Consider the following 57,474-nt stretch of genomic DNA (forward strand, 5'->3'; position numbering starts at 1 on the left):
GGACCACCAGCACGAGGTTCTGCATCAGCATGCCTGTGCCGAGCCCAACGATCAGGGTGAAGATACTCACCGACCAGAGGTTGGTCGCGTGGTCGATCGTCCCCAGCAGAGCGAAGCCGACGATGAGCAGAACCGAGCCGGTCACCATGAACACCTTCCACTTGCCGAACCGGCTGATCAGTTGACCCGATCCCACCGAGGCGATCAGCATCCCGATGACAAGCGGAATCGAGAGCATGCCGGCGATGGTCGGCGAGAAACCGCGCGCGGTCTGGAAGTACTGGCCCAGGAACGTCGTCGAACCGAACATCCCCAGTCCCACTGCGATGGACGCGATGATGGCGAGTCCGGTGGTGCGCTCGGTCACGATCTTGAGCGGGATGATCGGCGCTTTGACACGCGATTCCACCAGCACGGTGGCCACCAGCAGAAGCAGTCCGCCACCGACATACATCGCGGACTCTCGGGAGATCCAGTCGTAGTACCCGGCTTTGCCCGCGAACGAGACCCAGATCAACAGCACGGAAACGCCTGCGGTCAGCAAGGTGGCTCCCAGCCAGTCGATGGAGATGTTCTCGGCGCGCTCGGTCTTGATCCGGAGGGTCTTCTGCAGCAGGAACAGGGCGATCACTGCCAGTGGCACGCAGACGAAGAAGCACCAGCGCCAGCCGAGTGGGCTGTCGACGATGACGCCGCCCAGGATGGGCCCGCCGGACATCGAGACGGCCATGGTGGCGCCCATGTATCCGGAGTACCGGCCGCGCTCACGGGGAGACACGATGCTGCCGATGATTGCGACGACCAGCGCGGTGAGACCACCCATTCCGATTCCCTGGACAACGCGGGCCGCGAGGAGAATCGGCACGTTGTGCGCCAAGCCGGCGATGATCGAGCCGACCACGAAGATGATGATCGCGCTCTGGACGAGCATCTTCTTGCTGAAGATGTCGGCCAGCTTGCCCCAGATCGGCGTCGACGCCGCGTTGGCGAGCAGGGCGGTGGTGATCACCCAGGCGTAGGCCGTCTGCGACCCCTTCAGATCGCCGATGATCGTCGGCAGGGCGGTGGCGACGATCGTTGTGCTCAGCAAAGCGGTGAACAACGCTGCGAGCAGCCCGATCATCGCCTCGAGGATTTCGCGGTGGGACATCGCGTATGGATCGTGCTTCGCCACCGCCTCGGTTGAACTTGACATCTACTTCCCGTCTTTCCCTGTGATCGTTTTCTGCGCCGGCCGATCGGCCCGGTGCGCGTGTCTGGTCAATGAACCTCTGAGTTTGCGAAAGGCGCTGCCGGCCGCTTGCGCGTCTGCTTCGTCCCAGTCGTCGAGTGCGGTCTGTAACGACTCGGCACGCGCAGCCCTCGTTCGACCGAGGAGCTCGCGACCCGCACTCGTCGTCAGCAACTGCGTGGCCCGCCCGTCACCGGGGTCCGGACGGCGAGCGACGTATCCCTCGGCGACCAACTCGGCCACGTGCCGACTCAACGCGGATTGACTGATGCACAGATCCGACGCCAACTCGTTCTGGCGGCACTGCCCTCGTGCCTCCAGGGCCATGAGCACACCGAGACCACCTGGCAATGTCGGCCCTTCGTCCGTGGACACGACAGCTCCGCGAAAAGCGCGACCCATCAGGTACAGCTCCTCGATCAGTTCGCTCGCTGTTCCTGACGACACCGGCACGACGACTTCTCCCTCATATAATTGATTGCACTACACAACTTATATAAGTTACATGCGGCAATCAACTATTCCCTGGGTGCGGAATACCTCCGCGGACCGAACGGAAGCCTTGGCGGAGTCCGCCGTACGACTAGCGCGTATCTGGCGAGGCCAGCGGGTATCCGCGGCGTACGGTTCGGTCGAGGATGCCGAGGGTACTGCGTAGCGCAGTGGCAGAGATCACCGGAAAGATCCCTTTGGCTCGCCACTCCGGATGGATGTTCGACCAGTCGTAAAACGACACCACACGCGTACCGGTCTCACCCTCGGGATGAAGCTCATAGCCGTAGACGTGGCCGATCTGCGGTCGTAAACGGCCCTTGACGGTCCATGAGATCTCGCGACCGGAGACAAACGTCTCGATGACAACCGAGACGTCGTACTCCCCGATCGGTACGTCCCCCAGGGCCTCGCGGTCCATGTGCACGACAAACGTGTCCCCTACTGCAGCGACACGGTCGCCTGTGGCACTCATCAACATCCCGGATGCGTCGATCGCCACGTGACCTTGCGGATCGGTCAACACCGCGAACACATCTTCGACGTTCGCGGGGATGACTCGTTCGGCCTGTAGTCGCTCGATCATGGGCAGGACGGTATCGCGTTCACCGATGACAGCGCGGTCTGCGGCGCGTCAGGGCCCAACCGTGTTGAGCTCGGCAACAAGATCGAAAGCGGGATCGTCCGGGCCGATGTCGAACGTGCATTGCTGCTCGCGCGGATCTGGCACAAAGGCCCAGAACAGCGCTCCCGCAGTACCGGCGGCGCGCTGGCCGTCGATTTTGGTCTCGAAGTCGTCCACCCGATCCTCACGGGTGCCGCACGACCCGGCGTTCTGCCCGATCTCGGCGACCACCAGTGGCTTGCCGACCGCCTGGGCCTGCACGATGTGGGTGGCGAGGCCATTCCACACGTCGCCGGGCAGCGGCACGCCGTCAGCGCCGTAGTCGTGGTACTCGAGCACGTCGACGTGGGGTGAAGCCCCCAGCAGCTGATAGTCACCGCCGGCCGACCCACATTGCCCGCCACCGAGCAGGCCTGCCCAGATCGGGGTGGACGGATCCGCTGCCCGAACCTTGGCGCCGGCTTGGTCGAAGAAGTTCCGCAGGATCTGACCCGAGTCGGACGGGCACGTCCGGTTCTGCCAACTGCACGCAGAATCGCCGCACAGACTCGTCTCGGGTTCGCCGACCAATTCCCAACCGGCCAGCGCAGGCGACGACTTCCACCGGTTGACCGCTGTGGTCACCCATTGATCGAACCGTAGGGGCGCCCCTGCCGGGACCAGGGTCTTCCAGCCGGACGTGTACCAGCTCCGACCCTTGAACAACTCGTCTTCGCAGGCACCGTCGCCACCGGTGAAGACCGGCACGAGCATCTGGTCATGGGCTTCGGCCGCGGCGAACACTGCGTCCATCGGACCGAAATCGAGCTCGCCCGTGAACTTGTTGACCGCCAGGCGCTGGAAAGCGTTGAAGCGGGTGAGGGAGTTGGGCTCGAGCGACGAGAAGTAGGAGTCGAGGTCGACCATCGCGCCGCAACCCTGGTTCACCGACCAATCGGTCGCGAGCTGGTAGGCGTTGAAACCGCTCGGCCACCATGGCGATCCATCGAGCTCGAGACCGTCCGCCGTCGCCTCCACCCTGTTCGGCCCGGCCGCTTCTGCGGACCCGGCCTGCGCCCACTGGGTCGACCCGACACCGACCAGCAGGATCATGGCCAATGCGAAGAAGTAGTACGTACGATGCGTGGTGCGTTGCATGTGATGGAGAGCCTGTCCTCGTTTTGACCGTGACGCTCATAGTTGCACAGCTTCGTGAACGAGGAAACTGCTTCGCAAAGGAAACAGCGAGAACGCGACCGTCCCTCAAAAGACACGGTGACCTGCGCGATCGCCGCCGGCACGACCGAAGAGGACCGATGACCCTGTCAGATCACGTAGATGTCTTGATCATCGGAGCAGGACTCTCAGGAGTCGGCGCCGCCTGCCACGTGCGGGAGAAGTTCCCCGACCGGAGCATCGCGATCCTGGAGAGCCGGCCCCGCATCGGCGGTACATGGGACCTGTTCAAGTACCCCGGGATCCGGTCCGATTCGGACATGTTCACCCTCGGATACAAGTTCCGGCCCTGGGTGGGTGACAACGCGATCGCAGACGGCCCCTCCATCCTGGAATACGTCCGGGCAACAGCCGCCGAATACGGGATCGATGAGACGATCCGGTTCAACCGCCGGGCCGTGCGTGCGGAATGGTCGAGCAGCGAACAGCTCTGGAGGGTTCACATCGAGCGCACCGACGTGGGCGCCGAAACCCAGACCGAGACCATCTCCGCCAACTTCCTGGTGTCCTGTAGCGGCTACTACCGCTACGACGAGGGCTACACACCCGACTTCCCTGCGATCGAGCAGTTCTCAGGGACCATCGTGCATCCGCAGCACTGGCCGAACGATCTCGACTACACCGACAAGCGGGTGGTGATCATCGGCAGCGGGGCCACCGCCGTCACCTTGGCACCGTCGATGGCCCCCGAAGCCGCGCACGTCACCATGCTCCAGCGTTCGCCGTCCTACGTCATCTCCATTCCCAAGCAGGATGCCATTGCGAACAGACTGCGCAAACTGCTTCCCGCGAAATGGGCCTACGCTGCCGCGCGCGGCAAGGGAATCGCCGTCTCCACCGCCATCTATCAACTGTGTCAACGTTATCCACAGTTCATGAAGAAGCAGATCCGGTCATGGCAAGAGCGACAACTGCCAGATTTCGACATCGACACCCACTTCGCCCCGCGCTACAACCCCTGGGATCAGCGCTTGTGCCTCGTGCCCGACAGCGACTTGTTCCGCGCCATCAGAAAAGGGTCGGTGTCCATGGCCACCGACCGGATCGCCACGTTCACCGAAAGCGGCATCGAGCTGGAATCCGGCGACCATCTCGACGCCGACATCATCGTCACGGCCACCGGCCTCAATCTGCTCGCCCTGGGCGGGCTCACGTTCGTGGTCGACGGGGAGGAAGTCGACCTCACCGACACGATGACCTACAAGGGCATGATGCTCAGCGGCATCCCCAATTTCTTCTACGTTGTCGGGTACACGAACGCATCGTGGACCTTGAAGGCAGACCTGGTGTGCGAGTACATGTGTCGCCTGCTCGACCACATGGACGCCAACGGATACGGCGAAAGCGTCCCGGTGAAGGACCCGTCCGTACAGGAGGAACCGTTCCTCGATTTCGCTGCCGGATACGTTCTGCGTTCGGTCGACTCTTTTCCGCACCAGGGTTCACGTGCTCCCTGGAGGCTGCGGATGAACTACTACCGCGATGTCCTCACCTTGCGCCACGGCACGGTTGCGGACGCCCCGATGAGGTTCCGGGAGCGCAGCGCTTCCCTGACGTCGGCCGGCTGATCAGCCGACCGGTGTCGACTTCTCCCGCAGCCGCGTCGCCAGCCACTCGTAGACGGCTTCGTTGTTGAGCAGGGTGAAGTGGTGGGCCGATCCGAGATGCATCCCGTCATCGTCACGAAAACCGATGTCGCGCAGCTTGTCCCGGCCACGGGCACTGACATGCAACACCAAACCGTCACCGAGGTAGCGACCGAGCAGGTGTTCGGGGTCTCGGGTGATCGAGGCCGAGACGAAACTGTGCTCGGCATCGGCGAGCAACGGAACCTCCGCGATTGCGGCCTGGCGCAAGGCATCGAGGTCTCGGCCCGTCCAGTCCTCGTCCACCAGCGAACCGGCGTACAGGTCCCGGATCCCGGCGCTGCGCCTGTGTAGCAGCCGGCCGATCGGACGGGACTCGGGCAGCAGCTGCAACAGCGCGGTGGCGGTGTGTACGGTCCTCGCCAACGGGGCCCCCAGATGCGGAGATCCGAGACAAACGATGTGGCGGACCTTTCCGGCCCACTCAGACCCGACGAGAGAGGCCCCGTGACAGGCGCTACGTGCCACAAGACCACCCATCGAGTGGCCGACCAGCACGATCTCCTCCACGGGTACAGGCCAGTTCCTCACCACGTCCTCGATGAGCGCGGCGAATTCACGGCCGTTCTCGGAGATGTGCCTACCCGTGTTGTAACGCACCTGCAGTTCGCTGAAGCCGAGCTCCGCGGACAATCTGGCCCCATACGTCGGCCTGCCGCCGATACCCCAGGCGACTTCGGTCTCCATCAGTCCGTGCGTGAAGAAGACCAGCTTGGGCGTCGCACGAGGATACGCTTTCGACAGGGATTCCTTGTCCGCGTGTGGAATTCGCCCGTCGACCCGAAGCGACATCGGCGTGGCCAGTGGCGAATCCTGTTCGGCGAGCGCGTCACCGATCAAACCGGTCAACGCACCGAGCGCAATCGCACCGCGTCTCGTCTCCGAGGGCACCCGCCCACGTCCGTCGACCGTCCGTAATGCCACCTGCGCTGCCACCTCACAGGCTACGGCGATGGATCGATATGTTCCATCGGCGATCGCATTGTGGATGATTCGCGACGGTGCAGCCCAGGGGCCGACACCGAGCTGCACCCCCGAGAACACGCGGTCAGAGATCGCCCGGTGCACGGTGCCCACGCCGGTCACCGCCTTCCCGACCTCCTCGAAGGCCAATTCCGCCAGCGCGCGAACCTCGTCTTGCCGCGGGCCATCCACATCGATCATGCATTCAGTGTACAACCGTGCACTGAGGCGCGCGTCTGCGGCGACTGCTTCCTGACAGCGCAGTCCACACCGGCTACCGTCCGACCATGGGATTGCACCGCTTCGCACCGACTCGAGGGTGGCGATGGAGGTGAGCGCCGCCACGCCCACCTCCGCGCCCACGCCCGGTCCCGTCCTGGTTGTCGCGATCCTCGCGTCTTTTGTCGCGTTTCTCGACGGATCGGTGGTGAACCTCGCCCTTCCCGCCATCTCGGACGACCTCGGAGGTGGGCTGAGTACACAGCAGTGGGTGGTCGATGCATACCTCCTCACCCTGGGCGCACTGATACTGGTGGCCGGCGCGATCTCTGATGCGTTCGGGCGCTTGCCGATGCTCCGGATCGGGCTCGTGATCTTCGGCCTGGCATCCGTCGCGTGCGCGGCTGCGCCGACCGACCTAGTCCTGATCATCGCCCGCGGGCTGCAAGGTGTGGGCGCGGCCCTGCTGGTGCCCAGTTCGCTCGCATTGATCAACTCGGCGTTCACCCCGGACGACCAGCCCAAGGCGATCGGTACCTGGACCGCATGGACCGGCACGGCCTTTGTGATAGGTCCACTACTCGGTGGTGTACTCGTCGACACGTTGAACTGGCGGTGGATCTTTGCCGTCAACGTCGTGCCGGTGACGATCACCCTGGTGCTGTCGATGCGACTCGCCGAACCGGCTCGGACGACGCCGCGCGAACGCATCGACGTACCAGGCGCAGTGCTGACGGCCGGCGGTCTCGCCGGAACCGTCTACGCCCTCATCGAGCAGCAACGTCTCGGTCTGAGCAACCCCGCCGTGGCTGCAGCCTTGACACTCGGACTGTTGTGCCTGGCGGCGCTGGGCTGGCGCGAAACGCACACCGACCATCCGATGATCCCAGCGAAGATGTTCGCGGTCAGGAACTTCGGTGTCGGCAATCTCTCGACGACGTTCATCTACGCCGGATTGTCGATGGGCACGCTTGTGACGGCTCTGTTCCTGCAAGAGGTCGCGGGCTTCTCGGCATTGATGGCCGGGCTCGCGACGTTGCCGGTCCCGCTGCTCTCGTTCTTCATCGCCCGGCCGGTGGGAGCGCTGTCGGCACGCTACGGGCCCCGCGTGTTCATGGCGTCCGGACCGATCGTCGCCGGATGCGGTTACCTGCTCATGCTCACCACTGTCGACGATTTCGATTTCTGGACACAGATGCTCCCCGGGCTCGTGCTCTTCGGGCTCGGCCTGTCGATCACCGTCACGCCGCTGACCTCGGCCGTGCTCGCATCGATCGATCGGCAACACAGCGGGATCGGCTCGGCGTTGAACAACGCGATCTCACGGATCGCCGGACTGATCGCTGTTGCCTGCACCGGGATCATCGTGGGCGGCACGCTGGACACCGCGTCATTCCACCGTGTTCTGGTGGTGACCGCGGCCCTGTTCATCGTCGGCGGCGTGGTGGCGGCCATCGGTATCCGCAACCACGGCCACCATCCCGAACAGGTCGCGGTGACAGCGGCCGCACAGTGCTGTGATCGCTCGACCACTCCCCCTGACGTCCGGCCGGTCGTCGGCCAGTGACCGGCGAGCATCCACCGATGCGCCGATGACGATTGAAGCGAAGGCCTGGTGGTGGAAACATCGGGACGATGACCGCATTGCTGACTGAATCCGACATCACCGCCGCACTCGCCGATCTACCCAAATGGCAACGCAAGGGCCAATCGTTGACTCAGACGATCGATTGCCCGGACTTTCCGGCGGCGATCGCATTGGTGAATCGGGTGGCCGAGGCCGCGGAAGAGGCCAACCATCACCCGGATATGGATATCCGTTGGCGCACAGTGACTTTTACCCTCAGCACGCATTCGGCGGGCGGAATCACAAGCCTCGACGTGATGTTGGCGCAGCGAATAGACAACCTGGCTCCCTGACCCGGGCGGCGGTCCCGACGAGCGAGTCGGTATCGAAGACACCGCCGGGCGAGCCTGCGCGGCCCGCCCGGCGGGTGTTGCGCCCCCGTGCGGATGAGAACAGTGATGCGGTGTCAGGCCTTGGTGAGCGCCGCGTATCGCGCTATGTGCATGTCCGCAGAACCGAACTCGTACTCAATGGCCGTGAGCCGTTTGAAGTAGTGACCGATCGCGAGTTCCTCGGTCATGCCCATCCCGCCGTGCAACTGAACGGCGTTCTGCCCGATGAATCGCGCCGCCCGCCCGATGGTCGCCTTCGCCGCCGACACCGCCAGCGCGCGTTCGGTGGGCTCGGCCTCCAGATTCAAGATGGCGAGGTACACCGCGGCAATCGACTGTTCGAGCTCCATGTACATGTCGACCATCCGATGCTGCAACGCCTGAAAACTGCCGATCGCCTGACCGAACTGCTGACGCTGCTTGGCGTATTCGACGGTGTCTCCCAACACTTTTCGCATCAGCCCGACAGCCTCGGATGCCACCGCCGCCGTGGCCTCGTCGACTGCGCGGTCGATCGACGCCCATGCATCGCCCTCGCCGCCCAGAAGGGCATCGGCGGGTAGGCGCATCCCGGAGAACACGAGATCCGCCGCACGCCGGTCGTCGATGGTGCGGTAGGCGTGAACGGCCAGACCTTCAGGAGGGTTGTCGGCATCGACATCGATCAGGAACAACGAGATCCCCGAGGTGTCACGTCGCCCGCCCGCCGTCCGGGCCGTGACAAGCAGATGGCCGGCGAGGGGTGCACTGCTGACAACCACTTTCGTGCCGTCGAGCACCCACTCGTCGCCGTGTCTGCGGGCGATCGTCGACACGTCATTGAAGTCAGGACCCGATGTGGGTTCGGTGGCAGCGAACGCCGTGATCGCATCCCCCGCAACGAGTTTCTCGAGAACGGCCGTGGCACGAGCCCCGCCCGCCCGTTGCAACAGACCGCCGCCGAAGACAACGGTGTCCACGAAGGGCTCGACAACAAGCGCCTGGCCGAGGGCTTCGGTGACGATCATCAATTCGACCGGCCCACCGCCGATTCCACCGGCTTCCTCCGGAAGGGTCGCACCGAGGATTCCGAGTTCGTCGGCGAAGGCTCGCCAGATCGACGGCTGCCATCCTGCCCCGGTCTTGGCGGCCGCCCGACTCTTTTCCAGGTCGTAACGGTTGGCCAAGAACTTGGCGAGGCCATCGCGGAGCAGTTCTTGCTCTTTGGTCAAGTTGAAGTCCATCAGAGCCCCAATGCTGCTTTTGCGAGAATGTTTCGCTGGATTTCGTTGCTACCGGCGTAGATCGAGCCTGCCCGGTCGTTGAAGTAACGCAGTGGCGCGACAGCCTCCCAAGGTTCACCGCTGACGTAACCGTCCGCGGGCTCGGTGAACTCGGAGATCGGACCACCAGGCTTGGTCGCGTGCGGTTGGTAGACCCGTCCGCGTGTACCGGTGGCCTCCAGGGTGAGTTCGGTGAGCTTCTGGCTGAGCTCGGTCGCAAGCACTTTGAGCATCGACGAGGCAGGGCCCGGATCTTTGCCCGACGCCATCGCCGATAGCGTTCGGTATTCCAGGATCTCGAGGACCTTTGTGCGAATGCGGGCTTCGGCCAGCTTGGCAGAGAACGCGGGATCGTCGATGAGCGGGCGTCCGCCGGGCCCAGGCTGCGACGCCGCCGAGGTGGCCAGCGACTCCGCCATCACCTGCAACGCCGGGGCGGCGGCACCCCCGCCTCGTTCGAACACGAGGAGATACTTCGCCACGGTCCAGCCGTCATCGATCTTTCCGAGCACGTTTGCCTTGGGCACCCGCACATTGTCGAAGAACACCTGATTCTGGACCTGCTCGCCCGATGTCATCACGAGCGGCCGTACTTCGATGCCCGGCGAGTTCATGTCGATCAACACGAAGGTGATGCCCTGCTGCTTCTTGTGCTGCCGGGATGTGCGAACGAGGCAGAACATCCAGTTCGCCTCGGAGGCATGGGTTGTCCAGATCTTGCTACCGGTGCAGACCAGGTCGTCGCCGTCGTCCTTCGCCGCCATCGAGAGGGACGCAAGATCCGAACCGGCCTCGGGTTCGGAATATCCCTGGCAGAAGAAGACCTCGCCGGTGAGGATCCCTGGCAGATAGTAGTCCTTCTGTTCCTGGGTGCCGAAGGCGATGATGGCGTGGGCAACCATCCGAATCCCCATGGGAGACAACGACGGTGCCCCGGCGATGATGGACTCGCGACTGAAGATGTAGTGCTGGGTGAGGGTCCAGTCGCAACCGCCGTACTCGACCGGCCACGCAGGCGCTGCCCAGCCCCGCTCGTGCAAGATGCGCTGCCACTCCATGCTCGCCTCGTGGTCGGAGTAGACGCTGGTCATCAGACGGCCGGCCCGGCGCAGGTCCGGGGTCAACTTCTCGTCGAGGAAAGCGCGCACCTCGTCTCGAAACTCCGAATCGGCGGCCGACCATTGCAAATCCATGTGCGCTCCTGAAGCGGTGTGCTGATTGACCGGAAGACCGGTCGGAGACAAAATCTACTTATGTCTCACCAGGCCGTCAACAGCCGGTCACCCCGACCGTCGCGCGTCCACCGCGACGACGTGATCGACCTCGCTCACGACTGGTTCCTCGCCGGCAGGCGGGTCGACATACAGGCGCTGTCCCGCGAACTGAAGATCGGCCGCGCGACGATCTACCGATGGTTCGCGGGCCGGGAAGTGGTTCTCGGCGAAGTGGTGTGGCGAATACTCATCGACGCCATCGAACGAGTCGAGGCGCGTGGTGGAGAGCTCGACGCCGACAAATTCGTCAGCAACTTCGGTTTCCTCGCCGAGACCGTTCGTAATTACCAACCGCTCGAACGGTTCGTCGCAGATGACCCCGAATACGCACTGCGGGTCCTCACCTCGCGGTACAGCGTGGTTCAGGGCAGGTTGATCGAGTGGACCGTGGGCAAATTGGCGGCCATGCCCGAGCTCTCGCGGTACCCGGACACCTCCGGTCTCGCGTATGCAGTCGTGCGCCTGGGTGAATCGTTCATCTGGAGCGACATGATCACCGGCGACCCTCCGCAACCCGACATGGCCACCGCAATGGTGGGCATGTTGATCGCGGGCGCATGCGCGAATTCGTCTGGTCGCGGCTGATCTGCGCCGTGGCCGTACAGCATCCGCGGGTACCGGTCCGGCTGCACCCGGGCCGGGCAGGCGACGCGCGGATAACATTCCCTCATGCCGTCGCGACCACACCATCGAGCTGCCGGCCATGACTGACATCCGCTGGGCGACCTTCGACTGTTACGGCACGTTGCTCGACTGGCGTCACGGGATCTCGACCGGGATGGAGCTGGTCTTCCCGGGCCGCGGCGCGGACCTCCTCGACACATTCAACCGGCACGAACCGCAGGTCCAGGCCCAGTACCCGGAGATGCGCTACCGCGATGTGTTGACCGAGGCGTTTCGTCGCACCGCCGACGAAGCCGGACTTGTCCTCAGGGCCGACGACGCCGACGTGCTGGCCACGGGTATCGCCTACTGGCCGCCCTTTCACGACACAGCTTCCGAGCTGGCCCGCCTGCGGGCATCGGGGTGGCGCCTTGCCCTATTGACCAATTGCGACCGCGACATCATCGGCGCAGCGCAGCGCCGCCTCGGGACTCCTGTCGATGCGGTCATCACCGCCGAGGACGTGGGTTCGTACAAGCCGGCCCATCCGCACTTCGAAAGGTTCGCCCAGACCTTCGACCCCGGACCCGGTCAGTGGGTCCACGTCGCGCAGGGCTACTTCCACGACATCATCCCGGCTCATGCTCTCGGCATCCCCCGGGTGTGGGTCAACAGGCTCGGCCAGAGGGACGACCCGTCGATCGCCGATGCGGTGATCCCCGACCTGAGCCGGCTGACCGAGGTCGTCGCCGCAGTCGGTACCGCCGCCGCGGCGCGCTCGTGAGGAGTCGAACGTCACGCACCGCGATGTGTAGCGCTGCGAACTGGCGGGTATCCGCCTGACGGCCCGGGCAGCAGCCTCGGGCGAGTACGGCGACGAGAGGGAGACATGGCGGAGTATCGAGTTCTCAATCCAGACGAGGATGTTGTCGACAAGGTCGAATTCAACAACGCCGAAGACGCCTACGAGTGGTTCAAGAATCGCGAGGTGCCATCAGGACAGCTCGGTTTCCGTATGGAGGTCAACGTCGACGGAGACTGGCGATTCTTCGACCAGACCGACGGGACCAGGTCACGCGACTGACCTCGCGCGGCCGAACGGCCGGCGGATCTTGCTGCATCCAACGGACACACCGTTGGATGCAGCTTTTTTCTGCTACTCCGCCGTTCGTGACCGCTCGGCGAGCAACGCCAGACGCCGCAGAGCTTCCGAGTTCCTCGGATGAACTGCCAAGTGCTGGATCTGGTCGGGCATCAGTGACCACGGCGGGTTCGCCGCGTGCTCGATCATCTCGATGCGGCATCCTTGCGGGATCTCGTGCAGGCGCAGGATGATCTCGGCCTTGCCGAAGGGCAGAGCCCGCGCGATCAATCGCAGCTCGCGCCCTTCCTCCATACCCACCGACTCCGTCCGGTCGTTGAGCAGGACGGGCCACAGCCCAACCGAATGAGCGATGTTGCTTCCCGGTTGCGGCCAGTTCGCATCGACGGCACGTATCCGTGACGACCCGACAACCCAATTGGCATACGACCAGCCGTCTGCGAGTACACGCCACACATCTTCCGTCGACGCGGTTGTTTCATGCGTTGTAGCCACGAACCCCTCCAGTGCTCTCGGCAGGCCTGCGGGTCGGGACTCGACCCGCGCGAAGCGGCAGTGCCGCTGTCTCGGCCGGTTGTCGATCTTACGGATCCGATGTACCCACCGGCGGCGATCTCACACGTGACCATGGTTCCCGGGTACGGACGCCGCTGCGGCCGACGGCGATTCGTCAGGCCGTTGACCTGCCGAACTGTTAAGCTCCGCGCGAGTCAAGGCAGCGCTCGGGCGGCCGATGGCCGCGCGAAAGGTGAATACGTTGCAGTTGCGACGCATAGAGCATCACGTCCGTCGATCGCTCTCACTGGCTGTCGCCGCTGTGATCCTGGCCGCCTGTGGAACCGGGGATGGGGACGGGCCCGCAAGTGTCGCCGTGCGACCGGTCGACTCCACCTCCGAACCCGTCTCGACGCCTCCGCCTGCTCCGGCTCGACTCGAGAGCAACGTTGCGATGGAACGACTTTCGCCGAACGCCAAACCGCCCCAGTTCGTGTTGTTTTCCTTCGACGGTGTCGGCGTATCAGAAAACTGGGATCTGTTCCTGGACACCGCGAGCGAGGTCGATGCACGCTTCACGGCCTTGATGACCGGCTTGTACTTCCTCACCGACAAGAACAAGAAGAAATACACCGGCCCCGGTTACGCGGCCGGAGAGTCGTCGTTGGCTTTCGGAGGCACCGAGAAGGAAGTCATCGAACAGGTCGATTATCTCAATCGCACGTGGTTCGCCGGTCATGAGATGGGCACTCATTACGTCGGCCATTTCTGTGCCGGCACAAAGAACCCCGGCCGCGATTGGACCACCGCGGAATGGAACCACGAACTCGATCAGTTCTTCCGGCTGATGACCGAGTGGAAGTCGCTCAACAACATCCGGAACACACCCGATCTCGCTTTCGGGCCCGACGCCGTCAAAGGCGGGCGTACGCCCTGCCTCGAAGGCGGTATGGGGCAACTGTTCCCGGCCTTGGGAGCGCACGACATGACGTGGGATTCGTCGAAGGCGGCCCGGCAACCGGGCATCTACTGGCCGACGAAGGTCGGCAGCATCTGGGAGTTCCCCATCCCGTACACGTGGTCACCACCGCTCAATCACAGACAGACCGCGCTCGACTACAACTACTGGTTCACGTTCAACCAGGCCAAGGACAGCCCCGCCAGCGCACCGAAGATCCGCCGTATCGTCAAGGAGTCCTACGACTACATGTTCCGGCGCGCCTATGAAGGCAACCGGGCCCCGTTGGTCATCGCCAATCACTTCAATGATTGGAGCGGGAACGCGTTCAACCCCGCAACAGCTGATTTCATGCGCGAGGCATGTGTGAAACCCGAAACGATCTGTGCCACCTATCAAGACGTGATCGCGTGGATGGAACTGCAGGATCCGGCAGTGTTGGCGCCATGGCGAAAGATGGCACCGGTTGCCGTCGACGCCGACAGCTGAATGCACCCCACTGCCTGAACACCATGGAAGGTCTCCCGATGCGACGACACCGCATTTTTGCCCTGCTCGGTTCACTGGCCGCCTTGACCGGCCTGATCGCCGGCTGTTCCGACGATGGGGGCGACGCCGGACCAGTGGTTGCCCAGTCGTCCGCCGCGAGCGCCGGGCCCTCGGTCTCCGACGAGGTCACGGTGACCCGGATCGACTACCCGACTCTGGACGGAACGGACCCGGAGCAGAACTGGGGTGATCTCTATCTGCCCGCCGGACCGCAGGCGGTGGATTCGACCCGGCTGGTCGTCTTGATCCATGGCGGCGCATGGCAGTCCCAACTGGGTGCTGATCTCTTTGATCCCTTCGCCCGTGACCTCGCTGCACGGGGAATGGCGGTGTACAACATCGAATATCGCCGGCTGGGTTCAGGCGGGGGTTGGCCGACCACATTCGAGGACGTTTCGCAGGCCCTCGACAATGTCATCGCGATCGACAAGAGGTTCCCCCAATTGGAGACCACCGACGCACTGGTGGTCGGACACAGCGCCGGAGCCCAGCTGGCGGTCTGGGGCGGGACACGACACAAACTCGATCCGACCGAGGTCGGTGGCAATCCGAAGTTCCGGCCTACCAGGGTGGTCTCCTTGGCCGGTCCGCTGGACATGGTGCAGGCAGTTCGCAACGGCGACGACCGGATCGTCGCGGCCCTCGGCGGAACTCCCGGGCAGGTACCGGAGCGTTACGCGTCGGTGGACCCGATCCAGAATCTGGATCCCGGAACTCCGGTGATCGCGGTCCACGGCACCCGGGACACAGTGGTACTCCCCTCGCTGTCGCAGCGGTACGTCACTGCGCTGAAGAACGAGAACGGCAGTGGTCGTGTGGTGTTGATCGACGGCGAGGATCACGGTTCGATCGTGAGCTCGAACTCCGCCGCCTATCGCCAGATACTCGACATCATCACCGAGGGATCAACCAAGACTGTCGACCAACTGAGCGAGTGACCAACGGTCATCTCACAGTTGCTGTGACCAACAGGTATTCCCACTCCATCACACCGTCGTGGTTCATCGCAGCGCGGGCGAGATCGTCCAGACCGTCGTCGAGTGCTGCGACTGCCGCGGGGTCCCCCGCGTTCGCGTTGTACACCGCGATGGTGGGTCCGTACGTCGTCTTGAAGAAGCGGCGGAACTCTTCAGGACTCTGAAAGCGGTCGACGGTGAGTGTCCGCCGCTCGGCAGTGATGTCGGCATGGTCGCCGAACAGTTCGCGGACGTGGGTTTCGTCGCCCCACAGCGGTGGAGGCTGCACCCCCGGTTGTGGCGCGGGTGCGTACGGCTTCATGGTCGCGAACATCCGGCCGACGAACCCGCTGGGCGTCCAGCTGATCAACCCGATACGCCCTCCCGAGCGGCAGACCCGGATCAGTTCAGCGGCAGATCGCTGGTGATCAGGAGCGAACATCACGCCCACGCACGACATCACCACGTCAAAACCGTTGTCGGCAAAGGGAAGAGCCTCGGCGTCGGCTTCCTGCCAGGTCAGCTGTACGCCCTGCTCGGCGGCAAACGCACGACCGGCGTCGAACAGCTCGGGGGCAAGGTCCGCCGCGATCACCTCGGCTCCGGTCCGAGCTGCCGGTACGGACGCGTTGCCCGAGCCGGCCGCTACGTCGAGCACACGGTCGCCGCGCTGCAGGTGGAGTTCGGCCACCAGGATCTCACCGAGAGCGGAGATCACCTCCGTGGCGACCGCCGGGTAGTCACCCGACGCCCACATCGCGCGGTGCCGCATCTTGAGCTCGTCTGTGGTGGAGCCTGACGTGGTTCTGGTGGTGTCGGTGGTCATGGCATGTGCCTCGTCTCTTGCGTGATCGGTTCATCTCAGAGTCCGACCGTGGCCCGCCGGCAGTCCAGTGCTGGATCTGAACCGATCCAGTACAGAGTTTGTACTGGTCAGTGCCCGAGACGAGGTGTGTACTGGCTGGAGTGATCCAGAGGAGGGTTGATGTCCGGATACGGCCAGTTCTGTCCTGTCGCGAAGGCGATGGAAGTACTCGACGAACGATGGACTCTGCTCGTAGTTCGTGAGTTACTTGCCGGCAGTACACATTTCAATGAATTGCGGCGCGGCGTACCGCGGATGTCACCGGCACTGCTCTCCAAGCGGTTGCGGACGCTCGAGCACGCGGGCGTCGTCGAACGCCACGTTGCCGGCGGGCGGACGAGCTACGCGATGACTGCAAGCGGCAGGGAGCTGTCGTCGGTGGTCGAGGCCCTCAACGCCTGGGGCATCCGCTGGATCGGCGAGCTCGGAGACGAGGACCTCGACCCCCACCTGCTGATGTGGGACATGCGCCGGACAGTACCCACAGACGTGTGGCCGACGAGCCGCACGGTGATAGCCTTCCGGCTCGGCGGCGTGGCTGCCAACGCCCACCGCTGGTGGCTGGTCGTGACGCAAGGCCAGGTGGACATCTGTGACTACGACCCCGGCTTCGAAACCACCGCCACGGTTGTGGCCGAGCTCCGTGACCTCACCGCCGTCTGGCGGGGCGACCGCTCTTGGGAGACAGCGTGTTCCATCGGCACGGTCCAGATCGTCGGTCCCGCCGACGTCCGCCGTCGTGTGCCCGGCTGGATCGGGCAGGGGCAGATGGCCGCGATCCCCAGGCCTGTCACGGCAGACCGGACATGATCATCACGTGCCGGAGATGAGTCCTTCGGTGGCGTCCCATAGCCGGGCGGCCAGCTCGGTGTCCTGAGCCTCCTTGCTGGGCTCGATCTGCTTGCCGCCTTTGACGTAGCGGCCGGTGAAGGTACCCGCCTCGGGTGCGGATGCCGCCCACACCGCTGACCGAGCACCTTTGTCGACCGTCGCCATGAACGGCGTGAGCAACACGCCGATCACCTGATATCCGAACGGCAGATCACGCCCGAGAGTGGTGCCTTTGACGAATCCCGGATCGGCACAATTCGCCACCAATCGAGCTGGGTCGTTGCGGCGCGCGAGTTCGGCCGTGAACAGCGTCAGCGCCAACTTCGAATTGTTGTACACGCGTTGACCACTGAACTTACGGCCCTTCTCCTGCAAATCCTCGATGTCGATGTGACCGCCGCGGTGTCCCGACGAACTGATGTTCACTATCCGCGACGGCTCTCCGGCAGCGGCTGCTTCCGCCATGACGGGCGCCAGCGACGTACTGAGTACAAACGGCGCCAGGTAGTTGACCGCAAAGGTGAGTTCGAACCCGTCCTTGGACTCACGCGGCTCACCGATGTCGATGCCGGCGTTGTTGATCAGCACATCGATCCGCTCGAATCGCTGTTGCAGATCGGTCGCCAGCGCACGCACATCCGCCAGATCGGACAAGTCTGCCAACGCTGTACTGACACTGCCGGTCGGCGATTGACCCGGTGATCCCGATCCGAGCTCGCCTGCCACTTCTGCGGCCTTCACCTCGTCTCGGGCCACGAGGACGACGTCGGCGCCCCGCGCGTACAAGTGCCGTGCGGTTTCCTTGCCCAGCCCCGATGTGGCCCCCGTGACGACAACAGTCTTACCCGCGAGCTCATGCCTCTGCGTCATGGTTCCCTCCCTGTCGGCCGGTGGCCGGGTTCGTCTCTGCCATCACAGGATTCCGGATTCGCGCCCCACCTGCACAGTGCGGACAACAAGATCGTCGATGACCTTGTTCGTGGGTCCGCCGTCGCGCGAAGCATTGCGCGGATCGTTGATCAGTCGTCGGCGAACGCCCTCGGCGATGATGGTCAACCGCCACAGGGCAAGGGTGTGCCAGTAGCCGACATCGGTCACGTCCCGACCCGTCGCCTCGGCATAGCCGGCGATCAACTCGGCCCGCCGCGGGAACCCCGGAAGTGTCGGCGCGGTGAAGGGCCCGGCCACCCCATCTCCGGCTTCCGGCCAGAACGCCAACAGGTTGCCCAGGTCGGCGAGCGGTTCACCGAGCGTGCACAGCTCCCAGTCCACGATGCCGATCACTTCACCGTTGTCGGCCCCGGTGATCACGTTGCTCATGTAGTAGTCGCCGTGCACCAGTGTCACCTCGGACTGATCAGGGGCTTGCGCGGCAAGCGCCTGGGCGACCTCGGTGATCTCGGCGATGTCCTGGGTCTTGGAGTGTTCCCATTGCGCCGACCAGCGCTTGAGTTGTCGGGCCGCAAACGGCTTCGTGCTCGCCAAATCGTCGAGACCGACCTTGGCGAGGTCGACCGAATGAACGGTGCCCAGTGCCCGCGGCAGACTCAACCCAATGGCTCGCCGCCGTTCGGGCGACAGTTCCGAAGCCACCGCCACATCGTCGACCACAACCCCGTCGACATAACCCATCAACACAAGCGGGGCGTCTGTGACAGCCGGATCACTGGTGGTGGCGATCATCTTCGGCACCGGCACCGGGGTGTCCTGCAGTGCAGACATGATCCGGTGTTCGCGCAGCACGTCATGTGCCGATGCCAGCAGCGCTCCCAGTGGCGGGCGGCGGAGAACCCAGTGGCGGCCACCGGCGTCCCCGACGCGGTACGTCAGATTCGATTGACCATTGCCGATACGCGAAAACGACAGCGGGGCAACAGCTCCGATGTCGAGACCGACGATCCATTCGGTGACGAGATCGGTGTCGATCCCGACGGCCGTACTCATGCCTTCGCCTCCGTCTTACGGTAAGGCCCGAGCTCCTGGCGCGCGATGGTCCGCTTGTGCACCTCGTCGGGACCGTCGGCCAGACGAAGCGCGCGCAGGTGCGCGTACATGCTGGCGAGTGGGAAGTCGTCGGACACCCCTCCCCCTCCGTGGACCTGTATCGCCCGGTCGACGATCTTGAGCGCCATGTTGGGTGCGGCGACCTTGATGGCAGCGATCTCGGTGCGCGCTTGTTTGTTCCCCACCGTGTCCATCAACCACGCCGCTTTGAGTGTGAGCAAACGATTCATCTCGATGTCGATGCGTGCCTCGGCGATCCAATCCTGGATGTTCGCCTGGGCGGCGAGCGGCTTACCGAATGCGATACGCGAGGAAGCGCGCTCACACATCAACTCCAGTGCGCGTTCGGCCATCCCGATCGCTCGCATGCAGTGGTGTATCCGTCCCGGACCCAGGCGGGCCTGCCCGATCATGAAACCTGCGCCGGCCCCGGCCAGGACATCGCTGTCGGGCACACGTACGTCCTCGAAGAGAACTTCGGCGTGTCCCTCCCTGTCCTGATAACCGAACACCGGCAGGTTGCGGATCACGCTGACACCTGGAGCGTCGATCGGGACCACCATCATCGACTGCTGCGCGTGCGCGGCCGCGTCGGGATCGGTCTTCCCCATCACGATCAGGACCTTGCAGTTGGGATGTAATGCGTTCGACGTCCACCACTTTCGGCCGTTGAGGATCCACTCGTCCCCCGACCGGGTCATGCTCATCTGGATGTTTGTCGCGTCGGAGCTGGCGACCGCCGGTTCGGTCATCGCAAACGCGGACCGGATCGTGCCCTCGAGGAGTGGCGTCAGCCAGCGCTCTTTGTGTTCATCACTGCCGAACAGTGACAGCACTTCCATGTTCCCGGTGTCCGGAGCCGAACAGTTGGTTGCCTCCGGTGCCAGTGCAGCACTTCGACCCATGATCTCGGCGAGTGGCGCGTACTCCGAGTTGGTCAGACCTGCGCCGTAGCGGGGATCGGGATGGAAGAGATTCCACAGCCCGCGCTCTTTCGCCTCGGTCTTGAGTTCTTCGATGATCGGCGGGTCGAAATGCGGATTGCCGGATTCGGCCATTTGCCTGGCGTAGATCTCCTCCGCCGGATACACGTGCCCCGTCATGAAATCGAGAAGGCGATCTCGGTATTCGAGGCATCGGTCGGAGTAAGCGAAATCCATGTGATGAGTCCTGTATCGAGTGAGATGTCTCGGGCGGACCTGATCGCCCGAGTCGAAGGCCGGCTGGTTCGGAACGTCAGGAATCCGAGAGCAGATGACGCTGGTAACGACGCATCCCGGAAATCCAACGGTCGTAATCCGACCCCTTGTTACGGTAGAAGTCCAGTACTTCCGGATGCGGGAGAATCAAGAATTTTTCCTGTTCGACCGCGGCGAGAACCTGGACCGCCACGTCTGCCGGTTGAAGTACCGCACCCGCGCCGGTCACCGCGCTGGCGGCGACCGAAGCGCCCGGCTGGTCGGTCTCGAACCCTGAGCGGAGCAACTCGGTCTCCACTCCCATGGGACACAGACAACTCACTTTCACACCCTGGTCGCCGTAGGTGACCGAGAGCCACTCGGCGAAGCCCACTGCGGCGTGCTTGGAGACCGAGTACGTGGCCGAACCGATCTGTGTCAGCAGACCTGCCGCAGACGCCGTCGACACGAAATATCCGCCGCCACGCTCGATCCATCGCGGAACGAGCAACCGCGCGGCACGGACGTGGGCCATGACGTTCACCTCGAGGGCGATGTCCCAAAGGTCGTCGGGAGTGTCCAGGCCCAGTCCGGCGGTGGTGCCGGCGTTCGCGAAGAAGATGTCCACCGGCCCGAACTCACTCTCGGCGCGGTCGACAATCCGCTGGAGCACACCTTCATCCGCGACATCTCCGCCCTCCGCGACAGCACGGCCATCATGCGAAGCGTTGATCTCGTCGGCAACGGCCTCTGCCTTGCCCGCGTTGAGGTCTGCGATCACAACCCGGCTGCCGGCCTCTGCCAGAGCGCGACTGAGGGCCGCGCCGATTCCGGCTCCACCGCCGGTGACAACAGCAACTTTCTGGGCTACGTCCATCTCTGCGATCGTAGGCGAGTCACCCGGCGGCGACGGCACACGCGGGGGCGGGCGCGTCCTCGAAGAGCGGGTCACCCAAGGGCTCCAGATAGGCGACGTACAGGACCACGGGAACAGTGCCGAGGTTACGTCCGACGTGGGTGTTGGCGACCCCACTCGGTTCGTTGATGAAATCGCCCGTACGGAAGATCTGGGGAACACAATCGGGACCCGGATGGGTCAGGGTGCCCGCACCGACGAATCCGACAACCGGTCCATCGTGGTAGTGCCACCCGGTGGTCCCGCCCGGAGCGATGGTGATCTCACGCGCCACCACGTGGACACCGGCCGGGATGAACGGGATCAATTCGGCGGGAATCTCGAAATCGGCGAAAGTCTTCGCCGAAATGTCTTTGCTGGGCGTCGCCGTGGCAGTGGCCGTGCCGACGAACAATGCCGCCATCACCAGCAGAACTGCGGTCACAGACCGGATGAGTTGTTTCATTTGCTGAGAGTAACGGCGATCGAGCCGCCTCACGCGGTGTTCGTTACGAACCCGATCGTTCGAGAACCGGCCGCCGTACAATTCTTGCGCACAGCCGGATTGCCCGGTTTCACCACGAGGAGCGACGTGACACGTTCATCCAACCGATCGTCCCGCCTCGGCTTCTTCACTCGGAACGCCGTGGGTTTCAGTTCGGCAGAGGCGTTCATGATCATCGCGATCACCACCATTCTTCTCACCCGGGGTTACTTGTGGATCACCGACTATCCGCAAGTCGGGGGCGGAAACCTACACATCGCCCACGCGCTCTACGGCGGAGCGTTCATGATGCTGTCGCTGCTGATCAGTTGGTGGCTGCTGGGGTTCGGCGCCCGATTGTTCTGTGTTGTCCTCGGCGGTATCGGTTTCGGTCTGTTCCTCGACGAGGTGGGCAAGTTCGTCACCAAGGACAACGACTACTTCTACGGACCTTCCGCCGAGATCATGTATGTACTGGTCGTTTTCGTTCTGATCGTCGGTCGGGTCCTACGAGAGGTTCGACCTCTGAGCGCTCACGAGAAGGTGTCGTCAGCAGCTTCCATCGCGGCCGACGGGGTTGCCCGAGGTCTGGCCCCGCACCGGCGGGAGCTCGCGCTGCGCCTGGTCGAGGAAGCCGAGGAGATGGGCTACGACAAGGTTGCGGCGGAACACATTCGTAGCCTTCTGCTGACATCGGGCATCGCATCTGCGCGGTTGTATGCGCTGTCGCAGTGGGCTCCCCGCTTGATCCCATCGTGGTTCCGAAGTCCGCGATGGCTGCCGATCGTCGGTTGGCTGATGACCGTGACCGCGGCGCTGGCGTTCGGCTTCGGGCTTCTCGGCATCGCGATGAACGGGATCTACCTGGACGACGACAACGTGACGTTCGAGTTGGCGGGCATGAGCATGGCCACCGCCATCCTTCTCCTGAGTTCGACCGTCACGCTTGCTTTTTCACTCCCGGCGATGGTGATGCTGCGTAGAACCGACAAGATGTGGCCGCTGCATTTCCTGCGGTACGGCGCACTCACCTTCACGATGCTCAATGCGTTGGTCGATTTTGCAACCGAAGGATTCGCCGCTTTGATGAACCTGTCTGTCGGGCTGTTCACCCTGGCCATCATCTCTTACCGGATCGATGTCCGTGCCAGGGTGGCCCGGCCTCGGGCACACGAGGAAGCGTTGGCGGCAAGCACTCCCGTGGGCGACTGAGCCGCTCGGTACTCCGCCTCAACCGAGGTAGCGGGGCCTCAACCGAGGTAGCGGGGCCTCAGCCGAGGTCGCGGGCGAGTGCGCGTCCGGCCGCCCGGCCGGAGAAGATGCAGCCACCGAGGAAAGTGCCCTCGAGCGCGTTGTAGCCGTGTACCCCACCGCCACCGAAACCCGCGACCTCGCCGGCTGCATACAGACCTTCGAACGGCTCACCGGACGGCCGGATCACCTTCGCATCGAGATCGGTCTCCAGCCCACCCAGCGTCTTTCGGGTCACCAGATGCAGGCGGACGGCAATCATCGGGCCGTATTTCGGGTCTTGCAACTTGTGAGGCCGTGCCACCCGGATGATCTTGTCACTGAGGTAGTTTCGGGCATTGCGGATCGCCATGATCTGCATGTCCTTGGTGTATTTGTTGTCCAGTTCGCGGTCGCGGGCCACCACTTCGGCTTCGATGCTCGCGAAGTCGAGCTGGGGACCTGTGGTGATCTCGTTCATCCCGGCCACCAGATCGCGGAGATTGTCGCGGACGACAAAGTCGATGCCGTGCTCCTTGAAGGCCTCGACCGGACCCGTTGCGCCTTTGCGGACGCGCTGAAGGAGAAGCTTGATGTCTTTTCCGGTGAAGTCCGGGTTCTGCTCCGAACCCGACAGGGCAAACTCTTTTTCGATGATCGCCTGGGTCAGGATGAACCAGGTGAAGTCGTGGCCGCCGCGAGTGATCGTTCCCAGTGTGCCCAACGAGTCGAAACCGGGGAAGTTCGGAACCGGTAGCCGTTTGCCCGTGGCGTCGAGCCACAGTGACGACGGGCCCGGGATGATCCGAATGGCGTGGTTGGGCCAGATCGGGTCCCAGTTCTTGATTCCCTCGGGGTAGTGCCACATGCGGTCGCTGTTGACGATGTTGCCGCCGGCGTTCTGGGTGATCTCGAGCATTCGACCGTCCACGTGCGCGGGTACGCCGGTAATCATGTGTGCTGGGGCAGGCCCGAGACGGTCTACCGGCCAGTTCTTCTTCACGAGGTCGAAGTTGCCGCCGATGCCTCCTGAAGTGACGACCACAGCTTCGGCACGGAGTTCGAACTCGGCGGCGACTTCACGACTCGACGACACCCCTCGCCGCTGGGTCGAGGGCACCAGGACAGATCCCCGGACGCCGACTGCCGCCCCGTTCTCCACGATGAGCTCGTCCACCTGATGCCGGTACTTGATGGTGACCAGACCCTTGGCAGCACCGTCGAGAACCGGTTCGCGGAACACCCGGACCACCTCCGGGCCCGTCCCCCAGGTGATGTGGAATCGCGGGACAGAGTTGCCGTGGCCGGCAGCGAGACCGGAGCCACGCTCGGCCCAACCGACGGTCGCCATCACCCGCAGGCCCAGATCGTGCAGATACGAACGCTTTTCGCCGGCGGCGAAGTTCACGTAGGCCTCGGCCCATTGCCGCGGCCAGTGGTCCTCACGGTCACGATCGAATCCGGCGGAACCGAACCAGTCCTGTCGGGCCAGTTCGACCGAATCCTTGATGCCGAGTCTGCGCTGCTCGGGGGAATCGACGAAGAACAGACCACCCAGAGACCAGAAAGCCTGCCCACCCAGGTTCTGTTCGTTCTCCTGTTCCAGCACCGCCACGCGCTTGCCGGCCTTCACCAGTTCATGGGTTGCGACCAGCCCGGCCAGCCCGCCCCCGACCACAATGACGTCAAACCTGTCGGCCATCACGGCGCCTCCTCGCGTCCAATACCCGGCATGACGTTCACCCGGCGCATCCGAACAGAGCATAAAGAACTACGCGGGAGGCAGTCCGAGCTACGGCGGCTTTGCGAATTGCCCGCACCGCCGAGGCGCGAAGAAGATACTTGGGGCGTGGTGACAACGGACAGTGGAGAAGACGGCCACGAACGGCAGCGTTTCCGGAAACTGGCGCAAGCGGCGATGAACGCAGACGTCACTGTCGGGCAACTGGACACGATCATCGGCGACCTCGGCGGGGCCCTCACCGACTTCGACAGGGCGATGGGCGAATTCGACAGGACCCTTGGCAGTTTCGGCGCAGCCATGGACGACTTCTCGGCGACCCTTGCGCGGGTGGACAGCACGGTCACGAAAATGGTTGCGGTGGTCGAACGGATCGAACGTGTTGTCGGACGGGTGGAGAACATCGTCGATATCACCGAAAGGCTGATCGCACCGGTGGCATCTGCCGAGGCGATGGTGCGTGACCTGCTGGGAATCGGACGGCGGCGCTGACGGTCACCGCGACCTCATTCCCGCCGGGCGGCAGACCGCACGTAGTCGCTGGGTGTCCAACCGACAACAGCCTTGAACTCGCGGGCCAGGTGCGCCTGATCGGAGTATCCGAGTGACGCTGCCACATCCGCTACCGACATCTGGCCTTCACGCAGGGCGAGTGCAGCGTCTTGCAACCGGCGACGTTGGATCAACCACTTGGGGCTCAGTCCCGTTCGATGTACACACAACCGCTGAAGGGCGCGCGTGGACATGTTCACCGCATCAGCGAGTTCGGCGACGCGGCGCGGCCCGTCATCGTCTTCGACCACATCGACGACCCGGTTGATCAACTCGCCTTCGTCATCGATCTCCCACTCCGTGGCCCAGGCGAGGTATACGGACAGGACCTCCTCGTAGGCGCGCTGATCCGATTTCGAACGTGAGCGCATCGCCGACCGCACTGCTCCCGCGACATCACCCCGGCCGGGGATGGGCAGAGGCTCACCGATCGGCAACACCGGTCCGCCGGCCGTCGCACCCGCCATCGATCTGCCTGTCATCAGAGTGATCGCAGCGGGTCGCAGCAGAACTGCCGCGGCCCAGCTCATTCCTTCGAGCTTCTGCTCACTGGTCCCCTGACTGACGCAATACAGCGCCGCCTTGTCCGGCTCGACGACCACGTTCCCGCCGGGGTGTTCGAGGACCGGTTGAACGATCGGTGCCGACAGGTCCCAGGATGCGATCCAGACATGTCGTAGAAGGCTCCCGGCCCGATGTCCGGGAGGGACCGGGAGGCGTGAGATGTGTACGCCACCGGCGCCTGGGCGCAGGTCACCACGAGGCCCGGCGGGCCCATGGTGGGAACTGTCGCGTTTCTTCAAGCGCTCACACCCTGCGTCGGTGGATTATCGCCTTCATGAGTACCCACGCTGCCAACGGGCAATTCACCGATCACGGAATCCCCCACGGCTATACCTCCCTCACACCCTTCATCGTCGTCACGCCTGCTGCCGAGGCAATCGAGTTCTACAGCAACGTCTTCGGGGCACGCGTTGAACAGCGCACCGACTTCCCCGGTCCCGACGGTCAACCGATTGTCGCGCATGCCGACCTCGACTTCGGGACGGGGCGGCTGCAACTGGGCGACCCCAACCCTCAGTATGGACTGGTGCCGAGGCCAGACGGGGACTCCGACTGTTACTCGATGGCCATCTACGTCACCGACGTGGATGCCGTGGTGCAGCGGGCAGTCGATGCGGGTGCGATCATCCGCGAGGAGGTACAGACCTTTGTCTCCGGTGACCGCTTCGGCTCGGTGCGCGACCCTTTCGGGGTCAGATGGTCGGTGATGACCCGGATCGAAGACCTCTCCCCCGTCGAGAGCGCCTCGAGAATCGAGGAGTGGGCCAAGCAGCAGGGCTGACGAAGCGTCGACCCGGTGACCGATCAATTGCCTTGCCCGGTCTCGTGCCCGCCTGAGAGCATCACCGAATGCTCGATGACGTCTTCTTCGCCGCTCACCGGGGACTGCCCCGCGAGGCACCGGGGTCGGTCGCGACGACTCGATTGCTGTTCAGGTTGGCCGACGTGAAGACACCCGTTCCTCACGTCCTCGATGTCGGCGCCGGAACCGGTCCTGCCACAATCGTTTTGGCGAAGCTGGGGGCTCGTGTGACGGCCGTGGACACTCATCGGCCCTTTTTGGACGACCTGCTGTCCAACGCGATCACCGCAGGAGTGGCGGATTCGATCTCCGTCGATGAGGTCACGATGGAGGCACTCGACTATCCCGACCACCGTTTCGACCTCATCTGGGCGGAGGGTTCGGCGTACATCATGGGCGTCGGCAACGCGCTCAGGCGGTGGCGACGGCTGCTTGCACCCGGTGGTGCCGTCGTACTGACCGACGCCAACTGGCTGACCACAGCTCCGAGTCGCGAAGCGGCCGATTTTTGGCTATCCGCTGCTCCCGAAATGCGGACCGTCGCCCAGAGCATCGATGCGGCCCAGGCGCTGGGCTGGGTGGTGGCAGCGACATACCTGCTACCCGACAGCGACTGGGACGAGCTGTACGGCCCGCTGGCGGCAAGCATCAACCGCCTGCGCCATGAACAGCGCGCCGACGACGAAGCCCTCGACATCGTCGAGAAGGAAATACACATCCGTCGCCGGTTCGGTGCAGAGTACGGCTACGTCGGGTACGTGCTGCGTCCCGCGCAGACGATCACCGATGCGTAGCGTGGGCCCATGGGCATCACGCATTCGAGTACCGTCCCCACTCCTGTAGACGAGGTGTTCGCCTGGCACGGACGGCCGGGCGCCTTCACGCGGCTGGCCCCACCGTGGGGACCACCGTCGTTGATCAAAGAAGCCGAGTCGCTCAGTGACGGAACTGCGGTGTTGGGGTTCCCAGGTGGACTGAAATGGGTCGCGCAGCATCAGCCATCGAGGTACCACCCACCCAATCAGTTCGTGGACAAGTTGGACTCGTGGCCTCTGAAGTCCGTGCTGACGTGGACGCACCACCACGGATTCTCTGCCGTCGACGCGAACTCCACAATGGTCACCGACACTGTTGACACACCCGTCCCGACTGCGTTGCTACGGCCCATGTTTCGCTACCGGCATCGCCAGCTCGCCGACGACCTGGCGGCCCACGCATGGGCGAGCGAGTTGGGGCGCGGACCGATGACCATTGCGATGACCGGCTCCTCCGGCCTGGTGGGTACCGCACTCAAGGCATTCTTGACCACCGGCGGGCACCGGGTGATCTCACTCGTGCGCCGCGATCCCTCCCACGCAGACGAGCGACGCTGGGATCCGGACAATCCGGCACCAGACCTGGTGGACGGCGTCGACGCAGTGGTCCATCTGGCCGGCGAATCCATCGCGGGCCGATTCAGTGACAGCCACAAACGAGCGGTCCGCGACAGCCGCATCGACCCGACGGCCAAGTTGTCGTCGGTGATCGCGGCCACCACACCGCAGCCCGCGCTCATCTGCGCCTCGGCCGTGGGCATCTACGGCTATGACCGCGGCGACGAGCAGCTCGACGAAAGCGCCTCGCGTGGCGAGGGATTCCTTGCCGACGTTGTCGCCGACTGGGAGGCGGCGACCGCAGCCGCAGGCGACTCCGGCGTCCGGGTCGTCAACGTCCGCACCGGCATCGTGCAGGCTGCGGCCGGTGGCACATTAAGGCTGTTACGCCCACTGTTCACCGTGGGGTTCGGCGGGCGAATCGGGGACGGCAAGCAGTGGCTGCCGTGGATCGCGATCGACGATCTGGTGGACATCTACCATCGCGCCATCGTCGACGAGACATTGCAGGGACCGATCAATGCGGTGGCACCGAATGCCGTGCGTAACCGCGACTACACCGCAGCCTTGGCCAGGGCGGTGCACCGGCCGGCGATCATGCCCGTGCCCAGCCTGGGTCCACAACTGATCCTCGGCGCGCAAGGCGCTCGCGAACTCGCGTTGGCCAACCAGCATGTGGTGCCGTCCCGGCTCACCGCGATCGGGCATCGCTTCCGGTGGCCAGAAGTATCCGACGCACTGCGCCATCAACTCGGCGGTGCCACCGGCCGGACGTAGGACGGGCAGCGCATACGATCAGCGTGCGAGCTCTCTTTTGACGGTCTCGATGAAGCGGTCCACGTCGTCGTCGGTGGTGTCGAAGGAACACATCCATCGCACCGTTCCGCCCGACTCATCCCAGTCGTAGAAACGCCACGACTCACGGACCCGTTCGGCGGCTGCGCGATCGAGGACGGCGAACACGGCGTTCGACTCGGTGGACTGCGCGAACCCAAGCCCCGGAACACCTTCGAGACCGGCTCGTAGACGCGCAGCCATCGCGTTGGCGTGCGCGGCAGCGCGAATACCGTTGCCGTCTTCGAACAGTGCCAGCAACTGTGCCGAGATGAAGCGCATCTTGCTGGCCAGCTGCATGCTCAGTTTGCGTAGATAGATCAAGCCGTCGACCCGGTCTGGGTCGATCACCACGATCGCCTCGGCGCCGAGCGCACCGACCTTGGTGGCGCCGAGGCTGACGATGTCCACTCCGCCGTCGGTGGTGAACCGCCCCATAGGCATCTGCAGGGCCGCAGCCGCATTCCACAGCCTGGCTCCGTCGACATGCAACGCCATGTTGTTCCGGTGAGCGAAGTCGGCGTTGGCCGCGATCTCTGCCGGGGTGTAGAGCGTCCCGAGCTCGGTGACCTGGGTCAGGCTGACCGCAGCAGGCTGTGCCCGATGCTCGAATCCCCAGCCATAGGCCTCCGTCGCGATCAGTTCCGGCGTCAGCTTGCCGTCCGGGGTGGGCACCGTCAGCAGCTTGATACCACTGACGCGTTCGGGCGCACCGCCTTCGTCGGTGTGGACGTGCGCAGACTCCGTGACAATCGCAGCGCCCCAACGCGGCATGAGCGATGTCAACGCCACCACATTGGCGCCGGTACCGTTGAAAACAGGAAAGACCTCGGCACGAGAACCGAATTCGTTGCGGACGACCTCCCGCAGCGCATCGGTGTAGTCGTCTTCGCCATAAGAGACCTGATGGCCACCGTTCGCCTCGGCGATGGCAGTCAACACCTCTGGCAACACTCCGGCGTAATTGTCGGACGCGAATGCACGCCACTCGGGGTCATGTCGTCTCAAGGATTTCGCTTTCCATGTGGGGTCTCACCCTCCGAAACGCTCGGTACGGATGTTCGCGGCGGGATAACCCAGATCGAGTAGCCACTGCGCATACTGTTCGACGAAAGCCGTTGGCCCGCAAACTCGCACCTGCGGATCGAGGTCCACCGGGATCAGTGCGGCCGCGAACTCGCCGATGTCCGGCCGACCGGCCGGTCGCGTCGACAGTTCAGGCGCCTGCCGGGTGTACACGTAGTCCACACGCAGTCGTTCAGAAGCGACCAGGCTTTCCAGTTCCTGCGCGTAGTAGCGACTTGCGGGTGTGCGCAGCGAATAGAAGAGCCGGAAAGGCGCCTGGGAGGACGCGTGTTCGTGTTCCCGGATCATCGACATGAGTGGCACCACGCCTGAACCACCTGCGATCAGCTGCACCGGGTTCTGTTCGTTCGGCCTCCAGACGAACCAGCGACCGATCGGCCCGCGGACCTCCACCTGGTCACCCACCTGCAGGTCGTACACCAGGTAAGGCGAGACCTCTCCGTCCTCGAGCTCCTCGACGGTGGTCTCGAGCAGGTCGTCACCGGTGGCCGCGGCAATCGAGTAGGACCTCACCGCCTGATACCCGTCCTCGGCGGTCAGGCGGATGTCGATGTGTTGACCCGGTAGCACCCGGCCGCGATCAGGCAGCCGCAAGCGCAGGGTACGTGCGGTTTGTGTCTCCATCTCGGCCGCGACCACCGTCGCGGGCCGCCAGCCGTTCACCAATACCGCTCTTCTTTCCACGGGTCTCCGTGGTTGTGGTATCCGTTGGTCTCCCAGAAGCCCGGCACGTCGTCGTCCATGATCGTCAGACCGTTGACCCACTTGGCTGACTTCCAGAAGTACAGGTGCGGGATCAACAGTCGTGCCGGCCCACCGTGTTCAGCCGCAAGTGGCTCATCGTCGTAGGTGTGCGCAACCCACGCCTTGCCGTCGAGGACATCTTCCAGCGGCACATTGGTGGTGTACCCGCCGTAACAGTGGGCCAGGATGAAACCGTCGGGATCGACGTCGTCGCCGAGGAGCACATCCAGCGAAACCCCGCGCCACGTCGTGTCGAGCTTCGACCATGCCGTCACGCAATGGATATCGACGGTGACGTCCTCCTGGGGCAGCGCCATGAACTCGTCCCACGTCCAGCTCTGCAGCTCCCCGTCTCGCCCTTTGACGTCGAAACCCCACTGCTCTTGTCGGATCGCCGGGGTGGGTCCAGCGGTCAGGACGGGGAAGTCGCGGGTCAGGTATTGCCCTGGCGGTAGCCGGTCGTCCTTCTGCCGGCGGCGGGCCCCGAAGCCCTTGTTGATGATGGCCATGGGTGCAATTGTGCGCTGTGCTCACCGATCGTGCATCGACAGGCCCGGACTCACTCACCGGCGTTCTGTCTGAGGAGTTCACGTAACCGCAGGGTCTGGTCGGCGCTCCACTGCGTCGGCTGCAGGATCGCCGCCCAGGAATCGGCGATGTCCGCGTGGAACGTGTGACCGTGCCCATCGGGAACGTCGTTGGACACGGCCATGTCCGCCGACACCTGGAGGAAAGTGATGACCGGAATCCACTGCATGCTGTCGAGTACGTCTCGCCCGCGTGATTCGCGTAGCCAATCGGGTTTGCGGAACGGAAGGTGGGGTGACCACCAGGTGATCGGATCGGACGGGTACTGCAGGTAGACCACCCTCGGTGATGGCCACTCGGTGTCAGGGCGGGAAAGATCGTCCGCGCCGGCGATGAAACGGACGGTGCTGCCGTCTTTGTAGATGGGCAGCCACTGCGGAGACCCGGGAGCACGCTCGGCGCTGGTCTTCTGCCACACCTCGTTGGTGTAGGTCGGACCGATGAACAGGGCGCCGTCTGCGCGGGCCGCGAGGTCTTCGATGCTCGTGAACGGCGCCTCGGCCCCGAAGGACCCCAGGCTCTCTCCGAAGACCACCAGTTTGGGGCGCGAGTCCTCGGGTAGGACATGCCACCGCGCATACACCGCTTCGAACAAGGCCTGACCGGCGGCGCGGGCCCGTTCCCGGTCGACCAGAAACGAGATCGGACTGGGCAGGTACGAGTACTGCATGGAAGCCACTGCGGTGTCGCCGTTGTACATGTACTCCAGCGCGCTCACGGTGCTCTCGTTCACCCATCCGGTGCCCGTGGTGGTTCCCACCGCGATCACTGCGCGCTCGAAGGCCCCCGCCCGCTCGAGGTCGTCGACGACCAGGTCGGCCTCGCCGCCGTAGCCACCGGCCGAGGCCAGTCCGGCGTACGCCCGGATCGGCTCCTGCGGCGACGCGTTGTTGAAGGCGCACAGTTGCTGGGCCGACGGACCCGAGGACACAAACGATCGCCCTTGCTTGCCGAGCGAGGCCCACGTGACAACGGACTCCCGGCTTCCCGACCGCAACGGGCTCGTCGGTTGCGCTGTCTCCGGGTCGGTCTCGTCGTTGATCGCCGCAAACGATTCGTTCAGGCCGGACATCGTGGCGCGCACCACCACTCCGTTGAGAACCCCGATGGTCACGCCGATCACCAGAAGGACGGCGACAACCGCGGAGACCGCGGGCGGAACTATTCGGTTCAGCACTGCGGTCACCATCGCGGTCACGCGGCGCATGGCCCGGCCGAGGGCGATGAACAGCACAGCGACCACCAGTGCCGACACCGGCACCAGCACATAGCCGTAGCCCGGGAACGACGCGGTCCCCATCAGGTCTCGTAGTTCCCGTTGCCACGAGCCGAACCAGGCCAGCATCGCCGTCGTCCCGATCAGCGCGACGACAACAAACGTCCGCCAGGCCCACCGTTTGAAAGCCGGCGAGGATTCCCTGGCGGTGACACGACGCAGCACCGCCGACAGCAGCACTCCCAGTCCGTAGCCGAGCGCCACCGATGCTCCGCTGACAACACCTTGGAAGAGCCAACCCCGTGGAAGGAGTGACGGCGTCAGCGACAACCACAAGCTCACCAACGCGCCGCAGAGCCCGCCGAAGACGTACCGACGGGGTACCAGGCGACGCAGCATCGCCCGCACCTTGGTCCCCGCACCATCGGCCATGTGGCGACCTTAGCCTCGCGGCACCTCAGCCTGCTCTCGGTCGAGTTCGGCAGCTACGCCGATTCTCGACCACCATCTCGGGCCGCACCAGAGATGGCGCGGACTACGCTGAACCCGTGTCGCATCCGAGTCTGCTCTGCATCCACGCGCATCCCGATGACGAAGCGCTCTGGACAGGGGGTGTCCTCCTACGATGCGCAGAACTCGGCGGTCGCACGTCGGTTGTGACGTGTACCTGGCCCCCGGGCTCCGAACGGGCCGGCGAACTACAGCGATCCCTTCAGATATTGAATGCCGGTGCCCCGAGGCTGTTGGGGTACGCAGATCTCGGTGTCACCGACACCACAGAGGACTACCGCTCGTTCTGCGACGCCCCTTTTGATGAACTGGTCGAGTCGGTGGTCGCCCACATCCGCGCATTCCGGCCGGACACCGTGCTGACGTATGACCCAATGGGTGTGTACGGGCACCCCGACCACATCCAGACACATCGCGTTGCGGTTGCTGCGATCGGAGCAGCCGGATACCCGCAGCTGTACCCCGAGGCGGGCCCACCCTGGCGGCCGAAACTTCTCTACCAGGCCACCATGCCGTTCTCGGCTGCCCAGCTTCTCTGGCCTGCGGTGAGAAAACAGGCGAACCGCCCGGTGGGGCCGCTGCCCGGGGTGCCCGACGAGGAGATAGATCTCTTCGTCGACGTGACCGCGTGGCTGCAGACCAAGTGGGACGCCTTGTCCGCACACAAGAGCGAGATCGCCAGAGGTGGCGCGATGACCATGCTCGCTGCCCTGCCAGAAGAAGTTCGCTGGGATGTCCTGCGAACCGAGTGGTTTCAGCGAATGGCGCTCCAGCCCGACGCGGAAGCGTTCGACGCCCTACGCTTTCCGGCCTAGCTCACTCGAGCCTGGTCCGTAAGCCGCTTGCGCGCAGCACTTTCCGATTCACACCGGCCCTGATGGCCTCTTCGGTGCCGACGAGCCGCACGCGAGCACTGGCCCGGGTGATGGCCGTGTAGAGCAGTTCGCGTGTCAGCAGGGACGACCGTTCCGGAGGGATCACCACGGACACGGACTCGTACTGTGAGCCTTGGCTGCGGTGAATTGTCATGGCATACACCGACGTTGCCGACACCAGCTGAGACGGATGCAGCATCTTGATCGACTGGCCGCGCGCGAACGCCACCATCGGCCTGCCGTCGATGTTCACCACCACCCCGGTATCTCCGTTGTAGATGCCTGTGTCGTAATCGTTTGCGGTCACCAGCAGTGGTTGTCCGGCGAACCACCGGCCCGTGTCGAAAGCCTCCTCCGGTGCGTCGATCCACTCGGTCGCCAATCGCGACCAGTATTCGACGCCCGACATACCTTCCCGATGAGCACACAGCAGTCGATGCGAGCTCAGACCGGCCAGGGCCGCCGCAGCATCCCCGGCCTCCGCGGCCACCCGCACTGCGGTGGCGGAGTCGACGACGTCGCGCCGCACCGATTCGAGAGCGTCGAACCCGACGAGTTCGAACTCGTCATGGCCGGCACCGAGGAGATCGATCACCTCATCGGCGTCGCCCCGGCGCACAGCCGCCGCCAACTGTTCGATCCTCTCCCCGAACCGGCGCACCCGCGTGAGACGGATCACCCCTCCACCCAACTGTTCACGCTCCTCGACCGACAGCGCGTCGACGTTGTCGGCGTCGGGTTCGAGGTCCTCGGCGACCAGACTGCTCAGCACCGGATTGGTCTGCTCGGTGACGGGCCTCGCGACCAGATCGGCGAGCACAGCCCCGGCATCCACAGAGGCCAATTGATCGGGATCCCCCACCAGGACAAGCCTGGATTGGGGGCGCAACGCATCGAGCAGTCGCGACATCATCGTCAGTGACACCATCGACGTCTCATCGATGACCACCAGCTCGTGAGGCAGCCGGTTCGTGCTGTCGTGTGCGAATCTGCTGCGGTTTCCCGGCCGCCATCCGAGTAACCGGTGAAGGGTGGTCGCCGTCAGATGCTCCGGGAGCCCGAGTTCGGGCGCCTGAGCGCGCACCGATGCCTCGAGTTGGGCCGCTGCCCGGCCCGTCGGGGCAGCCAGAGCAACGCGAAGACCCGGTCCGTACTCGTCGAACATGAGGGCCAGTACCCGCGCAACGGTGTGCGTTTTACCGGTGCCCGGCCCCCCTGCGATGACCGTTGTCCACCCGGCTGTCGCCAGGGCAGCAGCAATCCGCTGTCGGTCGGGGCCGGCGTCGGGGAAATGCCGGTGAAGCCCCTCCGACAATCGCCCGGCGTCGAGATCCGGGTGCGTGCGGGCCCTGTTGTCGAGGAGCTCACGGATCCGCTGTTCCTGCTGGAAGTAGCGACGGAGGTAGAGCAGTGGACCCTCGGGCGTGTGTGCGAGATGGAGCGGCCTCAACGGTCCCGATGCCGCACCCGTCAGCAGAGGACTCGACTCGAGCGCTCTGACGACGTCGGCCGGGTCCGGCCACGGCAACGTGTCCGGATCGATCCCCGACTCCTCGTCGTCGATGGCGATCTCGGAGAGCCGGTTGACCTCCACACAGACCGACCCCAACCGGACCGCGCGCACTGCCAGCGCGGTGGCGATCAACACCGCCGGCTCGATGTCGGTCTTGGACAGTGCAGCAAGTCGTTGAGCCACATGGACATCGGCGGCGCTGAGCACGCCTGCCTGATTGAAGGGCACCAGTGGCGCAGCGGCGTTCAGCACGATCCGTGCGTCGACATCGGCGGTCACGCGGCCACCGTCCTTCCGGCGATGAGGTCGGACACGGCAGCGATGAGGGGCGCCGACGGCGTCCACTCGAACACGCCGCAGCCCGTTGGCGTCTGCGGCCCGATCATTGCGCGGACGAAATGGTACTGAACGCCACCGAGGTGCACCGACGGGTCGTAACCCGGCAATCGCCATCGTAGATAGCGGTGCAACGCAACCGAATACAGCAACGCCTGCAGAGGATAGTGCGAGTGCATCATCTCCCGCGCCATCGACTCCGGTGTGTAGTCCAGGCAGGTGAGGTCGCCGCGCGCGGTCCGGTTCGTCTTGTAGTCCACCACCACGAATCGGTCCCCCGGAATCCGCAGAACCGCGTCGATGCTGCCGGTGAGGAATCCGCGCAGCGGCGGTGCGGGCACCCGCCGCAGCAGGGCGGGATAGTCGGCGAGCAGATCATCGGGCGACAGATGATCCGCCATCAGGTCGCTGATGTCTCGCAGGGTCGGATCGGTCTGCGATCCGAGCGGGAACTCGAAGGTCAGCTCTGACAAGCGATCCTTCGAAGGTATGCGCGCGAGGCTGAGTTCGCGATCGGAACCCAGAGGTGTGTGCATCACCGCGGTCAGCGCCTCGGCGAGCACATCGATGTCGACCTCGGCCATCCTGGCCAGCGCGGCCTCGACACAGCGGCGACGCACTTCGCCTGCCAGATCGGTGACATCGGTGTCGACGGTCTCGAGTACCTCGTGGACAAGCGTTCCGAAGGCCGCCCCGAAAGGCAGCGAGTTCATCAGCGACACGTGTTTGAGTTCAGCAGGACCTTCCGTGGTCGCTTCGGCAAGAGGTTCCACCGTCTGCTCGTCTGTCTTGTCCGTGACCTCGGGCTCGCTCGCCACGCCCGGCTGATGTGTGCCCGCCACCAGCGCCGAATAGGAGGTGCGCCGCCACGTGCGGTCGATGACGCGGGTGAAGGACGCTGACCCCAGGTCGCCTGCCGACGGCTTCGGTTGCTGCCAACGGGGACTGCCCATCGGCGCAAACGTCGCCGGCTGCACGGTGACCACGCCGCCTGCCGCCTCACCCCATTCGGTGAAGAAGCGGGCCACCCGTGCATCGTCGGGTACCACCGGACGTGGTTCGGGGCTGGTTTTGTCGCGGCTGAACAGCAGCCTGTGAAGCGGCGACGAGCGGGTGGCAGTCGCAGGCGCCCACCACAGCACCACGGCGGAGGCAGCGCGTGTGAGCGCCACGTACAACAATCGCAACTCTTCCCCGTCTTCCTCGGCAGCGGCGGTGTCCCGGCGGGCCCGGTACCCGGGTGCGTCCTTGCCTCCGACGTCAAGGATGCGCTCTCCTGAGTCGTTGTGCAGCAACAGAGTTGCGGGGTTCGGATGGCGCGCCGCGTCCCAGCCGTAGGGCACGTAGACGATCGGGAACTCGAGTCCCTTGCTGCGATGCACGGTCAGGAGTTGAACCGCCGCGGCGTCGCTGTCGAGACGGCGGCTCTGCTCGCCCTGATTGCCTGCGACCGGATCCTTGATCAACTCGGTGAGTCGGCGCACGAGCGCGGTGAGACCCAGCCCCTGCTCCACCACGGCACGGTTGCACAACTGGGCGACGTGGGTGAGGTCGGTGAGTCGACGTTCGCCGCCGGTGATACCCAGCAGACGACCGGCGATGTCGCGGCGTCCGGACAGATGCTCGTACACCGCCGCGAACCCGGCGTCCTGATAGACCGCCACGAGCTCGCGGATCATCGCGCTGATGTCCGCTGTCAGCTCGTCTCCGCCTGCATCGAGTTCAGTGGCAGTCCACCCCAGAAGCGGGGTGAGTGCAGCCAACCGGATTCGGGCCGTACGACTCGGCTGCTCCATGGCCTGCAACAACCACAGCCAGTCGAGCGCTCCCTGGGTGCTGTAGACACTGGTGCCTCCCGCCAGCACCGACGGTATCCCCGCAGCGTCCAGGGCACCTTGAATCATGCTCAGGTGCTTGTGATTTCGAACCAGGACTGCGACGTCTCCCGGCTCGACCGGCCTCGTTTTCCCACCGGTGACGTGGTCGGTGCCGGAGTTGAGCAGGTCGGTGAGGTCCGCGGCGACGTCGTCGGCCACCGCCCGGCGCAGCCGGTCGAGCACCGGAAACCCCGACTTGTTCAGCGGCCCGTGTCCCTTGCGGTTCAGATGGCGCAACCGCAGCGGGACCAGACCGGGAAGCCGGGATCCGTCGTTGTTCGCGGTCACCTGGTGCACAACGATGTCCGGGCTACCGAGAGCTGCTCCGGCGTAGATCCGGTCCAGCGCATCGATCAGACCGGCGTCACTTCGCCAGTTCGTCGGAAGAGCCTGATGGTTGTCTGCGGCGCGTACGGCATCGAGGTAACTGAACACCTCTGCGCCTCGGAAGGCGTAGATCGATTGCTTCGGGTCGCCGACGAGCACCAACGTCGTGTGCCCGTGGAACGCGAGGCGAAAGATCTCCCACTGCACCGGATCGGTGTCCTGGAACTCGTCGACGAGCACCACCCGAAAACGGCTACGAATCCGCCGGCAGGCCGCCGGCCCGTGTGCGGGGTCGGCCAATGTGTCGCGCAGCAACATCTGAAGGTCGTCATAGTCACGCACATTGGTGAGGCGTTTACGCCGTTCCACCTCTTTGCGTACCTGGGTGGCGAACTCCACCCGCACGTACTCGTCCGCCCCGGGTTCGGCGTCAGGCCCCAGCCGCGCCTGCCGCCCGAACACCGCCGCCCGCGAGAAGGCATGGGCGTCACGAAGACTGAACGGCACCGCGTCGGTACCACTGAAGCGCCGCAGGTACAGGTCGTCGGTGACTTCGGTGATGAGATCGCCTACGTCCTCCACCAGAGTGATGTCGTTCTCGAAGTCGCCGGCAAGACCGAGCCCGTCCAGCATGCGGCTGCAGAATGTGTGTGTGGTCGCGATGGTCGCCGCATCGAAGTCCGACAACGCAGCGGTCAACCGTTCGCGACGAACACCCACCTCCTCGCCGCTGCCGCGGGCGAGCATTGCCACGAGAGGGTCATCGGATTGCGCCGCACGTTGCGGATCGGCAAGTGCCCGTGCGAGATCGGCCAGTCGCAGCCGGGTTCGTTCTCGAAGTTCAGCTGTGGCGAATCGGCTGAAGGTGACCAGGAGTAGTTCGGACAACGGCACCCCGGACGCCACGTACCGAGCGGCCAGACCGACGATCGCGTACGTCTTCCCGGTGCCGGCACTGGCCTCCAATACCGTTGTGCCGCCGGGCAGCGGTCCGGTGATGTCGAAGGTGACGGGAGAAAGACTGCTCTGGGTCATCTCAGCGCACCGTCTCGGCATCGAGCAGCGGAGCCCACAGACCGGTCGCCAAGGCGCCGAACCTGGACGGTTCGGTGAGAACCGCCGTATCCGGTGCCGGCGGCTCGGACAGAATCGCCGCGAACTCGGTGCCGTACAGATACTTCACGTACAGGTCTTGGCCCTCTCCCCCGAAGTCACTCTTGAAACTCACCTCGGCAGCCTCGACGGCGAGTTCGACACCGTCGCCCCGGTTGCGACGGGTCGCATATTCACAGGCCGCGGTGGTCGGCAGCGGCAGTGGCGCACGCAGGCCGGCATCGCGCATCGCGACCAGGTCACGGAGCGTCGCCGCGGGATCGGGAGGACTCTTGATGTCCGATCGCGCAAGGCGGCCCCCGTACTTTCCCCGACCCAGCACCACAGCCGACCGATCACCCGACTCACTCGCCGCCAGCGCCAGCAACGCCACCCAGGCCGCCACCCGGTGTTTCGGAGCCACTCGCGAGAAGATCGTGCGCACGACAACACCATCGTGCACGCCGGGCACCGTACCGGTCAGACGTCGACCACCGCCGAGCTCCACCGTGACATCCCTTGATTCCGAGGGATTTTCGTGCAGCGGGGCGGCCGCGGTCACCAGGGACTCGACGTCGCCGGCAATACGTTGGAATACCTGACCACCGAGCCGGAACGGTGGAAGCGAACCCCGCCGCAGTTCGGCTGCGCGTAGAGCCGACCCCTCGACACCTGCCAGTCGGGACTGCAGCATCCGGTCGCCGATGGCCCACCGATCGAGACCGTCGAGGTCCGCGCTGAACACATCGCTCAGTTCTTCGTCGTCGCCGGGCAGATACATACCCAGCCGCTGGCGACAGAACGCCCGCATCGGATGTTCCACGAACGCGATGAGGTCGGCCAACTCGACGTCGCCGAGCTTCTCCGGCAATGGTTCCGGAAGGAACTCGGACTCGCTGATCTGGATCGCTTGGGCAGAGCGCGCACCGGCCAACGCAGAATCATCAAAGCTGAACGGGGCACCGGCATCGAAGTTGACGGGATCGAACGCGTGTAGCGGGTGCGCACGCACCACCGTCGACCCGTCGGCCAGCATTGCGTCGGCCGAGTCGATCAACTCCCCCACCGGAACGGCGGGCGGGCGACGAAGCCCGGTGACCGGATCGTTCCCCGTGAACAGAATGACCAGGCGGTCGATGGCGGACATGGTGGCGTCGAGGAGCAGCTGACGGTCCTCACTACGGATGTCCCGTTCTCCCACACAGGGATTGCGGCCCATGATGTCGTCGCCGTTGACACTTCCGACCCGCGGGAAGCTCTCGTCATCGAGCCCGAGCAGGATCACCACCCGGTGTGGCACGGCCCGCATGGGCACCATGGTGCAGACGGTCAGCTCTCCGGTACGAAAGTTCGCCCTGGTCGGCCGACCGGCCAGACGGTGCGCGAGCATCGCGCGGACGTCGGCCAACCGGACGACGGCCTGGCCGCCGTGTTCGGTCGCGGCAGCCAGCTCGCGGTGCGCCTGACTGCGCTGCCAGCTATCTGCCGACTTCACCGCCGTGAGCAGATCCATTGCCCTGGAGAGATTTTGGGACCACTCGACTGCCGGCCGCGGGCCCCGAAGGGTGGCGAGTGAGTCGTCGAGTCGACTGATGAACTCTGCGAAGCGTCCGGCGAGGTCGACGTCTGCGCTGTCGACGTCGTCGAGGGGCAGCGCGGTGTCGAGCCAGCCGAGTTCACTTTCGTCGGCCGCCACCCCGAGCAGGATCCGGTCCAGCCCTGCGCCGAAGGTGTTCTGCCCGAATCCGCCGAGCCCGAACGGCTTGCGCTGGTTGTCGTTGATACCCCAGCGCGCGCCTGATTCGGCGGTCCACTGCCGCAGTCGTTCCAGGTCGTCGTCGCTGAAATCGAACCTGGTGCGCACCGGTTCGCTCTCCGCCAGCCCCAGCACCTCGCTGGCCTTGACGCGCCCCCCTGCGAGCTCGAGCAGATCCGACATGACCTCGAGCAGTGGATTGGTCTGCCGCAGAGCCCTATCCGCGAGTCGCACACGCAGTTGATGACCAGGGTGCACATTGATCGATTGCCCGAATGACGCACGGATCAACGGGGCGTAGGTCTCCACGTCGGGGCACATGACGATGACGTCACGCGGGTCCAGATCCGGATCTTCCTGGAACATGTGCAAGACCAGTTCGCGGAGCACCTCCACCTGACGGGCCGGCCCGTGACACGAATGGACCCCGACGCTGCCATCGGCCACACCGACGGCGGGCAGGACCGCATCGGTGCGCATCGCGTGCTGCAGCCGCCGCAGGTGCGTGTCGACTGGCTCGTCAGCGCGGTGGTGGACATCTTCGTCCGCGACGTCGCTCAGCCGGACCTGGAGTTCACGCACTTCTCGCGAGAGCGATGCCACCAGGGGGTGCTCGATGAACCTGGCATCGATGTCGCTGCGGCGCACTTGCCCGCCGAATCGCGGCATCTTCTCCCACAGAGCCGGACTCGCATGCGGCAGAAAGAGGTTGACGTCGTGGTGGACGCCAAGTGCTGACAAGATCGCCAGCTGCTGGGTGGTGAGGCGGGTGGCCCCGAAGAGGGCGATACGCTCAGGCAGGTCGACCGCGGAGGCCCGTTGCCGCAGTGCCGTGCAGACGTCATCGAGACGTTCCGGCGGGCTGGGTGCGTCGATGCGCTCACGCAACATCCGCCAGAGATGCGGCTGCCACCGCACGTCTTCGTCGAGCTGATCGCCCACTCCGTCGGTGTCCGAACCGGCGACCCAGTCGAGGATCATCTGGGGCCGGTGGGTGGCGTAGCTGCGGAACAGTTGCGTCAGGTGCTCTGCTGTCCCGAACCGGCGTCCGACGCGGAAACCGGGTGCTGGTGACGTGGTCCCCGCACCCGAGGTTGCGCCCTGGCCGGTCCCGACGGCGCTCCGATGCCCGAGATGCCGGGCGAGGATTGCGCACGCGGGGTCGTCGACGGCATCGTCGATCACCTCGAGCAGCGTCCACTGCATGCGCGCGGGCGCCCATGGATCGTCGTCGGGCCTGCCCGCAGCGGCGGTACCACTGACCTGAGCGACAACATCGTCGACCAGCGCCGACGGCGAAGGGAACGCGATGTTCGCCGCAATTCCGTCGCCTTGATGGTCGCCACCCGGAGCCCGGCTCGTTCCGAGGGTCAACGACAACTGCTGGGTCAGCCAGCGCTCGACACCCTGCGCAGGCACCGCGACGACCTCACCGGCGAAGGGGTCGCCGGGCGGCTCCGAGAGAATGCCTGCCAACGCCGCGACCAGCGTGCTGGTGCGTTCGGCACGATGAAGTCTCAGCACTGCACGCCCCCTCGTCCGCGGTTGTCAGGCCGGTATATCACCGCTCGCCGACATCGATCGTCACAGTGCGTTCAAGCGCGGCGCCGGAAAGGAACCGGATCTGCCATCTTCGCCTCGAGGAGATCACGTACGGCGTCGGGCACAGGTCTGGTGCCGCCGGTCTCGGGGTCGATCATCACCCCGGTCGTCTCGCACAGTCCCACCAGGTTGCCTTTCCCGTCACGCAATTCGCTGCCGAAGTCGAAGGACGATGTGCCGATACGACTGATCCAGACCTTGGCCGTCACGGGCTCGGGGCCGTAATACAGCGGCGCCACGAACTCGATCTCCTGCCGGGCGAGATGGAAGGCGCCGGTACTGCGACCCTGGGTGGCGAACCAGCGGGTGACAGTGCGGACCCGGGCTTCTTCGAACAACCGCGCAAACTGCACGTTGTTCACGTGGTGGTTGGTGTCCAAGTCGCCCCAACGCAACTGCAGCTCGACCGTGTCCAGGTCGGTGGGGATTGAACCGGAGGAGGTGTCTTTCACCGGTGCCAGCGTAGTGGCAGGGCCGAAGAGATCCGGGGACGGGTCCATCGCCGCGATGCCGACAACGACGACTCGTGACTTGTGCACTCACCGAACGGATTTCACGCAACTCCGCTCACCCGCATGTCTTGGCCACCCAGGCGCCCGGGCGGGTCGGCCGACCGCCACCACCAGCGGAGATCCTCGCCGACTCGCGATTTGACGATCGCCACCCACCCGCAAGCTGTCGCAAGCGCGAATCTCACCTCTCACCAGCACTGATGCCCTGGTTGAATGGTCTGCTCCGACACTCTCCGGCGAGGTCTACCACTTGCGTCGCACGAGACCGTAGGATGCCGACATCACGTCAGTGGAATGGGGAATGAAGAGTTGATCATCGAGACCGATCGCCTGGTTTTGCGGCCGGTGTCGATTGCCGATACCGACCACCTCGTCGAACTCGACAGCGACCCGGCCGTGATGCGTTATGTCACCGGTGGGACCGCCACCCCTCGGGAGGTCATCGAGGACTGGGTGATCCCGCGAGCGCTGGCCGAGGCAGGCCACCGCGGCGGTGCCGGCGTCTGGGTCGCACTCGATCGGCTCGACGTCGTCGCAGCGCGCTCCGTCGGCGACCCCCACGCAGAAACAAGCGGGTTCGTCGGCTGGTTCGGTTTGCGGGCGCCTCGCCATTCGTCGGAATCAGAGTTCGAACTGAGCTACCGACTGCGCCGCCGAGCCTGGGGACGCGGATTGGCCACCGAGGGAGCTCGGGCGCTGGTGCAGCTGTCTTTCACCGAGCTGAGCATCAGCCGCATCTTCGCGGGCACCATGGCAGTCAACGCTGCTTCGCGTCGCGTGATGGAGAAGTCGGGTCTGCGCCTGGCCCGGTTGCACGACTGCGCCGACACCTCGATCGCAGGTTCCGAACGCGGCGAAGTCGAGTACGAGATACTCAAAACACATTGGGAATCAAGCAGTTTCCCGTGGGCGCAATCCGCCCGAATCGCAACGAGCATGATCGCCTGAACCGCTCACCTGCACACCTTCGGGTGAATCCGGCCCTTGCCGCGACCAACGCGACCTCATTGACTACCGTTAGCCAATGAGCGGGTTTTGACCAGCCCTGAGATCCCGCCGCACACCGCCAACCGACAGGAGATGGTCATGAGCGACGAGACTGCAGGTTCGACCCGGCACCGGGTAGTGGTCATCGGTTCCGGCTTCGGGGGGCTGTTCGCGACCCAGCGCCTGCGAAAAGCCGACGTCGATGTCACCTTGATCGCACGGACCACGCACCACCTCTTCCAGCCGATGCTCTACCAGGTGGCCACCGGCATCATCTCCGAAGGTGAGATCGCTCCCGCGACCCGCGTCATCCTGCGCAAGCAGGCCAACGCTCAGGTCTTGATGGGCAATGTGGAGGGCATCGACATCGAGAAGAAGATCGTGACGTCACGACTCCTCGAGCGCATCACCGAAACCCCCTACGACAGCCTGATCATCGCCGCGGGTGCCGATCAGTCCTACTTCGGCAACGACCACTTCGCGCAGTTCGCGCCCGGCATGAAGACCATCGACGACGCGCTGGAGTTGCGTGGTCGCATCCTTGGAGCGTTCGAACAGGCCGAGTTGTCCGAAGACCACGAAGAACGGGCCCGACTGCTCACCTTCGTGGTCGTCGGCGCCGGTCCTACCGGCGTCGAACTGGCAGGCCAGATCGCCGAGATGAGCGACAAGACCCTCAAGGGCACCTTCCGCAACATCGATCCCACCGAGTCCCGCGTCATCCTGCTCGACGCGGCGCCTGCGGTTCTTCCGCCGATGGGCAAGAATCTCGGCACCAAGGCAGCAAAGCGTCTCGAGGAGATGGGCGTCGAGATCCAGCTCAACGCGATGGTCGTCGACCTCGACTACGACGGCCTCGTGGTGAAGGACAAGGACGGCAGCACCAGACGCATCGAATCGCAGTGCAAGGTGTGGTCGGCAGGTGTGGCCGCCAGCCCGCTCGGCAAGCAACTCGCCGAGCAGAGCGGAGTGGAACTCGACCGCGCCGGACGCGTCAAGGTGGAACCCGATCTGTCCATCCCCGGCCACCCCAATGTGTTTGTCGTCGGCGACATGATGTCGGTCGAAAACGTGCCGGGCCAGGCCCAGGGTGCGATCCAGGGTGGGCGCTACGCTGCCGACGCGATCAAGGCCGAGCTCAAAGGTGGCAAGCCCGAAGATCGTGAGCCGTTCAAGTACTGGGACAAGGGCTCGATGGCCACCATCTCCAAGTTCAGTGCCGTCATGTCGGTGCCGGTGCCGGGCCTGAAGAAGAACTTCGAGACCGAGGGCTTCTTCGCGTGGCTCGGATGGTTGCTGCTGCACCTGGTGTACATCGTCGGGTTCAGGAACCGTCTCACCACGATCGTCGACTGGTCGTTCGCATTCCTCACCCGAGGTCGCTCGCAGCTCACCATCACCGAGCAGCAGGTGTTGGCCCGCAACGCCATGGACCAGTTGGCTCAGATCGAGCTCGACAGACTCAAGGACGGTGGCGGCGACGCCGTGCCTGCGGACCGCGACCAGACCCCCGGCGACAAGCCGGTTCTCTCCGACCCCGCCAAGTCGTTCACATCCGAGCGAAGCTCGGATCAGTCCAAGCCGGCCGCCAGCTGATCCGACCTCAGCCGACCAGTTCGGCTGCCGTCCGGTCCGCCGCGGTCAGCGTGTTCGCCAGAACGGTGGTCATGCTGCCGCCGGCCACCAGCCCCAGGCGTGCCGCCGTCGCGGTGGGGTGCACGGCGTCGGGCCGGTTGTCCGGGTAGCGGTACTCACTCAGGAGTACCGAAGGCGAGCTGAGGCTGTCGGTGTCGGGCAGGCCGAGGCGCAGTTGATGACGCAACGCAGCCGTGCCCGCGATGTCGACGCTCATACGACCCGACCACCGTCCGGCATCCTCGCCGCGACGGCCGACCTGCACCCGTTCACAGAACCGGAACTCCCCCGACCCGGCGATCTCCACCGTGCACTGCGTGTGATGCACCGCGTCGCCCGCGACGATCGTGGGCTGTGGATCGACGATCAAAGTGGCCCCGTCGGCAACGGTGATGTGCCATGACATGTCCGAGACGGTGTCGCTGCGGCCCGGCAGCGCGATGGCGGCAGCGACACTGCGCAGAGTCAGTGCAGCACCGGATCTCACATCGACATGGATGTCTATCCGGTCTCCACCGAGGGGGGTCGCTGCGCTGGAGATCAAATGCAGGACGTCGCGGCCGGTCTGACGAACCGCCAGACCGCCGCTTGCCCGGACCCGAGGTGATCGCCCCTTGTGCGCCTCGAGATACAGCTCGGTGTGCATGTGGTGTGCCGGCTCGTCACACCGTGTTCAGCGGTTGCGTCCGCGCTGCCGCGAGTTGGTCACGCACCCAGCTCAGCACGTCGGTAGCCGCGGGGTCGTCGGTCAGAGAGATGAGCACGGTCGGACGACCCTCGCGCACCTTCTCCGCATCGCTTCGCATGACGTGGAGGTCGGCGCCCACCATCGGTGCCAGGTCCGTCTTGTTCACCACGAGCAGGTCGGAAAAGGTCACTCCGGGACCTCCCTTGCGCGGCACCTTGTCGCCGCCTGCCACATCGACCACGAAGATCTGCGCATCGATCAACCCCGTCGAGAACGTTGCTGTGAGGTTGTCTCCGCCCGACTCCACCAGGATCAGGTCGAGCGGCGGATTGGCCTCCACGAGATCGTCGATGGCATCGAGGTTCGCGGTGATGTCGTCGCGGATCGCGGTGTGGGGGCACCCGCCCGTCTGGACGGCGGTGATGCGCTCGTCCGGCAAGACGGCGTTGCGGCGCAAGAAGTCGGCATCCTCGGTGGTGTAGATGTCGTTCGTCAGCACGGCGACCGACAGTTCATCACGGAGCTGGCGGCACAGTGCGGCCACCAACGCGGTTTTACCAGAGCCGACGGGACCACCGATTCCGATGCGGAGTGCTTCACCGGCGACTCGTTCGCGCTTGGGCCGCGAGTGATCATGCGTGTGCGGCTGTCCGTCGATGAGGTGCGGGGGCATGTTGTTCTCCTTCGGTTGTGCGGGACGTGTTGTGGCAACGCCCGTGTCGACGTCGACCCTGAGTTGTCAGGACGCGAACAGTGGCATGGCGCGCAGCTCGTGCCGCTGCGCGAACACATCGAGCAGCGGATCGGAATAGTCGGCGAGTTCGGTACAGGCGATCGCCGCGGTCTCTTCGCACAGCTCGGTCATCTGAACTCCGAGCAGAGCGACGTCGCCAGGGTCCAACGCCAGTAGCCGCTGGCCGGCAGTGGCTGATCCGGTCATGGTCGTGTAGATGAGCACCAGTGCGCTCTGGTACCCGTCCAGGCCGGCGGCACGTGCCACCGAACCGGTCACGACGGGTAGGTGTGGCCTGGCCGAGTGCTCGGTCCAATCATGGTGCGGCCAGATCTTTTTCCCCAGGCGCAGCATGCCTCGGCCTTGCGATCGGGACGCCGAGCGAGCCGCGGCCGACGGAGTTCGTGCGTCGGCCTGGACGTCGGCAGCCGGCACCTCGAGCCGGCGGTCGACCACCGCGGCCGTGATCGACGCGGCGACCAGACCCGTCGTGCGTACCCGCCTGATGAGAAACGCTCGCAGCGACGGGACGTCTCGGACCACACCGGAGGTGATCGCCTCCTCCAGTCCCCCAGAGTGGACATGAGCACCCACCGGCAGCCGAGAGTCCGCCAAAGTCAGCAACATTGCGAGGTTCTTGGCGGCTGACCCACCGATCGGTGGCGCTGCCTCCCCTGTCGAGATCACGGTCATCAGAACAGGAAGTACCGCTGGGCCATGGGCAGTGATGCGGCAGGCTGCTGGTCCCAGACCTGGCCGTCGATGGTGACCGTGAAGGTGTCGGGGTCCACCCGGATCTCCGGCTGCGCGTCATTGTTCGTCATGTCCGCCTTGCCGACCCGACGCACGTCCTTCACCACCGCCAGGCGTCGATCGAGTCCCAAACGGTCGGGCAGACCGTCCTCGATGGCTTGCGGCGCAACAAAACTCAGCGATGTCGCCGCGGCGAGCTTGGGCGCCGCGCCGAACATCGGTCGGGGCAGCACCGGCTGCGGGGTCGGGATGGACGCGTTGGCGTCGCCCATGGCCGCCCACGCGATCGCCCCACCCTTGATGACGGCGTGCGCGCGGACGCCGAAGAACGCCGGATCCCACAGCACGAGGTCGGCGAGCTTGCCCACCTCGACCGAACCGATCTCGTCGTCCAGACCGTGAGCGATCGCAGGACAGATGGTGTACTTCGCCACATACCTCTGCGCGCGGGTGTTGTCGGCGGCCCCGTCGCCGGGAAGGGCACCTCGACGTTCCTTCATCACATGCGCGGTCTGCCACGTTCGCAGTACCACTTCACCGATGCGACCCATCGCCTGCGAGTCCGAGCCGATCATCGAGATCGCGCCCATGTCGTGCAGCAGGTCCTCGGCGGCGATGGTCGACGGCCGGATGCGGCTCTCGGCGAACGCAAGATCCTCGGGCACACTGGGATTGAGGTGATGACACACCATCAGCATGTCGAGGTGTTCGTCCAACGTGTTCACCGTGTGCGGCCGGGTCGGATTGGTGGAGCTCGGCAGCACGTTCGGGTACGCCGCAACCGTGATGATGTCGGGTGCATGCCCTCCGCCTGCGCCTTCGGTGTGGTACGCGTGGATGCCACGCCCGGCGATGGCTCCGAGTGTCTGTTCGACGAACCCGGCCTCGTTCAGGGTGTCCGAGTGCAATGCCACCTGCACCCCAGACTCATCGGCGATCCGCAGACACGCGTCGATAGCTGCCGGTGTACTGCCCCAGTCCTCGTGGAGTTTGAATCCCGAAGCGCCGGCCCGTAATTGCTCGCGCATCGAGTCGGCGCTGACCGTGTTGCCCTTACCCAGCAGGGCTATGTTCATCGGCCAGTGGTCGGTGGCCTGCAGCATCGAGGCGAGGTGCCAGGCACCGGGTGTGACCGTGGTCGCCTTGCTGCCCTCTGCCGGACCCGTCCCCCCGCCGATCAGCGTGGTGATCCCGTTTCCGAGTGCCTCGTCCATGATCTGCGGGCAGATGAAATGCACATGGCAATCGATGCCGCCCGCCGTGACGATCTTGCCGTTGCCCGCGATGATCTCGGTGGACGGGCCGATCACGAGATCCGGATGTACCCCGTCCATGGTGTCCGGGTTCCCGGCCTTCCCGAGGGCCACTATCCGGCCGTCACGAATACCCAGGTCCGCCTTGATGATCCCCCAGTGATCGAGCACCACGACACCGGTGATGATGGTGTCGGGAGAACCGTCTGCCCGGGTTGCGCGGCCTTGTCCCATCGATTCGCGGATGACCTTGCCACCGCCGAAGACAGCCTCCTCACCCGCGAGACCAGGTCCGCCAGACCTGTCCTCGGTGACCTCGATCAGCAGGTTGGTGTCTGCCAGACGGATCCGGTCCCCCACGGTGGGACCGAACAGGTCGGCGTAACGCGCACGGCTCAACGATGCCATCTACGAATCCAACTTTCCGGGTGGGTTCAGCGAAATACCGTGCACCTCACGGGTACCGGCGATCGGGACCAGCTCCACGGTGGCCTCGATGCCTGGTTCGAAGCGAACGGCGGTGCCCGCCGGGATGTTCAAGCGCTTCCCGTGTGCGGCCTGACGGTCGAAGTCGAGGGCAGCGTTCGATTGGGGAAAGTGCACGTGACTGCCCACCTGAACCGGGCGGTCGCCGGCATTGATCACCACGACCTCGGTGATCTCGGCACCCTCGTTGATGACGATTTCTCCTGGCGCACAAAGTACCTCGCCAGGGATGAGAGCAGGCTCTGCCATCGTGACTCCTCTAGGAGATCGGGTTGTGCACGGTCACGAGCTTGGTACCGTCGGGAAAGGTCGCCTCCACCTGCACGTCGTGCAACATCTCGGGGACCCCGTCCATGACCTGTTCGCGGCTGAGCACTTCGCGCCCCGTGGACATCAGTTCCGCCACGTTCCGTCCGTCGCGTGCCCCCTCGAGGATGTGGTCGGTGATGACCGCGACGGCCTCGGGGTGATTGAGCAGCAACCCACGCCCCTGCCGACGACGTGCCAATTCCGCAGCGTACGAGATCATCAGTCGCTCTTGCTCATGCGGCGACAGATGCACGATGTCCTCCTCGATTTTGAACAGCCGATGAACACGCATCGACCGACTCATACTGCCACGCAGAGCCCGCGTCGGCGCGGTGGAAGTCGCCATCGAACCGAAGAGTCAGCCGAGCACGCCCCCACTCGCGCGCAGTTCACCCAGGGCCGCTGCCGAACACCGAGGTCCGACGGCCAGCACATCTGCCTCGGCGAACGCACCCACCGACAGTCCACGCAGCACCACGAGGGCCAGCGATTGAGCCGTCGCGGGCTCGTCCACGAACTCCGAACTCTGGCGGTCGAAGTACGACTGCAACCGCGTCACGGCCGGCGACATCGCCGACCGGAAGAAGCCGTACACCGCCAGCCATCGAGTCACGAGATGGCCCGGGTGCATGTCCCACCCCTGATAGAAGCCACGCTCCAGGCTGCGGGTGACGAGTCGGTGATGACGGCGTAGAGCCGCTTCGACGACCTCGGCGGAGCCGACCGGGGACACCTGGGTGGACCCGTCCGACACCCAGACCCCGGTCTGCGCTGCCGCGACGAGCATCACCGACTTGGCATGGTCGGCGACCGGATGTTCCAGCGACTGCTGAGAGGATACGATGCCGCAGGCGGCACTGTAATCGTATGTCCCGTAATGCAATCCGGTAAGCCGCGGCCCGCCACGATGGATCGCTTCGGCCACAGTGGCCCGACCGTCGGCGCCGAGCACCGCCTGGGGGCTCTCGATCTGCAGTTCGTAACGCAATGCGCCTTCGGGCAGTCCGTGCGCACGTTCGAGCTCCTCGCAGATCATCACCACCGCATCCACCTGGGCTGCCGCGCGCAGTTTGGGAACGGTGAACACAAACCCGTCCGGCACCCCGCCGGCAGCATCGAGCACAAGCTCCAGCGACCGCAAGCCACGCGCTCGTTCTGTGGCACCCAGCCCCTTGCAGCGAACACCGAAGGCATTGGGCGCCTGCTCAGGTCGGGCAGACCATGTGGCGATCGTGCGACCGGCCGCTCGGGCGTCGCGGTCCTCGACCACATCCGGTCGCCAGCCGTAACCGTCTTCGAGGTCTATCCGGAGGTCTTCGATCGGCTGGCTGCGCAACCGGGCCTGGACCAGCGAGGCGATGCCGGTGCGGTCGAGGTCGGCAACCACGGCGGCGGCCTCGTCGGCGATCGCCGACGCCCGATCCCCCCAGGTGCCGGGGGTGTCCGCGTCCACGTCGGCGGCACTCACATAGACGGTGTGGGCAGGCTGCTTCTCGGCGCGATCGCCGGGATAAGCCCGGTCGAGTTCAACATCGACGGCAGAGAGGACCGCATCGATGCGGGCTCGCGCCGGGTCGGACAATCGTGTCGCGGCCTGTGCCGCATCGTGTCCCATACCGGCGCAGATCAGTTCTCGGCGGCGATGTTCTGCAGCCGTACCCGGCCCTGCGCGATCAACTTGCCCGACTCGTCGGTGATGTCGACCTCCCACAGCTGCTGACGACGGCCCCGATGGATCGGTTTCGAACGTGCAGTCATGGTGCCCGTGCTCACCGCCCGGAGGAAGTCGGTGCTGTTGTTCACCCCGACGACATGGGAATCGGTGATCCCCTTGCTGTGCAGCCATATCTGACCCGACGTGCTCGCGACCGATTCGACCACCGAGCAGTACACGCCACCGTGAACGATGCCCCAGGGCTGCAGGAGCTTGGGGGCGATCTCGAACGTCGCGGTGACCTCGTCAGCTGTTGCCGTTTGCATCTGCAGACCGAGCTCGTTGTCGAAGCCCTTGGGCAACGTGCCCATCGTCTCGGTCAGATCGATGTTGTCTGTCACCGTGGTTCTCCCTTGCCTGAGGCCGCGCTCTCGGACTACGCGTCGCGTGATCGACAGTCTGTCAAAACCCGGATGACGGGTCCGCCCGCGGTGACCCTCTCGACCGGATGAGCACGACACAAAGAATCAGCAGGCCCCACCTTTCGGTGGGGCCTGCTGTGGCGCGGACCGGGGGTCTCTGCAGCCCTCAGGACACTCGCTCGGTCCCACGTAAGGATGAATGTAGGCTAGCCTTACCAACCTGTCAACCGCGACGGAAGAAAATTGATGGCACCACGCGTTGAGCTGTTTGATGAGAAGAAACGTAAAGTGAGAAGAATGAACGGGTTGGGTGAGCTCGAGCGGGCAGTCATGGACAATTTGTGGTCGTCCGCCGAACCGCAGACGGTGCGTCAGGTACACGCAGCTCTGTCGGCGGATCGCGAACTCGCGTACACGACTGTGATGACCGTGCTCCAGCGACTGGCGAAGAAGAATCTCGTCACGCAGCTGCGCGACGACCGTGCCCACCGCTACTCGGCCACCCATCCGCGTGAGCACCTCGTGGCGAGCTTGATGGTTGACGCGCTGAGCGAAGCGGACGAGGCTGGATCACGGCAGGCCGCCCTGGTTTCCTTTGTGGGCCGGGTCGGCGCCGACGAGGCGGAAGCGCTTCGACGTGCACTGGATGAACTGGAATCGGCCCGCGGAGCCCACGGCGAGTCATATCGATCTTCTGAGCCCTAGGACCTATTTTGACCGCGTTGGTGTTCGGGATCGTGGCTCTCGTTCTCGTGGGCCCGGCCCCGTCGTGGCTCTCGCGCGCGCAGTGGCCGCTCCGCGCCCCGCGTGCGGCCATGGCCCTGTGGCAGTCGATCGCCATCGCGGCAGTGCTCTCCGCGTTCAGCTGCGGCCTCGCCATCGCCGCGAATCTTCTTGTCCCCGACGCGCAGGGACGACCCACGACGAACCCGTTCGACGAGATCGAAAGCCTCGGCTTGGTGCTCTGGACGGTCTACGTCAGCGTGTTCTTGATCACACTCCTCATCGGTGCGCGGCTGTTCTACACCGTGATCCGGGTCGCCATGCGTACCAGGGCGCGCCGGTCGGCCCACCGTGAACTCATCGATCTGCTCGACCGGATGGATCGCACCGTCCCCGGCGATCCGCTCAGTGCGCGCGACGTGCGCATGCTCGAGGTCGATCAGCCCATGGCGTACTGCCTCCCCGGCCTGCGACAGCGTGTCGTCGTCAGCGAGGGCACCGTTGCCCGATTGCGCCGGGATGAACTCGACGCCGTGATCAGTCACGAGCGTGCACATCTACGCGCCCGACACGACCTGATACTCGAAGCCTTCATCGCCGTTCATGAAGCCTTCCCCCGGTTCGTCCGTAGCCGTTCAGCGCTGGGTGCCGTGCAGTTGCTCGTCGAGCTGCTCGCCGACGACACCGCCATCCGCTGTGCCGGGCGCAAGCAGCTCGGCCGGGCCCTGGTCGCGTGCGCCGATTCGGTGGCGCCCCGCGGCGCGATGGCCATCGGCGGACCCAGCACCCTCACCCGAGTGCAGCGGCTCGTCGACACCCGTCCGGCCACAGCCATCTCGGCGTTCGCCTACGTCGCCGCCGCCGCGATCCTGGTGATCCCGACGGTCGCCGTGGCCGTTCCCTGGCTCACCGAGCTGCATCGCCTGATCGACAACTGATCTCGCCGCGAGGTCCGGTGAGCTTAGTCATAGGGTGTACGCATGACTGAAACAGCTGCCCGCGCCCAGATCGGTGTCACCGGCTTGGCGGTGATGGGCTCCAACATCGCCCGAAACTTCGCCCGTCACGGCCACACCGTCGCACTGCACAACCGCAGTATCGCGAAGACCGACGCACTGATCGAAAAGCACGGCCACGAGGGAGACTTCGTGCGAACCGAGACAGTCGCCGAATTCGTCGCGGCGCTCGAGAAGCCCCGTCGTGTCCTGATCATGGTGAAAGCCGGCGCCCCGACCGACGCGGTGATCGAGGAGCTCGCCGCCGAGATGGAGGAAGGCGACATCATCATCGACGGCGGCAATTCGCTCTACACGGACACCATCCGGCGCGAAGCCGCGATGTCCGAGCGTGGTCTGAACTTCGTCGGCGCGGGTATCTCCGGCGGCGAAGAGGGTGCGCTCAACGGACCGTCGATCATGCCGGGCGGACCGGCCAAGTCCTACGAGTCCCTCGGCCCGTTGCTCGAATCGATCTCCGCCCACGTCGACGGGGAGCCCTGCTGCACCCACATCGGCCCCAACGGTGCCGGACACTTCGTGAAGATGGTCCACAACGGCATCGAGTACGCGGACATGCAGCTCATCGGCGAGGCATACGACCTCATGCGCAAGGCCCTAGACCTCCCTGTCGCAGAGATCGCCGACGTCTTCCGCGAGTGGAACTCGGGAGACCTCGACAGCTACCTCGTCGAGATCACCGCCGAGGTCCTCAGCCAGGTGGATACCGAGACAGGCAAGCCACTCGTCGACGTCATCGTCGATGCCGCGGGTCAGAAGGGCACCGGCCGCTGGACCGTGAAGTCGGCTCTCGATCTGGGCATCCCCACCACCGGCATCGCCGAGGCGGTCTTCGCCCGGGCGTTGTCGAGCGCAACCGATCAGCGAAAGCAGGCACAAGGCCTGGCGTCGGGCACGCTGGCGGCGGCACCATCGGACAAGGCGACCTTCATCGACGACATCAACAAGGCGCTCTATGCGTCCAAGGTGGTCGCGTACGCACAGGGCTTCGACCAGATCGCGGCCGGCAGCAAGGAATACGACTGGAACCTGCATCCCGGCGACCTCGCCACCATCTGGCGGGGCGGCTGCATCATCCGGGCCAAGTTCCTCAACCGCATCCGCGACGCCTACTCGGAGAACCCGGAGCTGCCCAGCCTGCTCCTCGCTCCGTACTTCCGCGACGCGGTCGAGAATGCTGTGGACAGCTGGCGGCGCGTCGTCGCCACCGCGACCACGATGGGCATCCCCGTTCCGGCGTTCGCATCGTCGCTCTCGTACTACGACGCCCTGCGCGCCGAGCGACTGCCGGCTGCTCTGACCCAGGGGTTGCGTGACTTCTTCGGCGCGCACACCTACCAGCGCGTCGACAAAGAAGGCACGTTCCACACGCTGTGGAGTGAAGACCGTACGGAGATCGAGGCCTGATCCCCGATTGGACGACCGGCCCCCGGTCTTGTGTTGCTGTGACACCTCCCACCTGCAGGTTGGTCTGTCACAACGGCACAAGGTCGGGGGTTTCGGGCTTCCCGGGTAGAATTGCCTCACGTGCGCTTCCTTGACGATCATTTCCCGAGCCATGACCTGACCTACGACGATGTCTTCCTCGTCCCCGGTCGAACCGACGTCACCTCACGATTCGATGTCGACCTGTCCACCTCGGACGGCTCGGGAACCACCATTCCCCTGGTCGTCGCCAACATGACCGCTGTCGCAGGACGGCGGATGGCCGAGACCGTGGCGCGGCGTGGTGGACTCGTGGTGCTACCGCAGGACCTTCCCATCAGCGCGGCCGCCGACATGATCTCGTTCGTCAAGGGACGGCGCCTTGTCGCCGACACCCCTGTGGTTCTCGGTGGCGACGCAGCGGTGTCAGATGCCCTGGCGCTTCTGCCCAAGCGTGCCCACGGCGCGGTGGTCGTCCTCGACACCGATGCGGCGACGCCCATCGGAGTGGTGACCGAGCGGGCCTGTGTCGACGTGGACCGGTTCGCGCGGCTCACCGAAGTGCTCGACCCCGACTTCGTCACCGCCCCCGTGGGAACGCCGCCGCGAGAGATCTTCGAGCTGCTCGAGGGAGCCCACACCGACCTGGCCGTGCTCACCGAGCCGGACGGAAGCCTCGCGGGAGTGTTGACCCGCGTGGGTGCTCTGCGTGCGGGCATCTACCAACCCAATGTCGACGGCGCCGGACGACTGCGCGTCGCCGCTGCGGTGGGCATCAACGGCAACGTGACGGCCAGGGCGACTGCGCTGGTCGAGGCCGGTGCCGATCTGCTCGTCGTCGACACCGCGCACGGTCACCAAGAACGCATGCTGGCGGTGTTGGGGCAGATCGCCGACGCCGATCTCGGCGTGCCCCTGTGCGCCGGCAACGTGGTCTCGGCGCAGGGCACCAAGGACCTGATCTCCGCGGGCGCCTCGATCGTCAAGGTCGGGGTGGGGCCGGGCGCCATGTGCACCACTCGGATGATGACCGGCGTGGGTCGGCCCCAGTTCTCCGCTGTTGCCGAATGTGCCTCGGCGGCAAGGGGTTCGGGCGCCCACGTCTGGGCAGACGGTGGCGTGAGGCATCCCCGCGACGTGGCCCTGGCCGTTGCCGCGGGCGCCTCGAACGTGATGATCGGTTCCTGGTTCGCCGGAACGTACGAGAGTCCGGGTGACCTGAAGTGGGACCGCGACGGCAAACCCTACAAGGAGAGCTTCGGCATGGCCTCCAAACGAGCGGTCGCGGCACGGACAGCCACCGACAGTGCGTTCGACCGCGCACGCAAGGCGCTGTTCGAGGAAGGGATCTCGAGCTCGCGGATCGCCCTGGACCCCGAGCGTCCCGGCGTCGAAGACCTCATCGACCACATCTGCGCAGGAGTTCGCTCGACGGCGACGTACGCGGGCGCGCGGTCGCTCGACGAATTGCACGACAAAGCAGTCCTGGGGGTGCAGTCGGCAGCGGGCTTCGCGGAGGGACGGCCATTACCGACGGGTTGGTGACCCGTTAAGATCGTTGATATTCCGGCATCACATTTCACTGCCCTACATCTGGAGGCTGGATTGTTGCGCCTCCACCGGGAGCGGAGCGAAGTTCTCTTGTCTCGACCGTCACCGCGCGAATTCCGCCTCGCCGTGTCATCGGAACCCGTAGACGACCGTGGTGATCGTTGATGCAAGCGCTCATCCTGGCCGGCAGCCTCCTCGGTTTCCTCGCACTGACCTTGGGAACGGCTCTGTTCGTCGCGGCCGAGTTCTCGCTGACCGCTCTCGAACGGTCCACGGTCGAGAACGACGTACGGACTCGGGGTGACCTACGGTCGAGGCAGGTCAGCAAGGCCCACCGGTCGCTCTCGTTCCAGCTGTCCGGTGCCCAACTCGGCATCACGATCACCACGCTTGTCACCGGTTACATCGCCGAGCCGGTGTTGGCCCAGCTCTTCGAGCCGGCCTTCGAAGCGGTAGGGCTCCCGGACGGCGCGACAACGGCCGTCTCACTCATCCTCGCCCTTGTGATCGCCACGTCGTTGTCGATGGTCCTGGGTGAGTTGATCCCGAAGAACCTGGCGATCTCCAAGCCACTGCCCACAGCCCGGGCCACCGCCGGTCCGATGAGTTTGTTCTCGGCAACCTTCCGGTGGCTGATCAACGCTCTCAACGGCACCGCGAACTGGGTGGTCAGGCGCCTCGGCGTCGAGCCCGCCGAGGAACTACGGTCGGCGCGTTCCCCCCAGGAACTCGGCAGTCTCGTTCGCAATTCGGCCCGGCAAGGCGCCCTGGACCCCGGCACCGCTGCTCTCGTCGACCGCTCCCTGCAGTTCGGCGAACGTACGGCCGAGGAACTGATGACCCCGCGGGTGACCGTGGAGTCGCTCGACATCCACGACACCGTTCGCGACCTGATCCTCGCCT

54 protein-coding genes (2 of these 54 cut by a window edge) are annotated in these 57,474 nt (G+C 65.0%); 22 read left to right on the plus strand and 32 right to left on the minus strand.

The window, feature by feature from the left end; genetic code table 11:
* From WIMU1_RS14965 to WIMU1_RS14980, 4 genes are all read right to left on the minus strand, one after another.
* Positions 1-1,195: the 5' portion of an MDR family MFS transporter gene (locus WIMU1_RS14965; protein WP_084248271.1), read on the minus strand. Its footprint begins 434 nt before the window's first position; 1,195 of the gene's 1,629 nt are visible here — the first part of the coding sequence; its start codon is at positions 1,193-1,195; its stop codon lies beyond the left edge, outside the window.
* A complete protein-coding gene (locus WIMU1_RS14970; protein WP_245969008.1) occupies positions 1,196-1,678 on the minus strand; it encodes a MarR family winged helix-turn-helix transcriptional regulator in 483 nt (160 codons plus the stop codon).
* 136 nt (positions 1,679-1,814) lie between these two features.
* On the minus strand, positions 1,815-2,309 hold the full coding sequence (locus WIMU1_RS14975) for an SRPBCC family protein (RefSeq protein WP_062798329.1): 495 nt from the start codon (positions 2,307-2,309) through the stop codon (positions 1,815-1,817).
* A 48-nt stretch (positions 2,310-2,357) separates the two neighbouring features.
* Complete coding sequence (locus WIMU1_RS14980; RefSeq protein ID WP_062798333.1) at positions 2,358-3,485, minus strand: beta-mannosidase; 1,128 nt, start codon at positions 3,483-3,485, stop codon at positions 2,358-2,360.
* 158 nt (positions 3,486-3,643) lie between these two features.
* Here WIMU1_RS14980 and WIMU1_RS14985 point away from each other — a divergent pair, with 158 nt between their 5' ends.
* Positions 3,644-5,131 (plus strand): flavin-containing monooxygenase, encoded by a 1,488-nt coding sequence (locus WIMU1_RS14985; RefSeq protein WP_062798335.1) that lies wholly within the window; start codon positions 3,644-3,646, stop codon positions 5,129-5,131.
* Here WIMU1_RS14985 and WIMU1_RS14990 read toward each other — a convergent pair whose 3' ends face one another.
* Positions 5,132-6,373, minus strand: a complete 1,242-nt coding sequence (locus WIMU1_RS14990) for a lipase family alpha/beta hydrolase (RefSeq protein WP_062798337.1) — start codon at positions 6,371-6,373, stop codon at positions 5,132-5,134.
* Between the two features lie 124 nt (positions 6,374-6,497).
* Here WIMU1_RS14990 and WIMU1_RS14995 point away from each other — a divergent pair, with 124 nt between their 5' ends.
* Together WIMU1_RS14995 and WIMU1_RS15000 are read left to right on the plus strand one after the other, a co-directional pair.
* Positions 6,498-7,958, plus strand: coding sequence for an MFS transporter (locus tag WIMU1_RS14995; RefSeq protein ID WP_062798339.1), 1,461 nt, complete (start codon positions 6,498-6,500; stop codon positions 7,956-7,958).
* 68 nt (positions 7,959-8,026) lie between these two features.
* Positions 8,027-8,311: a 4a-hydroxytetrahydrobiopterin dehydratase gene (locus WIMU1_RS15000; RefSeq protein ID WP_062798341.1), complete on the plus strand. Its 285-nt coding sequence runs from the start codon at positions 8,027-8,029 to the stop codon at positions 8,309-8,311.
* 113 nt (positions 8,312-8,424) lie between these two features.
* On the opposite strand, the gene WIMU1_RS15005 is transcribed toward WIMU1_RS15000, so the two are convergent.
* On the minus strand, positions 8,425-9,573 hold the full coding sequence (locus tag WIMU1_RS15005; protein ID WP_062798342.1) for an acyl-CoA dehydrogenase family protein: 1,149 nt from the start codon (positions 9,571-9,573) through the stop codon (positions 8,425-8,427).
* Positions 9,573-10,805: an acyl-CoA dehydrogenase family protein gene (locus tag WIMU1_RS15010; protein ID WP_062798344.1), complete on the minus strand. Its 1,233-nt coding sequence runs from the start codon at positions 10,803-10,805 to the stop codon at positions 9,573-9,575. The genes WIMU1_RS15005 and WIMU1_RS15010 overlap by 1 nt, the downstream gene beginning before the upstream one ends.
* A gap of 60 nt (positions 10,806-10,865) precedes the next feature.
* On the opposite strand from WIMU1_RS15010, the gene WIMU1_RS15015 reads away from it, so the two are divergent.
* The 3 genes from WIMU1_RS15015 to WIMU1_RS15025 all read left to right on the plus strand — a co-directional run bounded on the left by WIMU1_RS15015 (position 10,866) and on the right by WIMU1_RS15025 (position 12,573).
* Positions 10,866-11,471 (plus strand): QsdR family transcriptional regulator, encoded by a 606-nt coding sequence (locus tag WIMU1_RS15015; RefSeq protein ID WP_062798345.1) that lies wholly within the window; start codon positions 10,866-10,868, stop codon positions 11,469-11,471.
* 118 nt (positions 11,472-11,589) lie between these two features.
* Positions 11,590-12,273, plus strand: a complete 684-nt coding sequence (locus tag WIMU1_RS15020; protein ID WP_062798347.1) for an HAD family hydrolase — start codon at positions 11,590-11,592, stop codon at positions 12,271-12,273.
* 105 nt (positions 12,274-12,378) lie between these two features.
* Positions 12,379-12,573 carry a hypothetical protein gene (locus WIMU1_RS15025; protein WP_023958137.1) on the plus strand — a complete coding sequence of 65 codons (195 nt, stop codon included), beginning with the start codon at positions 12,379-12,381 and terminating at the stop codon, positions 12,571-12,573.
* Positions 12,574-12,645: 72 nt separating this feature from the next.
* Here the strand turns inward: WIMU1_RS15025 and WIMU1_RS15030 are convergent, their stop codons facing one another.
* Positions 12,646-13,086 carry an SRPBCC family protein gene (locus WIMU1_RS15030; protein WP_062798349.1) on the minus strand — a complete coding sequence of 147 codons (441 nt, stop codon included), beginning with the start codon at positions 13,084-13,086 and terminating at the stop codon, positions 12,646-12,648.
* Positions 13,087-13,348: 262 nt separating this feature from the next.
* Between WIMU1_RS15030 and WIMU1_RS15035 the strand changes: the two genes are divergently transcribed.
* Positions 13,349-14,533: a polysaccharide deacetylase family protein gene (locus WIMU1_RS15035; protein ID WP_174548739.1), complete on the plus strand. Its 1,185-nt coding sequence runs from the start codon at positions 13,349-13,351 to the stop codon at positions 14,531-14,533.
* A 38-nt stretch (positions 14,534-14,571) separates the two neighbouring features.
* Positions 14,572-15,531: an alpha/beta hydrolase family protein gene (locus WIMU1_RS15040; RefSeq protein ID WP_023958133.1), complete on the plus strand. Its 960-nt coding sequence runs from the start codon at positions 14,572-14,574 to the stop codon at positions 15,529-15,531.
* A 7-nt stretch (positions 15,532-15,538) separates the two neighbouring features.
* Here WIMU1_RS15040 and WIMU1_RS15045 read toward each other — a convergent pair whose 3' ends face one another.
* On the minus strand, positions 15,539-16,375 hold the full coding sequence (locus WIMU1_RS15045; protein ID WP_062798351.1) for a class I SAM-dependent methyltransferase: 837 nt from the start codon (positions 16,373-16,375) through the stop codon (positions 15,539-15,541).
* 159 nt (positions 16,376-16,534) lie between these two features.
* Between WIMU1_RS15045 and WIMU1_RS15050 the strand changes: the two genes are divergently transcribed.
* Positions 16,535-17,224: a winged helix-turn-helix transcriptional regulator gene (locus WIMU1_RS15050; protein WP_062798353.1), complete on the plus strand. Its 690-nt coding sequence runs from the start codon at positions 16,535-16,537 to the stop codon at positions 17,222-17,224.
* A gap of 3 nt (positions 17,225-17,227) precedes the next feature.
* On the opposite strand, the gene WIMU1_RS15055 is transcribed toward WIMU1_RS15050, so the two are convergent.
* The 5 genes from WIMU1_RS15055 to WIMU1_RS15075 form a co-directional block, all read right to left on the minus strand.
* Positions 17,228-18,115, minus strand: a complete 888-nt coding sequence (locus tag WIMU1_RS15055; RefSeq protein WP_062798355.1) for an SDR family oxidoreductase — start codon at positions 18,113-18,115, stop codon at positions 17,228-17,230.
* A gap of 42 nt (positions 18,116-18,157) precedes the next feature.
* Positions 18,158-19,189: a phosphotransferase family protein gene (locus tag WIMU1_RS15060; RefSeq protein ID WP_062798357.1), complete on the minus strand. Its 1,032-nt coding sequence runs from the start codon at positions 19,187-19,189 to the stop codon at positions 18,158-18,160.
* Complete coding sequence (locus tag WIMU1_RS15065) at positions 19,186-20,409, minus strand: acyl-CoA dehydrogenase family protein (RefSeq protein WP_062798359.1); 1,224 nt, start codon at positions 20,407-20,409, stop codon at positions 19,186-19,188. Before WIMU1_RS15065 ends, WIMU1_RS15060 begins: the two co-directional genes overlap by 4 nt.
* A gap of 76 nt (positions 20,410-20,485) precedes the next feature.
* Complete coding sequence (locus WIMU1_RS15070; RefSeq protein WP_062798361.1) at positions 20,486-21,304, minus strand: SDR family oxidoreductase; 819 nt, start codon at positions 21,302-21,304, stop codon at positions 20,486-20,488.
* Between the two features lie 19 nt (positions 21,305-21,323).
* Positions 21,324-21,788, minus strand: a complete 465-nt coding sequence (locus WIMU1_RS15075; protein ID WP_116915244.1) for a cupin domain-containing protein — start codon at positions 21,786-21,788, stop codon at positions 21,324-21,326.
* A 126-nt stretch (positions 21,789-21,914) separates the two neighbouring features.
* Here WIMU1_RS15075 and WIMU1_RS15080 point away from each other — a divergent pair, with 126 nt between their 5' ends.
* Complete coding sequence (locus WIMU1_RS15080) at positions 21,915-23,018, plus strand: hypothetical protein (RefSeq protein WP_062798648.1); 1,104 nt, start codon at positions 21,915-21,917, stop codon at positions 23,016-23,018.
* 58 nt (positions 23,019-23,076) lie between these two features.
* Here the strand turns inward: WIMU1_RS15080 and WIMU1_RS15085 are convergent, their stop codons facing one another.
* On the minus strand, positions 23,077-24,738 hold the full coding sequence (locus WIMU1_RS15085; RefSeq protein ID WP_062798363.1) for an FAD-binding dehydrogenase: 1,662 nt from the start codon (positions 24,736-24,738) through the stop codon (positions 23,077-23,079).
* A 147-nt stretch (positions 24,739-24,885) separates the two neighbouring features.
* On the opposite strand from WIMU1_RS15085, the gene WIMU1_RS15090 reads away from it, so the two are divergent.
* The gene (locus tag WIMU1_RS15090) at positions 24,886-25,269 is read left to right on the plus strand and encodes a hypothetical protein (protein WP_023958113.1); all 384 of its coding nucleotides are present in this window, start codon (positions 24,886-24,888) and stop codon (positions 25,267-25,269) included.
* 14 nt (positions 25,270-25,283) lie between these two features.
* Here WIMU1_RS15090 and WIMU1_RS15095 read toward each other — a convergent pair whose 3' ends face one another.
* Positions 25,284-26,132, minus strand: a complete 849-nt coding sequence (locus WIMU1_RS15095) for a helix-turn-helix transcriptional regulator (protein WP_147431384.1) — start codon at positions 26,130-26,132, stop codon at positions 25,284-25,286.
* 35 nt (positions 26,133-26,167) lie between these two features.
* On the opposite strand from WIMU1_RS15095, the gene WIMU1_RS15100 reads away from it, so the two are divergent.
* From WIMU1_RS15100 to WIMU1_RS15110, 3 genes are all read left to right on the plus strand, one after another.
* Complete coding sequence (locus tag WIMU1_RS15100; RefSeq protein WP_062798367.1) at positions 26,168-26,674, plus strand: VOC family protein; 507 nt, start codon at positions 26,168-26,170, stop codon at positions 26,672-26,674.
* Between the two features lie 68 nt (positions 26,675-26,742).
* Positions 26,743-27,489 (plus strand): class I SAM-dependent methyltransferase, encoded by a 747-nt coding sequence (locus WIMU1_RS15105; RefSeq protein WP_062798368.1) that lies wholly within the window; start codon positions 26,743-26,745, stop codon positions 27,487-27,489.
* A gap of 9 nt (positions 27,490-27,498) precedes the next feature.
* On the plus strand, positions 27,499-28,845 hold the full coding sequence (locus WIMU1_RS15110; protein ID WP_062798369.1) for a TIGR01777 family oxidoreductase: 1,347 nt from the start codon (positions 27,499-27,501) through the stop codon (positions 28,843-28,845).
* Between the two features lie 18 nt (positions 28,846-28,863).
* Here the strand turns inward: WIMU1_RS15110 and WIMU1_RS15115 are convergent, their stop codons facing one another.
* Genes WIMU1_RS15115 through WIMU1_RS15130 form a run of 4 tightly spaced genes read right to left on the minus strand, consistent with a single transcriptional unit; the run spans position 28,864 to position 32,968 of the window.
* Entirely contained in the window at positions 28,864-29,910 is a 1,047-nt protein-coding gene (locus WIMU1_RS15115) for a threonine aldolase family protein (RefSeq protein WP_062798370.1), read from the minus strand.
* Positions 29,911-29,934: 24 nt separating this feature from the next.
* Positions 29,935-30,672 carry a ferredoxin reductase gene (locus WIMU1_RS15120; RefSeq protein ID WP_255283880.1) on the minus strand — a complete coding sequence of 246 codons (738 nt, stop codon included), beginning with the start codon at positions 30,670-30,672 and terminating at the stop codon, positions 29,935-29,937.
* A complete protein-coding gene (locus tag WIMU1_RS15125; RefSeq protein WP_062798372.1) occupies positions 30,648-31,241 on the minus strand; it encodes a sulfite oxidase-like oxidoreductase in 594 nt (197 codons plus the stop codon). The genes WIMU1_RS15120 and WIMU1_RS15125 overlap by 25 nt, the downstream gene beginning before the upstream one ends.
* Before the next feature lie 50 nt (positions 31,242-31,291).
* Positions 31,292-32,968 carry an alpha/beta hydrolase gene (locus WIMU1_RS15130; protein WP_062798374.1) on the minus strand — a complete coding sequence of 559 codons (1,677 nt, stop codon included), beginning with the start codon at positions 32,966-32,968 and terminating at the stop codon, positions 31,292-31,294.
* Positions 32,969-33,084: 116 nt separating this feature from the next.
* Here WIMU1_RS15130 and WIMU1_RS15135 point away from each other — a divergent pair, with 116 nt between their 5' ends.
* Positions 33,085-33,861 (plus strand): PIG-L family deacetylase, encoded by a 777-nt coding sequence (locus WIMU1_RS15135; RefSeq protein WP_062798376.1) that lies wholly within the window; start codon positions 33,085-33,087, stop codon positions 33,859-33,861.
* 1 nt (position 33,862) lies between these two features.
* On the opposite strand, the gene recD is transcribed toward WIMU1_RS15135, so the two are convergent.
* The 4 genes from recD to WIMU1_RS15155 all read right to left on the minus strand — a co-directional run bounded on the left by recD (position 33,863) and on the right by WIMU1_RS15155 (position 42,876).
* Complete coding sequence (recD, locus tag WIMU1_RS15140; protein ID WP_084248302.1) at positions 33,863-35,713, minus strand: exodeoxyribonuclease V subunit alpha; 1,851 nt, start codon at positions 35,711-35,713, stop codon at positions 33,863-33,865.
* The gene (locus tag WIMU1_RS15145; protein ID WP_062798378.1) at positions 35,710-39,009 is read right to left on the minus strand and encodes a UvrD-helicase domain-containing protein; all 3,300 of its coding nucleotides are present in this window, start codon (positions 39,007-39,009) and stop codon (positions 35,710-35,712) included. The genes recD and WIMU1_RS15145 overlap by 4 nt, the downstream gene beginning before the upstream one ends.
* Position 39,010: 1 nt before the next feature.
* Positions 39,011-42,346: an exodeoxyribonuclease V subunit gamma gene (gene recC, locus WIMU1_RS15150; protein ID WP_062798380.1), complete on the minus strand. Its 3,336-nt coding sequence runs from the start codon at positions 42,344-42,346 to the stop codon at positions 39,011-39,013.
* A gap of 71 nt (positions 42,347-42,417) precedes the next feature.
* Positions 42,418-42,876: an acyl-CoA thioesterase gene (locus tag WIMU1_RS15155; protein WP_243404284.1), complete on the minus strand. Its 459-nt coding sequence runs from the start codon at positions 42,874-42,876 to the stop codon at positions 42,418-42,420.
* Positions 42,877-43,230: 354 nt separating this feature from the next.
* Here WIMU1_RS15155 and WIMU1_RS15160 point away from each other — a divergent pair, with 354 nt between their 5' ends.
* Both WIMU1_RS15160 and WIMU1_RS15165 read left to right on the plus strand, forming a co-directional pair.
* Positions 43,231-43,884, plus strand: a complete 654-nt coding sequence (locus WIMU1_RS15160; RefSeq protein WP_062798382.1) for a GNAT family N-acetyltransferase — start codon at positions 43,231-43,233, stop codon at positions 43,882-43,884.
* Positions 43,885-44,016: 132 nt separating this feature from the next.
* Positions 44,017-45,519 (plus strand): NAD(P)/FAD-dependent oxidoreductase, encoded by a 1,503-nt coding sequence (locus tag WIMU1_RS15165; RefSeq protein WP_116915619.1) that lies wholly within the window; start codon positions 44,017-44,019, stop codon positions 45,517-45,519.
* 7 nt (positions 45,520-45,526) lie between these two features.
* Here WIMU1_RS15165 and WIMU1_RS15170 read toward each other — a convergent pair whose 3' ends face one another.
* The 8 genes from WIMU1_RS15170 to WIMU1_RS15205 all read right to left on the minus strand — a co-directional run bounded on the left by WIMU1_RS15170 (position 45,527) and on the right by WIMU1_RS15205 (position 51,805).
* A complete protein-coding gene (locus WIMU1_RS15170; protein WP_062798384.1) occupies positions 45,527-46,204 on the minus strand; it encodes an urease accessory protein UreD in 678 nt (225 codons plus the stop codon).
* Between the two features lie 16 nt (positions 46,205-46,220).
* Complete coding sequence (gene ureG / locus WIMU1_RS15175; RefSeq protein ID WP_023958086.1) at positions 46,221-46,919, minus strand: urease accessory protein UreG; 699 nt, start codon at positions 46,917-46,919, stop codon at positions 46,221-46,223.
* Between the two features lie 66 nt (positions 46,920-46,985).
* Positions 46,986-47,672, minus strand: coding sequence for an urease accessory protein UreF (locus WIMU1_RS15180; RefSeq protein ID WP_243404283.1), 687 nt, complete (start codon positions 47,670-47,672; stop codon positions 46,986-46,988).
* Complete coding sequence (locus tag WIMU1_RS15185) at positions 47,672-49,393, minus strand: urease subunit alpha (protein WP_030162632.1); 1,722 nt, start codon at positions 49,391-49,393, stop codon at positions 47,672-47,674. The genes WIMU1_RS15180 and WIMU1_RS15185 overlap by 1 nt, the downstream gene beginning before the upstream one ends.
* Complete coding sequence (locus WIMU1_RS15190) at positions 49,394-49,720, minus strand: urease subunit beta (protein ID WP_062798386.1); 327 nt, start codon at positions 49,718-49,720, stop codon at positions 49,394-49,396. It lies immediately after the preceding gene.
* Positions 49,721-49,730: 10 nt separating this feature from the next.
* Complete coding sequence (locus WIMU1_RS15195; protein WP_031332263.1) at positions 49,731-50,033, minus strand: urease subunit gamma; 303 nt, start codon at positions 50,031-50,033, stop codon at positions 49,731-49,733.
* A gap of 105 nt (positions 50,034-50,138) precedes the next feature.
* Entirely contained in the window at positions 50,139-51,395 is a 1,257-nt protein-coding gene (locus WIMU1_RS15200; RefSeq protein WP_062798387.1) for a DUF6986 family protein, read from the minus strand.
* 11 nt (positions 51,396-51,406) lie between these two features.
* Complete coding sequence (locus WIMU1_RS15205; protein ID WP_062798661.1) at positions 51,407-51,805, minus strand: PaaI family thioesterase; 399 nt, start codon at positions 51,803-51,805, stop codon at positions 51,407-51,409.
* Between the two features lie 339 nt (positions 51,806-52,144).
* Here WIMU1_RS15205 and WIMU1_RS15210 point away from each other — a divergent pair, with 339 nt between their 5' ends.
* The 5 genes from WIMU1_RS15210 to WIMU1_RS15230 form a co-directional block, all read left to right on the plus strand.
* On the plus strand, positions 52,145-52,561 hold the full coding sequence (locus WIMU1_RS15210) for a BlaI/MecI/CopY family transcriptional regulator (RefSeq protein WP_023958072.1): 417 nt from the start codon (positions 52,145-52,147) through the stop codon (positions 52,559-52,561).
* A gap of 8 nt (positions 52,562-52,569) precedes the next feature.
* Positions 52,570-53,517: a M56 family metallopeptidase gene (locus WIMU1_RS15215; RefSeq protein ID WP_062798389.1), complete on the plus strand. Its 948-nt coding sequence runs from the start codon at positions 52,570-52,572 to the stop codon at positions 53,515-53,517.
* Between the two features lie 42 nt (positions 53,518-53,559).
* Complete coding sequence (gene gnd, locus WIMU1_RS15220; RefSeq protein WP_062798391.1) at positions 53,560-55,002, plus strand: NADP-dependent phosphogluconate dehydrogenase; 1,443 nt, start codon at positions 53,560-53,562, stop codon at positions 55,000-55,002.
* Between the two features lie 120 nt (positions 55,003-55,122).
* Entirely contained in the window at positions 55,123-56,565 is a 1,443-nt protein-coding gene (gene guaB1, locus WIMU1_RS15225; protein WP_062798392.1) for a GMP reductase, read from the plus strand.
* Positions 56,566-56,735: 170 nt separating this feature from the next.
* Positions 56,736-57,474, plus strand: partial view of a hemolysin family protein gene (locus WIMU1_RS15230; protein WP_062798394.1) — the 5' portion only. Its footprint extends 650 nt past the window's final position; 739 of the gene's 1,389 nt are visible here — the first part of the coding sequence; it begins with the start codon at positions 56,736-56,738; the stop codon falls past the right edge of the window.

It is taken from the genome of Williamsia muralis NBRC 105860 (assembly GCF_001598915.1).
Lineage (GTDB): Bacteria > Actinomycetota > Actinomycetes > Mycobacteriales > Mycobacteriaceae > Williamsia > Williamsia muralis.

Excerpts from the sequence above, each read along its gene's own strand:
- WIMU1_RS14975 (WP_062798329.1), bottom strand. The coding sequence starts at position 2,309 with ATGATCGAGCGACTACAGGCCGAACGAGTCATCCCCGCGAACGTCGAA.
- WIMU1_RS14980 (WP_062798333.1), bottom strand. The coding sequence starts at position 3,485 with ATGCAACGCACCACGCATCGTACGTACTACTTCTTCGCATTGGCCATG.
- WIMU1_RS14985 (WP_062798335.1), top strand. The coding sequence starts at position 3,644 with ATGACCCTGTCAGATCACGTAGATGTCTTGATCATCGGAGCAGGACTC.
- WIMU1_RS14990 (WP_062798337.1), bottom strand. The coding sequence starts at position 6,373 with ATGATCGATGTGGATGGCCCGCGGCAAGACGAGGTTCGCGCGCTGGCG.
- WIMU1_RS14995 (WP_062798339.1), top strand. The coding sequence starts at position 6,498 with ATGGAGGTGAGCGCCGCCACGCCCACCTCCGCGCCCACGCCCGGTCCC.
- WIMU1_RS15000 (WP_062798341.1), top strand. The coding sequence starts at position 8,027 with ATGACCGCATTGCTGACTGAATCCGACATCACCGCCGCACTCGCCGAT.
- WIMU1_RS15005 (WP_062798342.1), bottom strand. The coding sequence starts at position 9,573 with ATGGACTTCAACTTGACCAAAGAGCAAGAACTGCTCCGCGATGGCCTC.
- WIMU1_RS15010 (WP_062798344.1), bottom strand. The coding sequence starts at position 10,805 with ATGGATTTGCAATGGTCGGCCGCCGATTCGGAGTTTCGAGACGAGGTG.
- WIMU1_RS15015 (WP_062798345.1), top strand. The coding sequence starts at position 10,866 with ATGTCTCACCAGGCCGTCAACAGCCGGTCACCCCGACCGTCGCGCGTC.
- WIMU1_RS15020 (WP_062798347.1), top strand. The coding sequence starts at position 11,590 with ATGACTGACATCCGCTGGGCGACCTTCGACTGTTACGGCACGTTGCTC.
- WIMU1_RS15025 (WP_023958137.1), top strand. The coding sequence starts at position 12,379 with ATGGCGGAGTATCGAGTTCTCAATCCAGACGAGGATGTTGTCGACAAG.
- WIMU1_RS15040 (WP_023958133.1), top strand. The coding sequence starts at position 14,572 with ATGCGACGACACCGCATTTTTGCCCTGCTCGGTTCACTGGCCGCCTTG.
- WIMU1_RS15045 (WP_062798351.1), bottom strand. The coding sequence starts at position 16,375 with ATGACCACCGACACCACCAGAACCACGTCAGGCTCCACCACAGACGAG.
- WIMU1_RS15050 (WP_062798353.1), top strand. The coding sequence starts at position 16,535 with ATGTCCGGATACGGCCAGTTCTGTCCTGTCGCGAAGGCGATGGAAGTA.
- WIMU1_RS15055 (WP_062798355.1), bottom strand. The coding sequence starts at position 18,115 with ATGACGCAGAGGCATGAGCTCGCGGGTAAGACTGTTGTCGTCACGGGG.
- WIMU1_RS15060 (WP_062798357.1), bottom strand. The coding sequence starts at position 19,189 with ATGAGTACGGCCGTCGGGATCGACACCGATCTCGTCACCGAATGGATC.
- WIMU1_RS15065 (WP_062798359.1), bottom strand. The coding sequence starts at position 20,409 with ATGGATTTCGCTTACTCCGACCGATGCCTCGAATACCGAGATCGCCTT.
- WIMU1_RS15070 (WP_062798361.1), bottom strand. The coding sequence starts at position 21,304 with ATGGACGTAGCCCAGAAAGTTGCTGTTGTCACCGGCGGTGGAGCCGGA.
- WIMU1_RS15075 (WP_116915244.1), bottom strand. The coding sequence starts at position 21,788 with ATGAAACAACTCATCCGGTCTGTGACCGCAGTTCTGCTGGTGATGGCG.
- WIMU1_RS15085 (WP_062798363.1), bottom strand. The coding sequence starts at position 24,738 with ATGGCCGACAGGTTTGACGTCATTGTGGTCGGGGGCGGGCTGGCCGGG.
- WIMU1_RS15100 (WP_062798367.1), top strand. The coding sequence starts at position 26,168 with ATGAGTACCCACGCTGCCAACGGGCAATTCACCGATCACGGAATCCCC.
- WIMU1_RS15105 (WP_062798368.1), top strand. The coding sequence starts at position 26,743 with ATGCTCGATGACGTCTTCTTCGCCGCTCACCGGGGACTGCCCCGCGAG.
- WIMU1_RS15110 (WP_062798369.1), top strand. The coding sequence starts at position 27,499 with ATGGGCATCACGCATTCGAGTACCGTCCCCACTCCTGTAGACGAGGTG.
- WIMU1_RS15125 (WP_062798372.1), bottom strand. The coding sequence starts at position 31,241 with ATGGCCATCATCAACAAGGGCTTCGGGGCCCGCCGCCGGCAGAAGGAC.
- WIMU1_RS15130 (WP_062798374.1), bottom strand. The coding sequence starts at position 32,968 with ATGGCCGATGGTGCGGGGACCAAGGTGCGGGCGATGCTGCGTCGCCTG.
- WIMU1_RS15145 (WP_062798378.1), bottom strand. The coding sequence starts at position 39,009 with ATGACCCAGAGCAGTCTTTCTCCCGTCACCTTCGACATCACCGGACCG.
- WIMU1_RS15160 (WP_062798382.1), top strand. The coding sequence starts at position 43,231 with ATGGGGAATGAAGAGTTGATCATCGAGACCGATCGCCTGGTTTTGCGG.
- WIMU1_RS15165 (WP_116915619.1), top strand. The coding sequence starts at position 44,017 with ATGGTCATGAGCGACGAGACTGCAGGTTCGACCCGGCACCGGGTAGTG.
- WIMU1_RS15170 (WP_062798384.1), bottom strand. The coding sequence starts at position 46,204 with ATGCACACCGAGCTGTATCTCGAGGCGCACAAGGGGCGATCACCTCGG.
- ureG (WP_023958086.1), bottom strand. The coding sequence starts at position 46,919 with ATGCCCCCGCACCTCATCGACGGACAGCCGCACACGCATGATCACTCG.
- WIMU1_RS15180 (WP_243404283.1), bottom strand. The coding sequence starts at position 47,672 with ATGACCGTGATCTCGACAGGGGAGGCAGCGCCACCGATCGGTGGGTCA.
- WIMU1_RS15185 (WP_030162632.1), bottom strand. The coding sequence starts at position 49,393 with ATGGCATCGTTGAGCCGTGCGCGTTACGCCGACCTGTTCGGTCCCACC.
- WIMU1_RS15190 (WP_062798386.1), bottom strand. The coding sequence starts at position 49,720 with ATGGCAGAGCCTGCTCTCATCCCTGGCGAGGTACTTTGTGCGCCAGGA.
- WIMU1_RS15200 (WP_062798387.1), bottom strand. The coding sequence starts at position 51,395 with ATGGGACACGATGCGGCACAGGCCGCGACACGATTGTCCGACCCGGCG.
- WIMU1_RS15205 (WP_062798661.1), bottom strand. The coding sequence starts at position 51,805 with ATGGGCACGTTGCCCAAGGGCTTCGACAACGAGCTCGGTCTGCAGATG.
- gnd (WP_062798391.1), top strand. The coding sequence starts at position 53,560 with ATGACTGAAACAGCTGCCCGCGCCCAGATCGGTGTCACCGGCTTGGCG.